At 69.0% G+C, this 56808-nt stretch carries 55 protein-coding genes and 1 riboswitch (2 of these 56 only partly in view); of the genes, 25 read left to right on the top strand and 30 right to left on the bottom strand.

The annotated features are described in order from the left end of the window. The 3 genes from J4E04_RS05845 to J4E04_RS05835 form a co-directional block, all read right to left on the bottom strand. Nucleotides 1-1367: the 5' portion of a CoA-acylating methylmalonate-semialdehyde dehydrogenase gene (locus J4E04_RS05845; protein ID WP_027507242.1), read on the bottom strand. 142 nt of this gene lie to the left of the window's left edge; the window shows 1367 of its 1509 coding nt (coding positions 1-1367); its start codon is at nt 1365-1367; the stop codon falls past the left edge of the window. 64 nt (nt 1368-1431) lie between these two features. After that, entirely contained in the window at nt 1432-2193 is a 762-nt protein-coding gene (locus J4E04_RS05840; RefSeq protein WP_037187418.1) for an SWIM zinc finger family protein, read from the bottom strand. Continuing rightward, nucleotides 2193-5048 (bottom strand): DEAD/DEAH box helicase, encoded by a 2856-nt coding sequence (locus J4E04_RS05835; RefSeq protein ID WP_490150146.1) that lies wholly within the window; start codon nt 5046-5048, stop codon nt 2193-2195. The genes J4E04_RS05840 and J4E04_RS05835 overlap by 1 nt, the downstream gene beginning before the upstream one ends. A gap of 133 nt (nt 5049-5181) precedes the next feature. On the opposite strand from J4E04_RS05835, the gene J4E04_RS05830 reads away from it, so the two are divergent. Both J4E04_RS05830 and J4E04_RS05825 read left to right on the top strand, forming a co-directional pair. Beyond that, nucleotides 5182-5847, top strand: a complete 666-nt coding sequence (locus tag J4E04_RS05830; protein ID WP_056448586.1) for an HNH endonuclease family protein — start codon at nt 5182-5184, stop codon at nt 5845-5847. Between the two features lie 46 nt (nt 5848-5893). Beyond that, on the top strand, nt 5894-6712 hold the full coding sequence (locus tag J4E04_RS05825; protein ID WP_490150145.1) for a shikimate 5-dehydrogenase: 819 nt from the start codon (nt 5894-5896) through the stop codon (nt 6710-6712). 18 nt (nt 6713-6730) lie between these two features. Here J4E04_RS05825 and J4E04_RS05820 read toward each other — a convergent pair whose 3' ends face one another. From J4E04_RS05820 to J4E04_RS05805, 4 genes are read right to left on the bottom strand one after another with little or no spacing between them, the layout of a single operon-like run. After that, the gene (locus tag J4E04_RS05820) at nt 6731-7534 is read right to left on the bottom strand and encodes an SDR family NAD(P)-dependent oxidoreductase (RefSeq protein WP_490150144.1); all 804 of its coding nucleotides are present in this window, start codon (nt 7532-7534) and stop codon (nt 6731-6733) included. A 31-nt stretch (nt 7535-7565) separates the two neighbouring features. Continuing rightward, entirely contained in the window at nt 7566-8345 is a 780-nt protein-coding gene (gene nagB, locus J4E04_RS05815) for a glucosamine-6-phosphate deaminase (RefSeq protein WP_490150143.1), read from the bottom strand. Further along, the gene (locus J4E04_RS05810; protein ID WP_490150142.1) at nt 8326-9507 is read right to left on the bottom strand and encodes an N-acetylglucosamine-6-phosphate deacetylase; all 1182 of its coding nucleotides are present in this window, start codon (nt 9505-9507) and stop codon (nt 8326-8328) included. The genes nagB and J4E04_RS05810 overlap by 20 nt, the downstream gene beginning before the upstream one ends. Next, a complete protein-coding gene (locus J4E04_RS05805; protein ID WP_490150506.1) occupies nt 9504-10745 on the bottom strand; it encodes a PTS transporter subunit EIIC in 1242 nt (413 codons plus the stop codon). Before J4E04_RS05805 ends, J4E04_RS05810 begins: the two co-directional genes overlap by 4 nt. A gap of 272 nt (nt 10746-11017) precedes the next feature. Here J4E04_RS05805 and J4E04_RS05800 point away from each other — a divergent pair, with 272 nt between their 5' ends. Next, nucleotides 11018-11248, top strand: a complete 231-nt coding sequence (locus J4E04_RS05800; RefSeq protein WP_027507251.1) for a PTS sugar transporter subunit IIB — start codon at nt 11018-11020, stop codon at nt 11246-11248. Further along, nucleotides 11245-11703 carry a PTS sugar transporter subunit IIA gene (locus J4E04_RS05795; RefSeq protein WP_027507252.1) on the top strand — a complete coding sequence of 153 codons (459 nt, stop codon included), beginning with the start codon at nt 11245-11247 and terminating at the stop codon, nt 11701-11703. The genes J4E04_RS05800 and J4E04_RS05795 overlap by 4 nt, the downstream gene beginning before the upstream one ends. A 10-nt stretch (nt 11704-11713) precedes the next feature. Here J4E04_RS05795 and J4E04_RS05790 read toward each other — a convergent pair whose 3' ends face one another. Both J4E04_RS05790 and J4E04_RS05785 read right to left on the bottom strand, forming a co-directional pair. Then, entirely contained in the window at nt 11714-12559 is an 846-nt protein-coding gene (locus J4E04_RS05790) for an SDR family NAD(P)-dependent oxidoreductase (protein WP_490150141.1), read from the bottom strand. Nucleotides 12560-12643: 84 nt separating this feature from the next. Next, nucleotides 12644-13387, bottom strand: coding sequence for a GntR family transcriptional regulator (locus J4E04_RS05785; protein WP_056448583.1), 744 nt, complete (start codon nt 13385-13387; stop codon nt 12644-12646). Between the two features lie 158 nt (nt 13388-13545). On the opposite strand from J4E04_RS05785, the gene J4E04_RS05780 reads away from it, so the two are divergent. Beyond that, nucleotides 13546-13986, top strand: coding sequence for an acyl-CoA thioesterase (locus J4E04_RS05780; RefSeq protein ID WP_490150140.1), 441 nt, complete (start codon nt 13546-13548; stop codon nt 13984-13986). Beyond that, nucleotides 13983-15158 (top strand): benzoate/H(+) symporter BenE family transporter, encoded by a 1176-nt coding sequence (locus tag J4E04_RS05775; RefSeq protein WP_490150139.1) that lies wholly within the window; start codon nt 13983-13985, stop codon nt 15156-15158. Before J4E04_RS05780 ends, J4E04_RS05775 begins: the two co-directional genes overlap by 4 nt. Nucleotides 15159-15228: 70 nt before the next feature. On the opposite strand, the gene J4E04_RS05770 is transcribed toward J4E04_RS05775, so the two are convergent. The 4 genes from J4E04_RS05770 to J4E04_RS05755 all read right to left on the bottom strand — a co-directional run bounded on the left by J4E04_RS05770 (nt 15229) and on the right by J4E04_RS05755 (nt 19880). Next, a complete protein-coding gene (locus J4E04_RS05770) occupies nt 15229-16230 on the bottom strand; it encodes a phosphotransferase family protein (RefSeq protein WP_490150505.1) in 1002 nt (333 codons plus the stop codon). Between the two features lie 47 nt (nt 16231-16277). Further along, the gene (locus J4E04_RS05765) at nt 16278-17495 is read right to left on the bottom strand and encodes an acyl-CoA dehydrogenase family protein (RefSeq protein ID WP_027507258.1); all 1218 of its coding nucleotides are present in this window, start codon (nt 17493-17495) and stop codon (nt 16278-16280) included. Nucleotide 17496: 1 nt separating this feature from the next. Further along, the gene (locus J4E04_RS05760; protein ID WP_027507259.1) at nt 17497-18324 is read right to left on the bottom strand and encodes an SDR family oxidoreductase; all 828 of its coding nucleotides are present in this window, start codon (nt 18322-18324) and stop codon (nt 17497-17499) included. A 71-nt stretch (nt 18325-18395) separates the two neighbouring features. Further along, nucleotides 18396-19880 (bottom strand): cryptochrome/photolyase family protein, encoded by a 1485-nt coding sequence (locus tag J4E04_RS05755; protein WP_490150138.1) that lies wholly within the window; start codon nt 19878-19880, stop codon nt 18396-18398. Nucleotides 19881-20140: 260 nt separating this feature from the next. Between J4E04_RS05755 and pdhA the strand changes: the two genes are divergently transcribed. From pdhA to J4E04_RS05740, 3 genes are all read left to right on the top strand, one after another. Further along, a complete protein-coding gene (pdhA, locus tag J4E04_RS05750) occupies nt 20141-21220 on the top strand; it encodes a pyruvate dehydrogenase (acetyl-transferring) E1 component subunit alpha (protein WP_490150137.1) in 1080 nt (359 codons plus the stop codon). Then, the gene (locus J4E04_RS05745) at nt 21217-22245 is read left to right on the top strand and encodes an alpha-ketoacid dehydrogenase subunit beta (RefSeq protein WP_082544673.1); all 1029 of its coding nucleotides are present in this window, start codon (nt 21217-21219) and stop codon (nt 22243-22245) included. Before pdhA ends, J4E04_RS05745 begins: the two co-directional genes overlap by 4 nt. Nucleotides 22246-22314: 69 nt before the next feature. Further along, nucleotides 22315-22968 carry a hypothetical protein gene (locus tag J4E04_RS05740; protein WP_490150136.1) on the top strand — a complete coding sequence of 218 codons (654 nt, stop codon included), beginning with the start codon at nt 22315-22317 and terminating at the stop codon, nt 22966-22968. A gap of 28 nt (nt 22969-22996) precedes the next feature. On the opposite strand, the gene J4E04_RS05735 is transcribed toward J4E04_RS05740, so the two are convergent. The 3 genes from J4E04_RS05735 to J4E04_RS05725 are packed head-to-tail and all read right to left on the bottom strand — an operon-like array spanning nt 22997 to nt 25904. Further along, on the bottom strand, nt 22997-24439 hold the full coding sequence (locus J4E04_RS05735; RefSeq protein WP_307091923.1) for an NAD(P)(+) transhydrogenase (Re/Si-specific) subunit beta: 1443 nt from the start codon (nt 24437-24439) through the stop codon (nt 22997-22999). Continuing rightward, complete coding sequence (locus tag J4E04_RS05730) at nt 24439-24780, bottom strand: NAD(P) transhydrogenase subunit alpha part 2 (RefSeq protein ID WP_056448442.1); 342 nt, start codon at nt 24778-24780, stop codon at nt 24439-24441. The genes J4E04_RS05735 and J4E04_RS05730 overlap by 1 nt, the downstream gene beginning before the upstream one ends. Beyond that, nucleotides 24780-25904 (bottom strand): NAD(P) transhydrogenase subunit alpha, encoded by a 1125-nt coding sequence (locus J4E04_RS05725; protein ID WP_261775823.1) that lies wholly within the window; start codon nt 25902-25904, stop codon nt 24780-24782. Before J4E04_RS05725 ends, J4E04_RS05730 begins: the two co-directional genes overlap by 1 nt. 246 nt (nt 25905-26150) lie before the next feature. Between J4E04_RS05725 and J4E04_RS05720 the strand changes: the two genes are divergently transcribed. Together J4E04_RS05720 and J4E04_RS05715 are read left to right on the top strand one after the other, a co-directional pair. Further along, on the top strand, nt 26151-26945 hold the full coding sequence (locus J4E04_RS05720) for an SIR2 family NAD-dependent protein deacylase (RefSeq protein WP_222639166.1): 795 nt from the start codon (nt 26151-26153) through the stop codon (nt 26943-26945). Next, a complete protein-coding gene (locus tag J4E04_RS05715) occupies nt 26942-27361 on the top strand; it encodes an HIT family protein (protein WP_490150135.1) in 420 nt (139 codons plus the stop codon). Before J4E04_RS05720 ends, J4E04_RS05715 begins: the two co-directional genes overlap by 4 nt. A 16-nt stretch (nt 27362-27377) precedes the next feature. Here J4E04_RS05715 and dhaL read toward each other — a convergent pair whose 3' ends face one another. Beyond that, the gene (gene dhaL / locus J4E04_RS05710) at nt 27378-29033 is read right to left on the bottom strand and encodes a dihydroxyacetone kinase subunit DhaL (protein WP_490150134.1); all 1656 of its coding nucleotides are present in this window, start codon (nt 29031-29033) and stop codon (nt 27378-27380) included. 60 nt (nt 29034-29093) lie between these two features. Here dhaL and J4E04_RS05705 point away from each other — a divergent pair, with 60 nt between their 5' ends. Next, on the top strand, nt 29094-29729 hold the full coding sequence (locus J4E04_RS05705; protein WP_373428265.1) for a Type 1 glutamine amidotransferase-like domain-containing protein: 636 nt from the start codon (nt 29094-29096) through the stop codon (nt 29727-29729). A 3-nt stretch (nt 29730-29732) separates the two neighbouring features. On the opposite strand, the gene J4E04_RS05700 is transcribed toward J4E04_RS05705, so the two are convergent. Further along, nucleotides 29733-30113, bottom strand: coding sequence for a hypothetical protein (locus J4E04_RS05700; protein WP_231476246.1), 381 nt, complete (start codon nt 30111-30113; stop codon nt 29733-29735). A 271-nt stretch (nt 30114-30384) separates the two neighbouring features. On the opposite strand from J4E04_RS05700, the gene J4E04_RS05695 reads away from it, so the two are divergent. Beyond that, nucleotides 30385-31758 carry an FAD-binding oxidoreductase gene (locus J4E04_RS05695; RefSeq protein WP_490150133.1) on the top strand — a complete coding sequence of 458 codons (1374 nt, stop codon included), beginning with the start codon at nt 30385-30387 and terminating at the stop codon, nt 31756-31758. On the opposite strand, the gene J4E04_RS05690 is transcribed toward J4E04_RS05695, so the two are convergent. From J4E04_RS05690 to J4E04_RS05670, 5 genes are all read right to left on the bottom strand, one after another. After that, nucleotides 31755-33065 (bottom strand): aspartate aminotransferase family protein, encoded by a 1311-nt coding sequence (locus tag J4E04_RS05690; protein ID WP_490150132.1) that lies wholly within the window; start codon nt 33063-33065, stop codon nt 31755-31757. The two genes, J4E04_RS05695 and J4E04_RS05690, sit on opposite strands and share 4 nt — an antisense overlap. A gap of 12 nt (nt 33066-33077) precedes the next feature. Next, on the bottom strand, nt 33078-34121 hold the full coding sequence (locus J4E04_RS05685) for a TIGR03842 family LLM class F420-dependent oxidoreductase (protein ID WP_490150131.1): 1044 nt from the start codon (nt 34119-34121) through the stop codon (nt 33078-33080). Nucleotides 34122-34124: 3 nt separating this feature from the next. After that, nucleotides 34125-35543, bottom strand: coding sequence for a dihydropyrimidinase (hydA, locus tag J4E04_RS05680; protein ID WP_490150130.1), 1419 nt, complete (start codon nt 35541-35543; stop codon nt 34125-34127). Then, on the bottom strand, nt 35540-36376 hold the full coding sequence (locus J4E04_RS05675; RefSeq protein WP_490150129.1) for a nitrilase-related carbon-nitrogen hydrolase: 837 nt from the start codon (nt 36374-36376) through the stop codon (nt 35540-35542). Before J4E04_RS05675 ends, hydA begins: the two co-directional genes overlap by 4 nt. Before the next feature lie 73 nt (nt 36377-36449). Further along, on the bottom strand, nt 36450-37412 hold the full coding sequence (locus tag J4E04_RS05670) for an LppP/LprE family lipoprotein (protein ID WP_490150128.1): 963 nt from the start codon (nt 37410-37412) through the stop codon (nt 36450-36452). Between the two features lie 167 nt (nt 37413-37579). On the opposite strand from J4E04_RS05670, the gene J4E04_RS05665 reads away from it, so the two are divergent. Continuing rightward, the gene (locus J4E04_RS05665; RefSeq protein ID WP_027504961.1) at nt 37580-37879 is read left to right on the top strand and encodes a DUF1540 domain-containing protein; all 300 of its coding nucleotides are present in this window, start codon (nt 37580-37582) and stop codon (nt 37877-37879) included. Between the two features lie 6 nt (nt 37880-37885). On the opposite strand, the gene J4E04_RS05660 is transcribed toward J4E04_RS05665, so the two are convergent. After that, nucleotides 37886-39430, bottom strand: coding sequence for a carboxylesterase/lipase family protein (locus J4E04_RS05660; protein WP_490150127.1), 1545 nt, complete (start codon nt 39428-39430; stop codon nt 37886-37888). Between the two features lie 46 nt (nt 39431-39476). Continuing rightward, complete coding sequence (locus J4E04_RS05655; RefSeq protein WP_222632754.1) at nt 39477-39866, bottom strand: SRPBCC family protein; 390 nt, start codon at nt 39864-39866, stop codon at nt 39477-39479. Nucleotides 39867-40014: 148 nt separating this feature from the next. Between J4E04_RS05655 and J4E04_RS05650 the strand changes: the two genes are divergently transcribed. From J4E04_RS05650 to J4E04_RS05605, 10 genes are all read left to right on the top strand, one after another. Further along, a complete protein-coding gene (locus tag J4E04_RS05650; protein ID WP_027504958.1) occupies nt 40015-41412 on the top strand; it encodes a sugar porter family MFS transporter in 1398 nt (465 codons plus the stop codon). Nucleotides 41413-41441: 29 nt separating this feature from the next. Then, a riboswitch (TPP riboswitch) is annotated at nt 41442-41537 on the top strand. Beyond that, nucleotides 41531-42283 carry a TenA family protein gene (locus J4E04_RS05645; RefSeq protein WP_490150126.1) on the top strand — a complete coding sequence of 251 codons (753 nt, stop codon included), beginning with the start codon at nt 41531-41533 and terminating at the stop codon, nt 42281-42283. (Overlaps the previous riboswitch by 7 nt.) Beyond that, on the top strand, nt 42280-43314 hold the full coding sequence (locus J4E04_RS05640) for an ABC transporter substrate-binding protein (RefSeq protein ID WP_490150125.1): 1035 nt from the start codon (nt 42280-42282) through the stop codon (nt 43312-43314). Before J4E04_RS05645 ends, J4E04_RS05640 begins: the two co-directional genes overlap by 4 nt. After that, nucleotides 43292-44086 carry an ABC transporter permease gene (locus tag J4E04_RS05635; RefSeq protein WP_490150124.1) on the top strand — a complete coding sequence of 265 codons (795 nt, stop codon included), beginning with the start codon at nt 43292-43294 and terminating at the stop codon, nt 44084-44086. Before J4E04_RS05640 ends, J4E04_RS05635 begins: the two co-directional genes overlap by 23 nt. Then, the gene (locus tag J4E04_RS05630) at nt 44083-44829 is read left to right on the top strand and encodes an ABC transporter ATP-binding protein (protein WP_222639156.1); all 747 of its coding nucleotides are present in this window, start codon (nt 44083-44085) and stop codon (nt 44827-44829) included. The genes J4E04_RS05635 and J4E04_RS05630 overlap by 4 nt, the downstream gene beginning before the upstream one ends. 9 nt (nt 44830-44838) lie before the next feature. Continuing rightward, nucleotides 44839-45132 carry a GNAT family N-acetyltransferase gene (locus tag J4E04_RS05625; protein ID WP_027504953.1) on the top strand — a complete coding sequence of 98 codons (294 nt, stop codon included), beginning with the start codon at nt 44839-44841 and terminating at the stop codon, nt 45130-45132. A gap of 47 nt (nt 45133-45179) precedes the next feature. Next, nucleotides 45180-46553 (top strand): TY-Chap domain-containing protein, encoded by a 1374-nt coding sequence (locus tag J4E04_RS05620; protein ID WP_490150123.1) that lies wholly within the window; start codon nt 45180-45182, stop codon nt 46551-46553. Nucleotides 46554-46584: 31 nt separating this feature from the next. Beyond that, a complete protein-coding gene (locus J4E04_RS05615; protein ID WP_490150122.1) occupies nt 46585-47730 on the top strand; it encodes an alkaline phosphatase family protein in 1146 nt (381 codons plus the stop codon). Between the two features lie 65 nt (nt 47731-47795). Beyond that, entirely contained in the window at nt 47796-48977 is a 1182-nt protein-coding gene (locus J4E04_RS05610; RefSeq protein ID WP_490150121.1) for an LLM class flavin-dependent oxidoreductase, read from the top strand. Beyond that, complete coding sequence (locus tag J4E04_RS05605) at nt 48974-50197, top strand: SfnB family sulfur acquisition oxidoreductase (protein WP_490150120.1); 1224 nt, start codon at nt 48974-48976, stop codon at nt 50195-50197. The genes J4E04_RS05610 and J4E04_RS05605 overlap by 4 nt, the downstream gene beginning before the upstream one ends. Here the strand turns inward: J4E04_RS05605 and J4E04_RS05600 are convergent. The 4 genes from J4E04_RS05600 to J4E04_RS05585 all read right to left on the bottom strand — a co-directional run bounded on the left by J4E04_RS05600 (nt 50194) and on the right by J4E04_RS05585 (nt 53668). After that, nucleotides 50194-50958, bottom strand: coding sequence for a YqjF family protein (locus tag J4E04_RS05600; RefSeq protein ID WP_490150119.1), 765 nt, complete (start codon nt 50956-50958; stop codon nt 50194-50196). The genes J4E04_RS05605 and J4E04_RS05600 overlap by 4 nt on opposite strands. Then, nucleotides 50951-51076 carry an MFS transporter small subunit gene (locus J4E04_RS05595; RefSeq protein WP_261770158.1) on the bottom strand — a complete coding sequence of 42 codons (126 nt, stop codon included), beginning with the start codon at nt 51074-51076 and terminating at the stop codon, nt 50951-50953. Before J4E04_RS05595 ends, J4E04_RS05600 begins: the two co-directional genes overlap by 8 nt. Next, a complete protein-coding gene (locus tag J4E04_RS05590; protein WP_051613185.1) occupies nt 51073-52461 on the bottom strand; it encodes an OFA family MFS transporter in 1389 nt (462 codons plus the stop codon). The genes J4E04_RS05595 and J4E04_RS05590 overlap by 4 nt, the downstream gene beginning before the upstream one ends. A gap of 106 nt (nt 52462-52567) precedes the next feature. Continuing rightward, complete coding sequence (locus J4E04_RS05585; protein ID WP_490150118.1) at nt 52568-53668, bottom strand: hypothetical protein; 1101 nt, start codon at nt 53666-53668, stop codon at nt 52568-52570. Nucleotides 53669-53777: 109 nt separating this feature from the next. Here J4E04_RS05585 and malQ point away from each other — a divergent pair, with 109 nt between their 5' ends. Further along, complete coding sequence (gene malQ, locus J4E04_RS05580) at nt 53778-55877, top strand: 4-alpha-glucanotransferase (RefSeq protein ID WP_490150117.1); 2100 nt, start codon at nt 53778-53780, stop codon at nt 55875-55877. 41 nt (nt 55878-55918) lie between these two features. Here the strand turns inward: malQ and J4E04_RS05575 are convergent, their stop codons facing one another. Then, on the bottom strand, nt 55919-56808 hold the 3' portion of the coding sequence (locus J4E04_RS05575) for an NAD(P)/FAD-dependent oxidoreductase (protein ID WP_490150116.1). 292 nt of this gene lie beyond the right edge of the window; only the last 890 of its 1182 coding nucleotides appear in the window; its start codon lies beyond the right edge, outside the window — the gene reads right to left on this strand; it ends in the stop codon at nt 55919-55921.

Raw genomic sequence — 56808 nt, 5'->3', positions numbered from 1 at the left:
CGCTTCCAGCCACCGAAGGTGTGGTACGCGATCGGCACCGGAATGGGAACGTTGACGCCGACCATGCCGACGTTGACCCGCGCGGTGAAGTCGCGCGCCGTGTCACCGTCGCGCGTGAAGATCGCGACACCGTTGCCGTACTCGTGAGCCGACGGCAGGCGCAGGGCCTCCTCGTAGTCGGCCGCACGCACGATCTGCAGCACCGGTCCGAAGATCTCCTCCTTGTAGATGCGCATGTCCGTCGTCACCTTGTCGAACAGCGTTGCGCCGGTGAAGAACCCGTTCTCGTGGCCGGCGAGGGAGAAGCCTCGGCCGTCGACCACCAGGTCCGCACCCTCGTCGACACCGATCTGCACGTAGTCCGTGACGCGCTGGACGGCCTCGGCCGTGATGAGCGGTCCGAAATCGCTGCCCGCGTCGTCGCTGCGTCCGACGCTGAGCTTCTCGACGCGCTCGACCAGCTTGGCGCGCAGGGCCTCCGCGGTCTCCTCGCCGACGGGCACGGCCACGGAGATGGCCATGCAGCGCTCACCCGCACTGCCGTAGCCGGCACCGATCAGCGCATCGGCCACCTCGTCGAGGTCGGCGTCGGGCATGACGATGGCGTGGTTCTTCGCTCCGCCGAAGCACTGGGCGCGCTTGCCGTGCGCCGCCGCCGTCTCGTAGATGTACTGGGCGATGGGCGTGGAGCCGACGAAGCCCACCGCGCTGACGCGGGGGTCGGTCAGGATCGCGTCGACTGCTTCCTTGTCACCGTTGACGACGTTGAAGATTCCGGGAGGGCCACCGGCCTCGAGGAAGAGTTCGGCCAACCGCAGCGGCACGGAGGGGTCCCGCTCGGACGGCTTGAGGATGAACGCGTTGCCGCAGGCGATGGCGGGCGCGGCCTTCCACAGCGGGATCATCGCGGGGAAGTTGAACGGGGTGATGCCGGAGACGACACCGAGAGGCTGACGCATCGAGTACACGTCGATACCCGTTCCGGCACTCGCCGTGAACTCACCCTTGAGCAGATGCGGGATGCCGGTGGCGAACTCGACGACCTCGAGTCCGCGCTGGATGTCGCCCTTGGCATCGGCCACGGTCTTGCCGTGCTCGGACGAGAGCAACTGTGCGAGCGGCTCCATGTTCTCGTTGATCAGGGCCAGGAAGCGCATCAGGACGCGGGCACGCTTCTGCGGATTCTGCAGCGCCCACTCGACCTGCGCCTCCTCGGCGTTCGCCACGGCCGCCTCGACCTCCGCCGTACTGGCGAGCGGAACGCGGGCCTGCACCTCGCCGGTGTTCGGGTCGAAGACGTCGGCGAAACGGCCCGACTCCCCCGCCACGTGCTGTCCACCGATGTAGTGCGTCAGTTCTCGGGTCACGGATCCACCTTCGTCGTCGTTGAGTGAGGTGATCCTATAGTCGGACGTCCACGTATGTCCAGGATCACGCCCCGCCCATCCGCCGATAGAGCGCATCGAGCTCCGCCATCGCGGACCGCACCCCGCGCTCGTCGACGTCCGCAGTCCGCAACGCGATGCGCAGCAACGACGCCTCGAGATCGTCCGACGCCGGCGAGAACAGCGGGTCCGGCAGCGCGGGCAGCGTCGTCGCGTCACCGAAGTGATCGTCCGGATCGACCGTCGCCTCCGCGTCCTCGACGAACCCGACCAGGGCATCGAGGTCGACGCCGCGCAGCGCCAGCAGGCGGGTCGGGTCCTCGTCGATCCGCTCCGCGGCGAGATACGTCAGCGCCGCGGCGTGCTTGCAGGGCCACCCGCTGTCGGGGCAGGTGCAGTCGAAATCGAGCTGCGACGCACTCGACAGCAGCAGCCGCGGCCCCAGCGCCCGTGGAACAGAGCCGGAGGCGAGCTCGGTCAGCATGCCGGGCGACTCCTGCACGTCGGACATCAGCGCGTCCATGTCGAACGGATCCAGGACAGCGATGCTCACGGACGCCGAGAACGGCTCCACCTGACTGCCCTGGACGTCGCCGTCGATCCGCCCCGGTCGGAGTTCGAGGGAGATCACCTGCCCGCCGCGGGCGTACGTCCGTCCGCGCGAGAGCCGCCCGGCGTCGGCGATCGACTCGATGGTCTCCACGAACTGCTTGCCCCACCACGTGCGACCGAAGGCGCCCCGAGAGGTCTTCGCCGCGATGCCGTCCGGGATCCGCCGCCGGGGGCCGAACTGGTCGAACTGCGCCATCAGTCGCCCACCGCGTCCTCGGAGAGCGTGAGCAGATCGCGCAACTCCCCCGTCGACAACTCGGTGATCCAACTCTCGCCGGAGCCCACCGCGAGATCGGCCAGATCCTTCTTCGTGGTGAGCATGGTGTCGATGCGCTCCTCCACGGTGCCGACGCACAACAACTTGCGCACCTGGACGTCCTTGCGCTGGCCGATGCGGAACGCGCGATCCGTCGCCTGGTTCTCCACCGCCGGATTCCACCACCGGTCCAGGTGCACCACATGATTGGCGGCCGTCAGGTTGAGGCCGGTGCCACCCGCCTTGAGCGAGAGCACCATGATCGGAGGACCGCCGGCGGACTGGAACTCCTCGACCATCGCGTCCCGTCGGCCCTTGCTCACACCACCGTGCAGGAACGGGACGGGAACGCCGAACCGGCGTTCGAGGTACGGCGCCACCATCGAGCCGAACGCCGTGAACTGGGTGAACAACAACGCCTTCTCGCCGTCGCCGAGGACCGAGTCGAGGATGTCGTCCACGAGTGCGAGTTTGCCGGAGCGGTGCTTGCCACGACGTAACACCGTCGACCCGTCGTCGAGGAAGTGCGCAGGGTGGTTGCACACCTGCTTGAGCCGGGTCAGTGCGCCGAGCACCGCACCCTTGCGCGCCATGCCCTCGCTCTCGGCGATCTGTCGCATCATCTCGTCGACGACGGCCTGGTACAGGCTCGCCTGCTCGGCGGTGAGGTTCGAGCGCACGGTCATCTCGAACTTGTCGGGCAGATCCGCGATGACCGTCTTGTCGGTCTTCACCCGTCGCAGAACGAACGGTGACGTGAGGGAGCGCAACCTGGCCACGGCGGTCTCCTCCTTCTCGCGTTCGATCGGGATCGCGAAGCGTGCCCGGAACGTGGCGGTGGTGCCCAGGATGCCGGGGTTGCAGAAGTCGAAGATCGACCGGAGCTCGTCCAACCGGTTCTCCACGGGCGTGCCCGTCAGCGCGATCCGGTGCGCCGCGGGAATCGCCCGCGCCGCGCGGGCCTGCGCCGTGCTGCTGTTCTTGACGTGCTGGGCCTCGTCGAGCACCACCCGTCGCCAGGTCTGCGCCGACAGTTCGCCCACGTCGCGGGCCAACAATGCGTACGTCGTGACCACCAGATCGTGCGAGCGCACCGCAGCCGTCAGGTCGTCCCCCGTCGCGCGATCCGGCCCGTGGTGCACCAGCACGCGCAGGGTCGGCACGAACTTCGCCGCCTCGCGCTGCCAGTTGCCCACCACCGACATGGGCGCGACGAGCAACGTCGGTGTCGCCGATCGCTCGTGCGCCAGGAGAACCAGCAACTGCAGCGTCTTTCCCAACCCCATGTCGTCGGCCAGTACCGCCCCGAGGCCGGCCGAACTCATGAAGGCGAGCCACTCCACACCGCGCTGCTGATACGGCCGCAGCGTCGCGTGCACCGAGTCGGGCACCTCCACCGGTTCCGACCGGCGGTCCGGGTCGAGCAACTTCTGCGCCCAGCCGGTGGCCTCGATCCGCTCGACGGGAACCGGCGGCGGCTTCTCGGCGGACAACTGCCCCAGCACGTCGGCGAGCGGCAGGGCGCGGTCCCGGTTCTGCTTCGTCACGTACTCGATCGCGCGGCTCAGGGCGGTTCCGTCGGCCTGCACCCAGGTGCCGCGCAGTCGCACCAGGTCGCCCTTCGTCGACGCGAGCCGGGCCATCTCCTCCGGCGTCAGTTCCATGTCGCCGATGGCCAGTTGCCAGTCGTACGAGACGATCTCGTCCAACCCCACCGCCCGGTTCTCCGCGGTGGGCGACGGCGGCGAGTCGACCTTCAGCCGCAACGACGCGTCGAGGCGACTCCACGCCCGCGGAAGCAGCACCCCGACCGACACGGCACGCAGCTTCTCGACCCCGTGCAGCACGAAGTCGGTCACCGCCGCCGTGGGCAGCAGCATGTCGAGCGAGCCGGTGTCCGTCGCCATCGAGCGCAGCGGCTCGTACGCGGCCATCGCCTCGCCGAGCTTCGCCACCGCGACCCGGAACAGTTCCGCGTCGCGCACACCCGGCGCTCCGCCACCGTGTGCACCGGGCGCGCCGCCGCGGTGCACCACCACCGGCGTCGGCGCCTCACCGTCCGGACGCAGCAACACCTCGAGCGGCCACAACGGCTCCCCGGTCTCCTCGTCGTCGTCTGGTTCGGTGAGCCGCAGGACCAGCTCGGGCTCGTCGCCGCGCAGGCTCGCCCACCACTGCTCCAGTGCCGCCTCGGAGCGAGCCGATCCCTCCTCGTACGGCTCCTCCTCGACGAGGGACCACAGGAGCGGATGCTCGACTCCGGGGCGTCCGATGACGCGGCGCACGATCGGATCCGTCACCTCGGCGAGCAGGTCGTCGAGGACGGCGCGCGCACCGCCCTCCGCACTCTGCACCGGCGGCATCGCGGCCGCCAGTTCCGCGCGCCACGCGCGCTGTGGCTCCCCTCCGACCAGTCGCCACCGCAGCCACCACTGCGACTCGAACCGCACCTGCACCGGGACCACCCGCGCGGCACGGACCCACCGCTCCACCCCGGCCACCACGAGGGCGAGATAGCGCAGATCACCGGAGATCGCGGGGTGGCGGGGCGGAACGCGCAACAGCAGTTCCGCTGCGTCCGCCGGCGCCAGCGCGATCGACGGCATCGACACCGCCACGTGTCCGCGCGGCGTCGGCAGGGTGACGTCGGCACGGTGCCGCATCCGTCGGGACATCACCTTGGCCAGGTGAGGAGGGAGCTCCGGCGTATCGGCCGAGTGACGGTCGCCGCTCGGGGCGTCGTCGTCCTCCCACAACATCAGGCCTCGACCGGGGGTCCAGAGGCCGTGGAGCATGGTGCCATCCAATCACTTCGAGGCCTGTGCAGAACGTCCCGCGTCCTGTCGGACCCACCCGGCATACTCGCTCCTCGTGACCTTCTCCTCGACCCGGCCGACGCGGCGTCTCGCGTCCGCGCTCGTCGCCGCGATGGTCCTGGCCGTCCTCACCGGCTGCTCGACGCTGCTGGGCGCGCCCACTCCCGCACCGGGCAGTCCCCCCGCGACGACGATCGAGTCACTGCTCGCGCAGGTCGCCGTCGTGGACTCCCGGCCCGACGTGCCGGGGTACGAGCGCAGTTGCAAGGCCGGGGACGGATGCGTGTTCGGTCCCGCCTGGACCGACGACTACGACGGCCCGGGCGGACACGACGGCTGCGGCACCCGCGACAACGTGCTGCAGCTCGCGCTCACCGACGTGCAGTTCCGGCCGGGAACCAACGACTGCGTCGTCGTGGCGGGATCGTTGAACGATCCGTTCACGGGATCGGTGCTGCCGTTCAGCAAGCAGAGCGCGGGCGACGTGCAGATCGATCACACCTACCCGCTGGCGGCGGCGTGGGACATGGGCGCCTGGCAGTGGCCGCTCGATCAGCGCATCCGTTTCGCCAACGACATCACGTACAACCTGATGGCCGTCTCGGGTGCGGAGAACCAGTCGAAGAGCGACAAGACCCCCTCGGACTGGATGCCTCCCAACGGCGCGTACCACTGCTACTACGCGGGGCGGTTCCTCACGGTGGCCGTCCGGTACGGGCTTCCTGTCACGGTGGCCGACCGGGACGTGCTGACCACGGTGTCGAACTCCTGCCCCTGACTCCGTCCGAACCCGAGCCGTCGCCGGAACCGTTACGCTGCCCGTCATGTCGCGTGTGTTCACCAAAGACACCCAGCTCTGCATGTCGTTGTCGGGGCGGCCCAGCAACATCGGGACCCGGTTCCACAACTACCTCTACGACGAGCTGGATCTGAACTTCGTCTACAAGGCGTTCACCACCACCGACCTCCCCGCGGCCGTCGCCGGAATCCGTGCGCTCGGAATCCGCGGCTGCGGAGTGTCCATGCCGTTCAAGGAGGCCTGCATCGAGCACGTCGACGTCATGCACGACTCGGCGTCCGCGATCGACTCGGTGAACACCATCGTCAACGAGGACGGCGTGCTGCACGCCTACAACACGGACTACCAGGCCGTCGCGGACCTCGTCCGGGAGGCCGGTCTCGACCCGTCGTGGTCGGTCGCGGTCACGGGCAGTGGCGGCATGGCCAAGGCCGTCGTCGCCGCGCTGCGGGACACGGGCTTCACCACGGGAACTGTCGTGGCGCGCAACGAGAGAACCGGACCGGCTCTCGCCGAGAAGTACGGCTACGGCTGGTCGGCCACCGCCGACGACGTCTCGGCCGACGTCCTCGTCAACGTGACACCCGTCGGGATGGCCGGCGGTCCGGACTCCGACGCGCTGCCGTTCGCCTCCGAGCAGATCGCCGCCGCTCGCGCCGTCGTCGACGTGGTCGCGGTGCCGTCAGAGACACCGCTGATCGTCGCGGCGCGCGCCGCCGGAAAGCCCGTGATCACCGGTGCGCAGGTGGTGGCACTGCAGGCCGCGGAGCAATTTGCGCTGTACACCGGCGTGCGCCTGCGCACCGAGCAGATCCAGCGGGCCTCCGAGTTCAGTCGGCGCTGAGGTCGTTCGACCAGCCGACTACTCACGGAACATTCTGGCGGTGACCTCGAGGGCGGCGCGACGTGGGAGCAACCGCACACCGGCCGACTGCAGCTTGTTGTTCACTCCGGACACCACCGAGGCCGGGGGCCGCTTGGCCGCGAGCGCCGCGAACGTCGTGTCCACGACCTGTTCCGACGTCTGCATCTTCCCGAACGCGGCGTCCTTGCTGCCGAGCACCTCGAAGAACTCGGTCTCGGTGGGACCCGGCGAGACCGCCATGACGGTGACACCGGTCCCGCGAGTCTCGACGGCCAGCGCCTCGGTGAAGCTGAGCACGAACGCCTTGCTCGCCGCGTAGACGGCCATTCCCGGGAGCGGTTGGTACGCAGCCGTGCTCGCGAGCGTGACCAGCACACCCGCGCCGTGCTCGATCATGCCCGGCAGGAACGCACGCGAGAGATCGACGACAGCAGCGATGTTCACGGCGATCTCGTTGCCGAGCGTCACCGGATCCTCCTCGACGAACGGCTGGTGCGTCCCGAATCCCGCATTGTTGATCAGCGAGTGCACCGTGATGCCGCGGTGACCGAGAGTCGCCTTCAGCGCCGATCCCGCACCGGGCACGGCGAGGTCCGCGGCGATCGGGGTGGCGGTGACACCGTGCCGGGAGGAGATCTCCGCCGCCAACTCCTCGAGGCGATCGAGTCGCCGCGCGACGAGAACGACGTCGCACCCGAGGGACGCGAAGCGTCGTGCGAAATCGGCACCCAGGCCCGAGCTCGCGCCGGTGACGAGGACGGTGGATCCGCGGAGACGCGTACGCAGTGTCGACAAGGTCATCCGCTCACTGTAGGGACCGGACGTCCGACGATCAGAAGTGCTGCCATGTGGGTTTCTCCGACAACGCGTACCGGTAGTAGTCACTCGACCCCAGCACCGACGCCGCGCCCTCGTCGACGACCACGGTCACGTGCGGATGCATCTGGATCACCGACGCCGGACAGGACGCGGCCAGCGGCCCCTCCACCGACGCGGCGAGAGCCTCCGCCTTCCCCTCGCCGAGTGCGACGAGGACCAGATGGCGGGCCTCGAGAATCGTGCCCAGACCCTGGGTCACCACGTGATGCGGTACCTCGTCGGCGGAGTGGAAGAAGCGTGCGTTGTCCTCCCGCGTGCGGCGCGTGAGGGTCTTGACCCGCGTGCGGGAGACGAGCGACGACCCAGGTTCGTTGAAGCCGATGTGGCCGTCGGACCCGATGCCCAACAGTTGCACGTCCACTCCGCCCGACGCGGCGATCGCGGCGTCGTAGCGAGCGCACTCGGCCGCGACGTCCGCCGCCTCGCCGTTCGGACCGTCGATGGCATCCGGGTCGATGTCGATCTCCGCAGCGAACTCGGTGGCGATCACCGAACGGTACGACTGCGGATGGGCGGCCGGCAGACCCACGTACTCGTCGAGGAGGAACGCCCGGCAGGACGCGAACGACAACGCCTCCTCGCGATGCCGCCGACCGAGCTCCCGGTACGTCCCCAACGGGGTGGACCCCGTCGCCACGCCCAGCACCGCGGCGCCTTTCCTGACCCTGCGTTCGACGATGTCCGCCACGGTGCGGTGCACCGCCGCTGCGTCGTCACGGATGACGATCTCCATCCGGCACACCCACTTCCACTCGTCCGCGCCTCACGACGCTCGTCACGGTCAGATCGGCATCGGTGATCACGATGTCCGCGCGCATCCCGGCCGCCAGGCGCCCCACCCTGTCCTGCAGGCCGAGGAACCGAGCCGGTGTGGTCGCCCCCATGCGCACCGCCGACACCAGGTCGACTCCCGACTCGGCCACCGCCCGTCGCACGATGTCGAGGACTGTCGACGTTCCGCCCGCGATGGCTCCCGGCTCGTCGCCGTACTGCGTCAGGCGCGCCACCCCGTCCGCGACCGTCACGTCGAGCGAGCCCAATCGGTAGGGGCCGTCGCTCATCCCGGCCGCGGCCATGGCGTCGGAGACGAACACGATGCCGTCGGGTCCGACGAGGTCGACCACCATGGCGACCGTCCAGGAATCGAGATGCACACCGTCACCGATGAGTTCGAGCACCATCTCGCCGCGTCCCGCCGCCGCGAGACACGCGGCCACCGGTCCGGGCGCCCGATGATGCAGCGGCGGCATCCCGTTGAACAGATGGGTGGCGCTCACCGGCCCGGTCAGCCGCGCCAGCGCTGCCGTGACCGTGACCGCATCGGCGTCGGTGTGGCCCACGCTCGGACGGATGTCGTTCTCGGCCATCACCCGAGCGAGGGCGTCCAGGTTCGCGGTCTCCGGTGCCAGCGTCATCGACCGCACGGCTCCCCCGCCGGCCGTCACCACGGCCTCGAGGAGACGCGGATCACCCGGAACGATCGCCGCCGGATCCTGTGCACCGCAACGGCTACGGGCGAGGAACGGCCCCTCGAGATGAACGCCCGCGATGTCGCCGCGGCGCCACAGATCCGCCAGCAGTGTCGTCCTGTCGACGAGCACCTCGCGCGGGGCGGACACGAGAGAGGCGAGCATGGTCGTCGTCCCGCTGCGCACGTGATGCGCGACAGCGGCATCGACGGCGTCGGCCGTGGCATCGGGAAAGCCTGCTCCCCCGCCGCCGTGGCAGTGCACGTCCACCATGCCCGGCAGAATCGTCGAGGACGACGGCGGGACGGCGATGTCCGTCCGCTCGCGGGCCGGGCCCACCCGGACGATCCGATCGTCCTCGAACTCCACCACCCCGTCCTCGAGCACGCCGTCCACCAGGACGACGCGCCCGCGGAGGAGGGTCACGCCGAGCCGCCGCCGGCCGGCCTGTCCGTCGGCGCGGTCGTGGCGTCCGTCGATGCGGTGGTGGCCGCCGGTGCGCCGGTGGTCACCGCCGCGTCGTCGAGGGTCACGTCGTCCTCACGTCCGGGCGTGCGCAGATTCCACTTCTTGATGACGAAACTGAACAACACGTAGTAGATGACGGCGTAGACCAGGCCGATCGGGATGAGAAGCCATGCCTTGGTGGCGATGCCGTAGTTCAGCAGGTAGTCGATACCGCCCGCGGAGAAGAAGAAGCCGTCGTGGATGCCCAGTGCGTTGGTCAACGCCATCGAGGTACCGGTCAGCACGGCGTGCACGATGTAGAGCGGCCAGGCGACGAACATGAACGAGTACTCGAGCGGCTCGGTGATACCGGTGACGAAGGCCGTGAGACCGGTCGAGAGCATGATGCCGCCGACGAGCTTCTTCTGCGACGGCTTCGCGTTGCGGTAGATCGCGAAGGCAGCGGCGGGCAGCGCGAACATCATGATCGGGAAGAAGCCGGTCATGAACACTCCGGCGCTCGGGTCCCCGGCGAAGAAGCGGTTGAGGTCGCCTCGGACGATCTGGCCGCTCGCGTCCGTGTAGTCACCGACGAGGAACCACACGACGGAGTTCAGGATGTGGTGCAGGCCGGTCGGGATGAGCATGCGATTGGCGAAACCGTAGATACCGCTGCCCACGACGGAGTGATCGGCGACGGTGGTGCCCACCCAGTTCAGGGCGCTGTAGAACAGCGGGTACACGAAGGACATCAGGACGCCGACCACGAGACCGGTGATCGCCGTCAGGATCGGGACGAGGCGTCGGCCGCTGAAGAAGCCCAGGTAGTCGGGCAGCTTCTGACGGTAGAAGCGTTGCCAGAGAACGGCGGAGAGCAGACCGATGATGATGCCGGCCAGCACGCCGTAGTCGATGACGGCAGGGTCGCCGTTCGCGTCGACCTCGCCGTCGAGCACCACCGGCGACATGGCCGTGAAGACGCCGTCGACCACCATGTAACCGACCACCGCGGCCAACGCGGTGGAGCCGTCCGACTTCTTCGCCCAGCCGATCGCGATGCCGACTGCGAAGATGAGGGGAAGCCACGTGAAGACCGACTGCCCCGCGGCCGAGATCACCGAAGCGGTGGTCTCGAGCGGGGTGAAGCGTCCGAGGAGATCGGGCTGGCCGATGCGGAGCAGGATGCCTGCGGCGGGGAGCACGGCGATGGGCAGCATGAGACTGCGCCCGAATCGCTGCAACCCGGCGAGTGCGCGGGAGTCCTTCTTCTCGGTGGGCGTCTGGGGTGCGGTGTTCCCGGTGGCAGTCGTGCCGGCCATGGCGACCTTCTTCTCGTGTGTGTTGTGGACCGGTTCCATCACGGGTACTGTCCGGTCATAACCAGTTGTAGTTTGACCAGGTGGCAGCCTGATGTCAAACAGAAAGTGTGAGCACGCCCACCTGCATCGCATCGCGCCGGGGGCGGGTCACCGAGCGGAAGGAGCACCGCATGTCCAAGGCGGACGCCATCGTCGCCGGGCTCGGAGGAGCCGGGAACATCGTCGAGATCGAAGCCTGCATCACGCGGCTCCGCACCGAGGTGCGAGACGGAGCACTCGTGAACGAGGCCGCTCTCAAGGCCGCCGGAGCACACGGGGTCTTCCACAAGGGGACGGCCGTGCAGGTCATCGTCGGGCCCGAGGCGGACACCCTCGCCGAGGACATCGACGACATCCTGTGACCGACACCGCCGTGGGCAGCCCGCTCGCGGGCACCGTCATCGCACTGGCCGACGTCCCCGACCCGGTGTTCTCCTCGCAGATGGTCGGCGCCGGCGTGGCTGTCAGACCCGCTTCGACGACCGGAATGGTGGACGTCCACTCGCCCGTGTCCGGGCGCATCCTCAAGCTGCACCCTCATGCCTTCGTGGTTCTGACGGAGGACAGGAAGGGAGTGCTGGTGCACATCGGTATCGACACCGTGACGATGAAGGGCGAGGGTTTCGAACTGGTCGCGGCCGAGAAGGACTCGGTGTCGGCCGGAGACGTCGTCGTGCGCTACGACCCGGCCGCCGTCGCCGCCGCCGGATTCGACGACGTGTGCCCCGTCGTCGTGATGGACTCCGCCGCGGACTCCTTCGCGACGCCGTCGGTCGGGTCGTCCGTCACTGCCGGCGAGCCGCTCTTCACCCTCTGACGGGCCGAGGTCAGGCCAGCCCGACCAGCTTCTCCGACTCTCTCCACAGCCCGTCGACCACGGCGGGATCGTCGACCTGCCCGTTCGTGCGACCGCGAGCTTTGTGGCGGCTGTAGTAGATCCCGGCCACCTCGGCGTCCGGCTTGTCGACGGCCACCGACACCAACGGCTCGGCGCCCGACTCGGCACTGATCGAGGCCACGTACTTCAGCGGAGTCCGGTAGATCACCCGGAACAGGACGTTGGCGTTGCCGAAGTTGCTGCGCACAGCTCCGGGATGGACGGCCACCGACGTGATGCCGCGGTCGGACCACCGCTCCGTGGCGCCGCGGGTGAAGCCGATGTTCATCAGCTTGCTGGTGCAGTAGGCGCGGAACTCGGCCGGCGAGGAACGGTCGTAGGCGATGTCCTGCAGATCGATTCGTCCACCGAGGTTGCCCACGGACGACGTGTTGACGATACGACTGCCCGCCGTACCGCCGAGTCGGTCGAGCAGCAGGTGGGTGAGCAGGAAAGGCGACAGGTGATTGATCTGGACGTTCGGCTCGTGCCCGTCGGCGGTGCGCTTCGACGGATCGAACGTTCCACCCGCGTTGTTCAACAGGACGTCGATGTGATCGACGGAATCCCGCAGCTCGTCCGCGACCCGTCGCACGTCGTCGAACGAGGCGAAATCGGCCACGAACGCGCGACCACCGATCTCCGAGGCCGCGGCGGCGGTCTTCTCCGGTGAGCGGCCCACGACGAGCACCTCCGCACCGCGTTCCGCCAGGGTGCGCGCGGCGATGCGCCCGATCCCGTCGCTCGCTCCCGTCACGACGATGGTGCGACCGGTGAGCGAACGGGGAGTGGGCACGGAGGAGCCTTTCGATCTGCGGATGGAACGCCTCGACCGAAGTGTACGAGCGGACGGCGTCAGCGACGCTGTCGGCTGTGGACGTCAGCGACGCTGTGGCCGCCGCCCGCCCTGGACCTCCATCGTGAGCTGGTACCGATCGCAGCGGTACCAGCTCTCCGTGTGTTCGATCGGCCGGTCACCGCTGAACGACACCCGGTCGAAGTACAGCACCGGCGCCCCACGCTTCGTCCCCAGCAGCGTCGCGGTGTCGTTGTCGGCCGCCGTCGCGCTGACCGTCTGCTCGGCGCGATCGATGGTCTGCCCGTAGTGGGAGGACACCGCGTCGTAGATGGACTTGCTCAGATCGAGATCGACCAGGCCCGGCAGCACGGCGGCGTCGTACCACCCGTCGTCGACGCTGACGGGCTCTCCGTCCGCCAGTCGCAGCCGCTTGATGTGGTACGCCTTGCCGCCCGCGGCGATGTCCAGCGCACGGATGGTGGCCACCGACGGATCCTCGAGCCGCGCGAAGAGAACGACCGTGGTGGGTTCGAGACCCTGCGCGCGCATCTCCTCCGAGAACGACGCCAGGTGGAGCCTCGACTGGACGGGCCGACTGGCGACGAACGTGCCCTTGCCGCGCACCCGCACCAGGTGGCCCTCGTTGACGAGCTGACCGATGGCCTCGCGCACGGTGATCCGACTGACCCCGTAGTCCTCCATGAGGCGCCGTTCGCTCGGCATCAGATCGCCGGGCTGGAGTTCCTTGGTGCACCGGTGCAGCAGGATCGCGCGGAGCTGCTCGTGCTTGGGTACGGCACTGTCGCGAAGGTGGACGGGCATCACCACGGCGTGTACTCCCGAGAATCGGCGCGACCGGAGCGATCTGTGGCGCGAGCGGTACGGACTGGTCCCGTCCAACTTACTACCGTGGCTTCGCCCCGTGCGCCTTTTGCGCACCCTGGGATACGCGAAAGGCGCACGGGGATGGAATCCTCACCCGCATGACCGAGAGCACCGTCCCGTCCGCAGCCGACTGCCCCGTCCTGTGGCCCGTCGCCACCCGCTGGGAGGACAACGACCACTACGGGCACGTCAACAACGTCACGTACTACTCGTACTTCGACACCGCGGTGAACGGGTGGCTCATGCAGAGCACCGGCCTCGACATCCGCACACTCCCGGCCATCGGCGTGGTGGCCGAGACGTCCTGCAGGTTCCTCAGCCAACTGAGCTTTCCCGACGATCTGCAGGTGGGTATCGCCGTCGAGAGACTCGGCAACACCTCGATCGTGTACGCATTGAGCATCTTCCGGGTGGACGGCGAAATCCTGACCCCGGCGGCGGCGGGACGGTTCGTGCACGTCTACGTCGACGCCGAGACCCGCCGCCCGACACCCGTCCCCGACGAGATCCGCGCGGTCGTCGAGGCACTCGGACAGTGACAGCCCCCGGCCGGGTGTCCCTCGCCGTGCCGATCGGCGCGGGGGTGGTCACCGCGCTCGTCGGGTTCACCAGCTCGTTCGCGGTGGTCCTCACCGGCCTCCGATCCGTGGGTGCCAGCGAGGCGCAGGCCGCCTCCGGGCTCTTCGCCATGTCTCTGGTGATGGCGCTGGGGATCACGGGTCTCGCACTGCGCTACCGCATTCCGATCACACTGGCCTGGTCCACACCCGGTGCCGCGTTGCTCGCGGGTACCGGAGCGGTGGTCGGCGGATGGCCGGCGGCCGTGGGGGCGTTCGTGACCGTGGGCATCGCAATCGTGCTCACCGGAGTGTGGTCCGGCCTCGGCCGCGTCATCGCGGCGATCCCGGTGTCGCTGGCACAGGCGATGCTCGCCGGCGTCATCCTGCCACTGTGTCTCGAACCCGTGCGGGCGCTCGCGGACAATCCCGCTGCGGTCGCCCCCGTCGTCGTCACATGGGTCGTGCTGCTGCGCTTCTCCCCGCGCTGGGCGGTACCGGCGGCCTTCGCCGTCGCCGCCGTGGTCATCGGCATCTCGCTCACGACGGGCGACACCGAGATCGGCGCCCGATCGCTGCTCCCGAGCCTCGACCTCGTCGCACCCACCTGGACGTGGCAGGCGCTGATCGGCATCGCGCTGCCGCTCTACATCGTGACGATGGCGTCGCAGAACATCCCGGGAACGGCCGTCATGGCCTCCTTCGGCTACGCGGTACCGTGGCGAGCCTCGATGACCGTCACCGGCGTCGGCACAGCGATCACCGCACCCGCCGGCGTTCACGCCGTCAACCTCGCTGCCATCAGCGCAGCGCTCGCGGCCGCCCCGGACGCGCACCCGGACAAGGATCGTCGGTGGATCGCGGCGGTGGCTGCCGGGGCGTCCTACCTGGCCCTCGCGCTCGCCTCGGCGGCGCTGGCGACCCTCGTCGCCCTTGCGCCGGCCGGCATCGTGGAAACCGTTGCGGGACTGGCGTTGCTGGCCACCCTCGCGGCATCGCTGGCCGCCGCGTTGAGCACCGAGGCGGACCGGGTGCCGGCGGCCATCACGTTCGTCGTCGCCGCCTCGGGTGTGGCGATCGCGGGGATCGGCTCGGCCTTCTGGGCGCTCGTGCTCGGTCTCGTCGTCCGACTGGGCCTCACCCGACGCGCCTGAGGACCGGCGCTCCTCGTGCGCCTTTCGCGTATCCAGGGGTACGCGAAAGGCGCACGGGGGCGGAGCCCACTCAGAGGATCCCGGCCTCCTCCGCCGTGGCGACGGCGCGGCCGATGATGCCGTCCACCAGATCCGTCGTCGGAGAACCGTCGCGTGCCCGGTTGCGCTCGTCGTCGATGGCCCGGCGCATGACGCCCTCGGCGATGACGGACAGCTTCCACAGCGCGAGGGCGTGCCAGTACCCCACCGCGGAGACGTCGCGGCCGGTGGCGGCGGCATAGAGCTCGACCAGCTCGTTCCTCGTCGGGAAGCCCGGCAACGTGGAGGACATGAACATGCCCGCGTTGTCGTCGTCGGCCTCCGACCAGTAGGCCAGCAGCGCACCGACGTCCGCGAGCGGCTCGCCCAGCGTGCACAGCTCCCAGTCGACCACCGCGACGATCGCGTCGTCGACACTTCCCTCACCGGCTCCGCTGGTGATGATGTTGCTCAGATGGAAGTCGCCGTGCACCAACGAGACCTCGGTCTGCTCCGGAGCCGACGCCGCCAGCGCGGTGGCCAGGCGCTCGATGTCCGGAACGTCCCGCGTCTTCGATTGCTCCCACTGAGCCGACCACCGCTTCAGTTGCCGTGCAGCATACGGCTTGTGACTCGCCAGGTCGGTGAGTCCGGTGCTGTCGAGATCGACCGCGTGGATCTTGCCGAGCGTGGCGGGCATGGCCTCACCGATCGTCCGACGACGTGCCTGCGACAGTGTCTCCGCGACAGTCGGGCTGTCGACCACCAACCCGTCGACGTGACTCATCAGCACGAGGGGCGCATCGGTGACGGCGGGGTCGTCGGTGAGGGCGATCGTCGTCGGCACGGGCACCGCGGTGTCCTGCAGCGCGGACAGGATGCGGTACTCGCGAGCGACGTCGTGTGCCGACGCCAGCAACGTGCCCAGCGGCGGACGCCGCAGGACCCAGTTGCTGCCCGCGGCGTCGGTCACCGCGAAGGTCAGATTCGACTGCCCGTTACCGATGCGCTCGAAGGTCAGTGGCCCCGAGACCCCGATGTCGAGGCTCTCCATCCACGTCGTGACCGCACCGTCGTCGAGGCCCGGTGTCGTTCCCGTCGTCACTTGTCGATCTTCCGGTAGGGCGCCAGCTCGGTGCGTGCGATGGTCCGCTTGTGCACCTCGTCCGGACCGTCGGCGAGACGCAGGGTCCGCAGGTGGGCGTACATGCTGGCGAGCGGGAAGTCGTCGGAGACACCGCCGCCGCCGTGGACCTGGATGGCGCGGTCGACGATCTTGAGGGCCATCGCGGGCGCGGCGACCTTGATGGCCGCGATCTCCACGCGCGCTTCCTTGTTGCTGAACTCGTCCATCATCCAGGCGGCCTTCAGCGTGAGCAGGCGCGCCATCTCGATGTCGATGCGGGCTTCGGCGATCCAGTCCTGGATGTTGGCCTGCGCCGCGATCGGCTTGCCGAACGCCACGCGGGACGACGCACGGTCACACATGAGTTCCAGTGCGCGCTCGGCCATTCCGATCGCACGCATGCAGTGGTGGATTCGGCCGGGGCCGAGACGTGCCTGGCCGATCATGAAACCGGCACCCGGTCCGGCGAGCACGTCCTTGCCGGGGACGCGGACGTTCTCGAACAGGACCTCGGCGTGACCCTCGCGGTCCTGGTACCCGAACACGGGCAGTCCGCGCAGGACGGTGACGCCCGGCGCGTCGATCGGCACGACCATCATCGACTGCTGTTCGTACGTCGACGCCTCGGGCGCGGTCTTGCCCATGACGATCAGCACCTTGCAGTTCTGGTGCAGGGCGTTCGAGGTCCACCACTTGCGGCCGTTCAGGATCCAGTCCTCGCCGTCGGCCACCATGGACATCGCGATGTTGGTCGCGTCGGAGCTGGCGACATCGGGCTCCGTCATGGCGAAGGCCGAGCGGATGGTGCCCTCGAGCAACGGGGCGAGCCACTTCTCCTTGTGCTCGTCCGTGCCGAAGCGGGTGAACACCTCCATGTTGCCGGTGTCCGGTGCGGCGCAGTTGCAGGCCTCGGGCGCGATCGCGGGGCTGCGGCCCATGATCTCCGCGAGCGGTGCGTACTCGGCGTTGGTCAGACCGGGGCCGTAGGCGGGATCCGGGTGGAAGAGGTTCCAGAGGCCGCGCGACTTCGCGTCGGCCTTGAGCTCCTCGAGGATCGGCGGCTGGAAGTGCGGATCACCCGATTCCAGGATCTGCTGGGCGTAGACCGCCTCCGCCGGGTAGACCTTCTCGTCCATGAACGCCAGCAGGCGCTGCTGGTAGTCCTTGCACCGATCCGAGTACGCGAAATCCATGTCAGCGATCCTGTCCTGGCCGTGCGGCCGTCTCGAGAGATGTTCGGTACCGACGCATCCCGGCGATCCACCGGTCGTAGTCGGCACTCTTGTGCGAGTAGAACGTGAGCACCTCGGGGTGCGGGAGAACGAGGAACTTCTCGGTCTCCATCGCCTCGAGGACGATGCGAGCGACGTCCTCCGGTTCGAGGACGGTGCCGGCGCCGGTCACGGCGGAGGCCGCCACCGAGGCACCCTCGGCGTCACTGTCGAAGCCCGAGTTCAGGAGCGCCGTGTTGACGCCCATCGGGCACAGGCAGCTCACCGCGATGCCCTTGTCGCCGTAGGTGACCGACAACCATTCGGCGAAGCCGACGGCGGCGTGCTTGGACACCGAGTAGGTGGCCGATCCGATCTGGGTGAGCAGGCCCGCCGCGGACGCGGTGGACAGGAAGTAGCCGTGCGTTCCGCGCTCGATCCATCGCGGGATCACCACGCGCGCAGCGCGCACATGGGCGAGGACGTTGACCGACAGCGCGGTGTCCCAGGCGGCGTCGGTGCTGTCGAGCCCCATCCCTGCCGTCGTCCCGGCATTGGCGATGTAGATGTCGAGTGGCCCGAACGCCTCCTCGACCCGCTCGATCATCTGGGCGATCACCGCGTCGTCGGCGACGTCGCCGCCGACGGCGATGCACCGCTCCCCCAGTCGCGCGGCGACCGCATCGGCGGCCGCCCCGTCGAGATCGGCGACCAGGACCGAGTTCCCGGCCTCGACCAGTGCAGTGGCGAGGGCGGCGCCGATACCGGCGCCACCTCCCGTGACGATGGCGACCTTGTCTGTGACCCGCATCATTCAGATAGTAGGCATGCGCAGTGCGTGACGGGCTTTCAGGGTCAACGAACTCGAGGTCGACCTCGAGTTCAGAAAGAGGTCCGGCGCCGCTCCTGCTCGACGATCTCGTCGATGTCGCCGAGCCGCTCCATCGAACTGACTGCTCGGCGCGTGCGCATGTTCTTCGCCAGCCGCTCGCGGTGCTTGTGCGTGAACGCCCAGTACCCCGCCGTGAACGGACACGCGTCCTCCCCGACCCGCTTCTTGGGGTCGAACGCGCAGCCCTTGCAGTGGTCGGTCATGCGGTCGATGTACGCGCCGCCGGACGTGTAGGGCTTGGTCGCGATCACTCCCCCGTCGGCGTGCTGACTCATGCCGAAGACGTTGACGGGCATGACCCACTCGTACCCGTCGACGAAGTGCTCGGTGAACCACCGGGTGAGCGCCCGCGGGTCGTACCCCCGTTGCAGCGCATGGTTTCCCAGGATCATCAGGCGCGGGATGTGGTGCACCCACCCGCGATCGTGCACGCCGGCGAGGGCGTCGGACAGGCACGCTGCGGTGACCTCCTCCGCGTCGAGGGTCTGGAACCATCCGGGCAGCGGGGTGTCGGCGTCGAGCGCGTTCGTGCGCATGTAGTCCTCGCCCAGATGCCAGTAGAGGTGCCACACGTACTCGCGCCACCCGAGGATCTGGCGTACGAACCCCTCGACGCTCGCCAGCGGTGCCGTCCCGTCCCGGTAGGCCTGCTCGGCGGCGCGCGCCGCGTCCAACGGGTGCAGCACACCGAGGTTGAACGGCACCGACAGCAGCGAGTGCGACATGGTCCAGTCCGCGGCCATCACGGCGTCCTCGTAGGGACCGAACGTGGCGAGACGGGTGGCCACGAAGGTCTCCAGCGCCGACGCCGCCTCGGCTGCGGTGACGGCGAAGAGACGCGGTCCGTCCTCGCCGGACCAGTCGACGTCCATGGCGTCGAGATCCTTACGCACGCCGGCGTCGATGTCGTCCTCCTCGGGCCACCACGGTTCGGGAACACCGAGTGTCGTCCGCTTCTTGGGCGGCTTCTCCCTGTTCTCCGCGTCGAGGTTCCAGGTGCCGCTCACCGGGTTCTCGCCGTCCATCAGGATGTCGAACCGGCGGCGCTGCTCTCGGTAGAAGTTCTCCATGAGGAACGACTTCTTGCCGCCCGCCCAGTCGGCGAAGTCCGCACGGGACAGGGCGAACGTGGGGGTCGGCACGATCTCCTCGACCAGGCCCTCGTCGGCCAGTCGACGAACGAAGGCCTCCGCTCGCCGCGACGTCGGTTCGTGGACGACGACCGGGCGCCCGACGCGGGCGAGGCCCTCGCGGTAGGTGTCGGCTCGGATGTACGTGGCACGGTCGCCGAGTTCGTCCGCGAGGTGCCGCATGCCGCTGAGCAACAGATGGGCCTTCTGCCGATGACCCCGTCGACGGCCCAACGCGCGCGCGGACTCGATAATGACGACGTCACGGTCCACCATCTCCTCGGACGAGTGGACGTGGGGGCCGAGCTGATCGGCGAACACCCAGAGCGGAGCCGGAGAGGACATGCTCTGCTGTTCCCCGTCCTCCGCGGGGCCAACCGGCCGGGAACCGCTACGCGTGACCGTCCGACACCGTCACCCGACGCCCATCCTGCTCGTTCTGTGCGTGTCGGTGGGGCAACCACCGAGCGAGTTGCTCACTCTCGTCCGCATCACTTGCGCAATGCGGTCAGGCGAGCATGCTGTGAGGTGAGCCACACACGGCTCGTCCACACTGTGCGCCCTCCTCTCACGACGAGGTCCGCGCACCGGCGGAGAGGAAGCCCATGACCCGATCGGACACATCACCGCGGGGCGATCGCATCGCGCATCCCGTGCAGCTCGTCCAGCCCGACGGCCGGCGTGTGCACGACCCCGAGCACTGGCGACTCGTCGCCGACGTCGACGCCGCCCACATGCTCGACATGTACCGCGACATGGTGGTCGCTCGCCGCATCGACACCGAGGCGACCGCGCTGCAGCGCCAGGGTGAGCTGGGACTGTGGGCACCGCTGCTGGGTCAGGAAGCAGCCCAGGTGGGCTCGGCCCACGCCGTCACCGCGGACGACTACATCTTCACGAGCTACCGCGAGCACGCGGTGGCGTACTGCCGAGGCGTGCCGGTGGAGAAGCTCACCGCACTGTGGCGCGGCACCGCGCACTCCGGCTGGGATCCGGACGAGTACAACATCACCAACCCGGCGATCATCGTCGGAGCGCAGGGTCTGCATGCCACCGGCTACGCCATGGCGGCGCGACTCGACGGTGCCGAGATCGCCACGGTCGCCTACTTCGGTGACGGCGCCACGAGCGAGGGCGACATCTCGGAGGCGTTGTCGTTCTCGGTCTCCTTCGGGGCCGGCGTCGTCTTCTTCTGCCAGAACAACCACTGGGCCATCAGCGAGCCCGTCGCGCTGCAGAGTCCGCTGCCGCTCGCCTCCCGCGCCGCCGGCTTCGGCATGCCCGCCCTGCGGGTCGACGGCAACGATGCCCTCGCCGTCCTCGCCGTCACCCGTGCCGCCGCGCACCGCGCCCGCACCGGCGGAGGCCCCACGTTCATCGAAGCCATGACCTACCGCATGGGCCCGCACACCACGTCCGACGATCCGACGCGGTACCGCGCCGACGCCGAGCGCGACGTGTGGGCGGCGCGCGATCCGTTGGACCGCCTCGACAGACTGCTCACCCGCGAGGGCGCCCTGACACCGTCCGTGCGCGAGGACATCGCCGCGACCGCCGACGACGTCGCCGCCCGGCTCCGCTCCGCCACGATCTCCGCCGCCGATCCGGAGTCGTCCACCCTGCTCGACCACGTCTACGCCGAACCCCACGCTGTGGTGGACCGCCAGAAGGAGACACTGCGATGACCACCGGAACCCTCTCCCGCGCCGGCGCGACCACCGCATCGTCCGATCTTCACGTCAAGGGCACCCTCGGTGGTGCGATCAACGCAGGTCTCCGCGCCTCCCTCGAAGCCGACGACAAGGTCGTGCTGATGGGCCTCGACATCGGCAAGCTCGGCGGTGTGTTCCGCGTGACCGACAGACTGCAGAAGGACTTCGGCGATCAGCGCGTGCTCGACATGCCCCTCGCCGAGTCCGGCATGGTGGGCACCGCGTTCGGCATGGCGCTGCGCGGCTACCGCCCCGTCGTCGAGATCCAGTTCGACGGGTTCGTCTATCCGGCCTTCGACCAGATCGTGTCCCAGGTGGCCAAGATCCGGTACCGCACCGCCGGTCGCATCGGCGCCCCGATGGTCATCCGCATCCCGTTCGGTGGTGGCATCGGAGCCGTCGAACACCATTCGGAATCTCCCGAGGCGTACTTCGCCCACACGGCGGGCCTGCGCGTGGTCAGCCCGAGCACGCCCCACGACGCGTACTGGATGATCCAGCAGGCCGTGCACTCGGAGGACCCCGTCGTCTTCCTCGAGCCCAAGCGTCGGTACTGGGACAAGGGCGAATGGGCCACCGATGCGCCCGATCTGCCGCTGGACGCCGCTCGCGTGTGCCGCACCGGTACCGACGCGACAGTGGTGGCCTACGGGTCGATGGTGCAGACCGCACTGAAGGCAGCCGAGGTGGCGGAGTCCGAGGGCCACAGCCTCGAGGTCATCGATCTCCGGTCCCTCTCACCGCTGGACACCGACACGGTCTGTCGGTCCGTGCGTCGGACCGGGCGCCTCGTCGTCGTGCACGAGGACACGGGCTACCTCGGCATCGCGGCGGAGGTGGCGGCCCAGGTGTCGCAGGAGTGCTTCTACTCGCTGGAGGCACCCGTCCAGCGGGTCACGGGCTTCCACGTTCCGTACCCGCCGGCACGCCTCGAGCGGCACCACCTCCCGGACGTCGATCGAATTCTCACGGGAGTCGACACGGTTCTCGCAGGCTGACGCGCCGCACGGGAATCACTGCGCCGGGTCACAGGAATCTGCCAGCCTCGTGCGCCATCATGGGGACCCGTGAGTACCACGACGACGCAACAGATCGCGCTTCGCGCCCGACGCACCACCCCTCGGTGGTGGGCACTGACAGGAGTGTCCGCGGCGGCACTGGTCGTGCTCTACGCCGTCCTGCCGCTGCTGGGCGTGCACTACCCACCGGCGTCGGTCGCGCTCGAGGCCCTGTACGCCCCGGCCGACACGGTGCTCGACGTCATCGACGTGACGACCGTGCTGGTGGTGGTCGCCGCGCTGACGGTGGTCGCGGTGGTGCGCAAGTTGCCGTACGGCATCGGCGCGATCCTCATGCTGTGCCTCGGGTCGACCCTGACCGCGGCAGCCGGGTCGGCATGGCTGTCCGATCACATCGCGACGTCGGCACTTCCCGACGGCCGCGTGGTCGCAGCATCCTCAGTGATCGCGTCGGGTGCGCTCGTCGTGCCCGGTCGGCTGCGTCCCGTCGTCCTGGGGCTGGGCTCGGCCCTGGTCGCCGGCGTGGCCCTCGCCGCCGTGGTCACCGCGGGTGCGACAGGCATCGGCATCGTCGGGGCGCTGCTGGTGACCGGGATGTGGTGGGGCGCCGCCGGTGTCGTCATGGCGCACTCCCCCGTCGCCGCTGCCCGCGAGGCGAAGAACCCTCTCGACACCGCGGCCCTGATGCTCCGCCGCCGGTGAGCGGGCGGGGCATCAGGGCCGGGTACACCTAGAGGGCTTTGAGTTCCTCGATGACGGCGTTGACGGATTTCTTCGCGTCGCCGAAGAGCATCGACGTGCGGTCCGCCGTGAACAGCGGATTGTCGATACCGGCGTACCCGGAGCTCATCGACCGCTTGAGCACGATCACCGACCGCGACTCGTCCACGTTCAGAATCGGCATCCCGTGGATCGGCGAACTCGGATCGTTGCGCGCCGCCGGGTTGGTGACATCGTTCGCCCCGATGACGAGGGTGACATCGGTGCGGGAGAACTCCCCGTTGATGTCGTCCATCTCCTTCATCGCCTCGTACTCCACGTCCGCCTCGGCGAGCAACACGTTCATGTGACCCGGCATGCGCCCGGCCACCGGATGGATCGCGTACTTCACCTCGACACCCTTGGACTCGAGGATCGACGCCATGTCCTTGACCGCGTGCTGGGCCTGCGCGACCGCGAGACCGTAGCCGGGCACCACGATGACCTGCGAGGCGTACGCCATCTGGATCGCCGCGTCCGCCGCCGAGGTGGATTTCACCGTGCCGCCGGCATCGTCGGGGCCACCGACCGCGGACGCGCCGCCGCCACCGAACGACCCGAACACGATCGCCGGGATCGACCGGTTCATCGCCGTCGCCATCAGGTTGGTGAGGATGGTGCCGGACGCGCCGACGATCATGCCCGCCACAATCATCGCGGTGTTGTTCAGCGCCAATCCCGCCGCCGCAGCCGACAGACCCGTCAACGCGTTCAGCAGCGAGATCACCACCGGCATGTCCGCGCCGCCGATGGGGAACACCACGAACAAGCCCATCAGTGCCGCCGCGACGAGCACCAGCACGATCCACCACTGCGAGGTGCCCTCACCCGGGGTGGCGCGCAGACCGATGTAGACCGACACCGCCACCGCGAGGAGCAGCAACACGATGTTGGTGAGCTGGAAGATGCGGGCGTTCTTCACGAACGCCTTCTCGACCTTCTTGTTCAGCAGCTCCTGCAGCTTCAGGAACGCCACCAGCGAACCCCAGAACGACACCGACCCGATGACCGCCGCGAACAGTGACCCGATGACGATGTGCACCGTCGGCTCTTCACCGTGCTGGAACGCGGAGAACCCGTCGGTCTCGATGAACTCCGACCAGGCGATCAATGCGACCGTGCCGCCGCCCACGCCGTTGAACAGCGCCACCAGCTGCGGCATCGCCGTCATCTTCGTGCGCTTGGCCGGCGGGACACCCAGCAGGACACCGATGGCCAGACCGGCGGCGATGAGGATCCAGTTGATCGCCGCGGTGTCGCGGACCTCGATCAGAGTCGCCACCACGGCGATACCCATACCGACAGCGGCGATCCAGTTGCCGCGTACCGCCGTCTTCGGGCCGGTCAGACCCATCAGGCCGTAGATGAACATCGCGAACGCGACGATGTAGAGAATGTTGACGAGATTGTTCATCAGGAATCAGCACCCTTCTCGCCGGTTGCCGTCGACACAGCAGCGGGCGCCTTCTTGCCCTTGAACATGCCGAGCATGCGGTCGGTGACCAGGAACCCACCGACGACGTTGAGCGTGCCGAAGATCAACGCGACGAACGCGATGATCCGCACACCCCACGGCGCGTCCTCCGGCAACCTGCCCAACACGATGAGGGCGCCGAGCACGACGATGCCGTGGATGGCGTTGGTACCCGACATCAGCGGCGTGTGCAGCGTGTTCGGCACCTTGGAGATGACAGCGAAACCGACGAACCCGGCCAGGACCAGGATCGCGATGTTCGCGAGCAACGGTGTGTACATCAGGCGTCCGCCTTCACGGTGGTGTCGGCCGTGCGCGTCACGCACGACTTCGCGAGGACCTCGTCGGTGAAATCGGGGGCGAGGGCACCGGCATCGTCGAGCATCAGCTCGATCAGTGCCGAGATGTTCTTCGAGTACAGCTCACTCGCGTGCTCGGGCATCGTCGCCGGCAGATTCAGCGGCGAGGCGATGATGACGTCGTTCTTCACCACCGTGCGACCCGGCTCGGTGAGCTCGCAGTTGCCACCGGTCTCCCCCGCGAGGTCCACCACGACACTGCCCGGTCGCATCCCCGCGGCAGCCGCCGCGGTGACCAACTTCGGCGCCGGACGACCCGGCACCAGAGCGGTGGTGATGACGACGTCGAACGTCGAGATCGCCTTCTCCAGCGCCGCCTGCTGCTGCGCACGCTCGTCCTCGGTGAGCTCACGGGCATACCCGCCCTCACCGGCCGCGTCGATCCCCAGATCCAGCCACTGCGCACCGACCGACCGCACCTGATCGGCGACCTCGGGACGCACGTCGTACCCGGTGGCGCGGCCACCGAGACGCTTCGCCGTCGCCAACGCCTGCAGCCCCGCCACACCCACACCGAGTACCAGCACCGTCGCCGGCTTCACGGTGCCCGCCGCGGTGGTGAGCATCGGGAAGAATCGCGTCGACTCCGACGCCGCGAGCAGCACCGCCTTGTAGCCGGCGACGTTGGCCTGCGAGGACAACGCATCCATGACCTGCGCGCGGGAGATACGCGGGATTGCTTCCACCGCGAAGGCCTGCACGCCCGCGGCGGTCAACTCCGGAATGATCGTGTCCGCGTTGCGCGGCGCGAGGAAGCCGATGAGCGTCGATCCGCGACGCAGCTTGCGCACCTCGGCCGACGACGGCGGCGCCACCTTGACCACCACGTCGGCGCTGTACGGATCGCCGATGCTCGCACCGGCGTCGACGTACAGCTGATCGGGGATCAGAGCGCCCAGACCGGCACCCGCCTCCACCACCACGCGCACACCCTTGCCCGTCAGCGCGGCGACCACCTTGGGGACCAGCGCCACCCGGCGCTCCCCCTCGTTCGTCTCACGCACGACGCCGACCAGCGTCCCTGCTTCTCGAGAATCTTCCACCAGCTGTACTTCCTGTGAATGGCGGCACGTCCGCGTCCCGCGGAGCTGCACTGCCGCCGACTGTCGTCGGTTCCGAGAACGACCTCGTCGACGGTGGCTCATGTTCGCCCGCGTGAGAGGTCCTGGAGTCGGCCGGGTGGGCCCACCGCAAGGTAACGCACGACACAGACATACCGAGCGTCGAGGTCGAATGTGAGGCGGAGGTCATAACGGACCGAGTGTGTCGGTGCGACTTGGCACACTCGCTTCATGACCACCGACAGTGCCGACCCCGCATCCGACGTTCCGCAGCCCGTGCTGGAGGCCGTCCGGTCCGCGTCCCGCGTCGCCGTGCTCACCGGGGCCGGGATGTCCGCGCAGTCGGGCGTGCCGACGTTCCGCGACGCGCAGACCGGGCTGTGGGAGCGGTACTCCCCGGAGGAGCTGGCCAGCCCCGACGCGTTCGTCCGCGATCCGGATCTGGTGTGGGCCTGGTACCGCCGACGAGCGCAGCTCGTGGCCGCCTCGAGCCCGAACGCCGGTCACGTGGCCCTCGCGCAGTGGCAGAGGTCCGCACCGCAGCAGACCGTCGAGATCGCCACACAGAACGTCGACGACCTGCACGAGCGCGCCGGGTCCACCGTGCTGGCCCACGTCCACGGCACGCTGGCCGCGGTGCGGTGCTCGATCTGCGAGGAGCCTTTCGAGGGACCGGTCGACGACGTCGAGGACGGCGCGGAACGCATCGCGCCGCCTGCGTGCGGTCTCTGCGGAAGTCCGGTCCGCCCCGGTGTCGTGTGGTTCGGCGAGCCGCTCCCGGAAGCGGAGTGGGCAGCGGTCGCGGCGTCCGTCGAGGCCGCCGACACCGTCCTGGTCGTGGGAACGTCCGGCGTTGTCTACCCCTTCGCGGGGCTTCCCGCTCAGGCTCGCAGCGCGGGCGCCGTCGTCATCGAGATCAACCCGGACGAGACCGCGGTCTCCGACATGGCCCACCACGTCTGGCGGGCGACCGCGGCCGACTCCCTGCCTGCACTCGTCGCCGCCGTCACGGAGCAGCAGCGATGACCGAGTGCGTGTTCTGCGACATCGTCGCCCGCCGCGCCCCCGCGACGATCGTCCACGAGACCGACTCGGTGCTCGCGTTCCTCGACATCCGGCCCGTCACCCGCGGGCACACCCTGGTGGTTCCCAAGGTGCACTCCTCGGGGCTCGAGACACTCGACCCGGTCGTGGGTGGGCAGGTCTTCGCCGCCGGCCAGGCCCTGGCCGGCGCGATGCGCCGCAGCACCCTGGCGGCGGACGGGGTCAACCTCGCCATGAACGACGGACGCGCCGCCTTCCAGACCGTGTTCCACTCGCACCTGCATGTCGTACCTCGCCACCACGGCGATCGCATCCGCTTCGTCGCCGGCATGATCACGCGGCGTCAGAACGAGCCCGAGGCGACCGCCCGGGCAATTCGGGCCGCACTCGCCTCCTGAGGTCCGATGCAGCCGCTCAGGCGGCGGCGAAGAACCAGGAGACCACGAGAGCCCCGGGGTCGATGACGCCGCGCGCCGCGTCGCCGATGTAGCTGGCGCGGCCACGCTGGGCGACGGTGTCCGTCGTGGACTCGGCACCGCGCGTCGCAGCCTCGGCCGCCGCGGCGAGGGCATCCGGGAGCTCGACCGATCCGGCGTCCCCCAGAGCCCGTGACGCCGGGTCCAGTGCGTCCACCATGGTCTTGTCTCCCGGCTGCGCACCGCCGAGATCGGTGATGGCGGCCAGTCCGTCGGCCACTCCCGCGGCGATGCTCGCGGTGCTCGCCCCGGGACCGTCGAGGGCGACCGAGACCCGGTGGAAGAACGCACCGAAGAGAGCGCCGGACGTTCCGCCCGCATTGCCGAGGAATCCACGAGCCAGGATCTCGAACACCGCTGCGGGCGAGGCACTCTCGTCCACCGCGAAGTCGGCCAGACCGATCTGCATGTTGACGCCGAAGTCGCCGTCACCGGCTCGGCGATCGAGGTCGGTGAGCTCGTCGATCGACGACCGGACACGCTCGATGAACGACGAGACCCAGGTGGTGACGAACGGGTCGGCCGCGCCGCCGGGAAGCTCCGACGCCGCTGCCGCGTCCGTGTCGTCCACGGCGTCGTCGTGCAGGTCCTGCGCCGGCGAGCGGGGCCACGCGGGCGCCTCGGTCGGGGCGTCCCACAAACCGAGGATCTCGTCGTCGCAGCGGACGGCGGTCAACGACACCCCCGCCATGTCGAACGCCGTCACGAGGCTCCCGACGAGCGTGCGTCGGACGGTGATGCCGCGCCCCTCGAGATACCGCAGCGCGGCACCGAAGACGATGTCGAGTTCGAGCGGATGGGTCGCGCCGAGTCCGTTGACGATGAGCACGACGTCCTCGCCGCCGGACAGTCCCAGCGAATCGGCCACGGGTCCGAGCAGCGCCTCGGCGATCTCGGTGGCGGTGAGCGTCGCGACGCGCGCGGTGCCGCGTTCGCCGTGGATACCGACACCGAGTTCGACCTCGTCGTCGCCGAGCTCGAAGGACGGGGACGACGCGCCCGGAACCGTGCACGGACGGAAGGCCACCGCCATGCTGCGAGCGCCCTCGGCGACCCGCCGCCCCAGCGCGGCGACGGAGGCGAGGTCGTCGCCGCGAGCAGCGGCGGCGCCGCAGATCTTCTCGACGGCCACCGTCGCGGCGGTTCCGCGTCGGCCGGGCCCGTCCTCGCTCTCGGACGCGACGTCGTCGGCCACGAGCACCGTCTCGACCGTGATGCCGTCGGCAGCACACAGATCGGCCGCGATGCGGAAGTTGATGACGTCGCCGGTGTAGTTCTTGACCACGTGGATCACGCCGGCGCCGGCCTCGACCGCCCGCGTCGCCGCCTCGATCTGCAGCGCGTTCGGGCTCGTGAACACAGACCCCGGCACCGCCGCGTCCAACATCCCGGCGCCGACGAAGCCGGAGTGGAGCGGTTCGTGGCCGGAACCACCGCCCGACATCACGGCCACGCGCCCGTCCGTCGTGCGCTCGCGGCGCGTGAAGTATCCGGGCCGTTCGACGAAGCGGAGGTCGGCGCTGCGCCGGGCGGCGGCGCGGCAGGCGTCGACGATGACGCGGGACGGATCATCGATCATCTTGTGCAGCGACATGCACCCGACACTAACCACGTCTGCACACCCGACGCGTGCGTACTGACCTACGCTCCCGCCATGCGCCTGTTCCTCGCGTCCTACCGATTCGGGCTCGCCCGTGACCGGTTCCTCGAACTGACCGGACCACCCGGCCGCATCGCCGTCATCGCCAACGCGGCGGACTCCTGGCCCGACGCCGCGCGCGCGTCCGCGGTCACCAGTGAGTTCACCCTCCTGCGCTCGGCGGGTTTCCTCCCTGTCGAGGTCGACCTGCGCGAGTTGATGCCGAGCACGGCGCACGACGTCCTGGCTGCCTTCCCCGCCGTGTGGGTCCGCGGTGGGAACACCTTCGTGCTCCGGCGCAGGATGGCCTCGTCCGGTGCAGACGAGGCGATCGCTCGACTGCTCGCGGAGGATGCCGTCGTGTACGGCGGGTACAGCGCCGGAGCCTGCGTGCTGGGTCCGACGCTGCGGGGCGTGGAGTACGCCGACCCGCCCGGCGAGGTGGAGCCGACCACGGGCGAGGACGTGCTGTGGACCGGCCTGGGGATCATCGACGACGTGCTCGTGCCGCACTGGGCGTCGGACACTCTGGATCCCGACGGCGCGTCGGCCGCGATGGCCGCGGCGTGCGACGCGGCGGGAACGCCGTACCGCACGCTCACCGACGACCAGGTCTACGTCGTCGACGGCGGCGTTGCCGCGGTGATCTGACTGTCAGCCGCTGTGCGCGATGGGCATCTGGAACGGCGCGAGCCGGTCCATCGCCGACCACGCGAGCCGGCAACGCCGCACGGTCATCTCGTCGGCGTCACGGAGCAACGCATCGAGCAGCAGGCCCGGACGTTCGGACCACTGGGCGGCGAGGGCGTCCATCTCGGCGTCGGTGAACAGTCCCGAGCGTCGTAGCGCCGACGTCCACTCGGTCACCTCGCCACGATGGAGCGACTCGAGGGTGTCGTAGTCGACGCCGCCGGAGACGAAGTCGTAGGAGAACAGCGCCGCCGCGCACTCGAACGGGGTGTTCTTCGTCGGTCTGCGCGACGCTGTCGTCGATGGTGCAGATGCCGACCGTGTGATGTCGTGTGACGGTGCCATGAGTGCCTCCTTCTCGCCCCCTCGGTCTCGGCCCACGTGCCGATCTCCGTCATCCGGACGCTAATCCTCCGACGTGCTCTTGTCGGCACCCATCGGGGCACGATCTGGTAACAGAGTTGCTCGTGTGACTGATGTGAACATCGGCCGGACGTCGACCCGGCCACCGTTCGACGCGGTCTCCCACTGTCCCGCACCGTGTCTCGTCATTCCGGCGAGGTCACGGGCAGGGCTGGGGGTAGCGTCGAGACGTAGGACCCGCCGGTCGAGGAAGGTGAGCATCATCGACGATCTCGTGACGTCCCTGACAGACGCGGTCGGAGCCGCCATCGTGGTGACCGATCCGGACATCACCGCCGGCTATCGCCAGGACTGGGCCCGCGATCCGAACGCCGGCACTCCCCTCGCCGTCGTGCGCGCCACCAGCACGGCCGACGTCCGCGCCGTCATGCTCTGGGCCACCGAGCATTCCGTCCCGGTGGTGCCGCGCGGCGCGGGATCCGGTCTGTCCGGTGGTGCGACCGCCGTCGACGGCGGCATCGTGCTGACGACCGAGGCGATGCGCGCCGTCACCGTCGACCCGGTGACGCGGACGGCCGTGGTCCAACCCGGTCTGCTCAACGTCGAGGTCAAGGCCGCTGCGGCCGAACACGGCCTGTGGTACCCACCGGATCCGTCGTCGTTCGAGATGTGTTCGATCGGCGGCAACGCCGCCACCAACGCCGGCGGCCTGTGCTGCGTCAAGTACGGGGTGACCACGGACTACATCCTCGGTCTCGAGGTGGTCCTCGCCGACGGCACCGTCGTGAACCTGGGCGGCCCGCGTCTGAAGGACTCGGCCGGCCTGTCGCTGACCAAACTCTTCGTCGGCAGCGAGGGCGTCCTCGGCATCATCACCGAAGTGACGCTGCGACTGATCCCGGCTCAGCCACCCGCGAGCACGGTCGTGGCCACCTTCACCCGCCTGTCCGACGCGACCGACGCCATTCTGGCGGTCACCCGCTCGCTGCGGCCCGCCATGCTCGAGTTCATGGACTCCACGTCGATCAACGCCGTGGAGGACGCCATGAAGATGGGCCTCGACCGCACGGCGGCAGCGATGCTCATCGCCCGCTCCGACTCACCCGGCGCGCACCGCACCGAGGAGACCGAGACCATGGCCGCGGCGTGCACGGCCGCCGGCGCCGACGAGGTGTTCGTGACCGACGATCCCGACGAGGGCGAAGCGTTCGCCGCAGCCCGGCGCTTCGCCATCCCCGCCGTCGAACGCACCGGATCCCTCCTGCTCGAGGACGTCGGAGTTCCACTGCCCGCACTCGCGGACCTGGTGCAGGGAATCGCGAAGATCGCCGATGCCCGCGGCGTCGTCGTCGCCGTCATCGCCCATGCGGGCGACGGGAACACGCACCCGCTGATCGTGTTCGACCCCGAGGACGCGGACATGGAGGAGCGTGCGCACCAGGCATTCGGCGAGATCATGACGCTCGCGATCTCGTTGGGCGGCACCATCACCGGGGAACACGGTGTCGGCCGGCTCAAGAAGGCGTGGTTGCCGGATCAGGTGGGCGAGGACGTCATGGAGCTGACCCGGCGCATCAAGCACGCCCTCGATCCCGCGGGCATCCTGAATCCCGGTGCCGTGCTCTAGTTCCGGGTGTACCCGTCGGCGACCTCGAGCACCTCGTCGAGGATCTCGAGTCCCCGACGGATGTCCTCCTCCGTCGTGACGAGCGGCGGCGCGATCTGCAGCCGATTGCCCGCCACGAACGGCCACAGCCCGCGCTCCTTGGCCGCCTTCGTGACGGCCGCCATGGGAGCCGCGGCGGCGCCGGTGGCGTTGAACGGTGTCAGCGGCTCGCGGGTGCCCTTGTCCGTCACCAGTTCGACGGCCCAGAAGAACCCCATGCCCCGCACGTCACCCACGCTCGGATGCGCCTCACCCAGCTTGGTGAGCCCCGGCCCGAGGACGTCCTCCCCCACGGCGCGGACGTGGCCCAGGATGTCGTCGCGCTCGAACACCCGGATCGACGCGATACCGGCGGCGCAGCCGAGCACGTGGCCCGAGTAGGTCAGACCTCCCGGATACGGCATGTGGTCGTACCGCTGCGCGATCTCCTCGGAGATCACCACTCCGCCGAGGGGGACGTAGCCGGAGTTCACACCCTTCGCGAACGTGATCAGATCTGGCTCGACGCCCCACGCCTGGCACGCGAACCAGTGCCCGGTCCGGCCGAAGCCCACCATCACCTCGTCGGCGATGTACACGATGCCGTAGCGAGTGCAGAGTTCGCGGACACCGGCCAGATACCCCGGCGGCGGGACCAGCACGCCGTTGGTGCCGACCACCGACTCGAGAATGAGCCCCGCGATGTTCTGCGGTCCCTCCAGCGTGATGACCATCTCGAGGTGGGCCAGCGCCGCGGCCGTCTCCTCCTCGGGGCCGGTCGAATTCCAGGGTGACCGATAGGGATACGGCCCGAAGAACCGGACGACGTCGACGTTGGTCGGCTCGGTTCCCCACCGGCGCGGCTCTCCCGTCAGACCGATGGCCACACCGGTGCCGCCGTGGTACGACCGGTACGCGGCCAGCATCTTGGTCCGCCCGGTGTGCTGGCGAGCGAACCGCACGGCGTGCTCGACGGCCTCGGCCCCGCCCGTGGTGAAGAAGACCCGGTTCAGGTCACCGGGAGCGCGCTCGGCGATCAGTCGAGCGAGTTCGCTGCGCTTGTCGTTCGCGACCGTCGGGGAGATGGTGGTGAGCACACCGGCCTGCTCGACGATCGCCGCCACGATGTCGGGGTGCTGGTGCCCGATGTTGACGTTGACCAGCTGCGAGGAGAAGTCGAGGTACTTCCTGCCCTGGTCGTCCCAGAAGTAGGACCCGGACGCCCCGGTGATGGTGACCGGGTTCAGCTCCGCCTGCGCGGACCAGGAATAGAAGACATGGTCGGTCATGTACCACCTCCGTTATCGGGCGATTCCGGATTCCGTCGCCACCTCTGACGTCATCATGGCAGGAAGAACCGACTCGCCGTAGGCATCCAGCGTCGCGGTCTTCGCATCGTGTTGGAGGTAGACCGCGAACTGGTCCACACCGAGAGACTCGAGCTGCCGGAGGCGCTCCACGTGCTGCTCGGGCGAGCCCAGGATGCAGAACCGGTCGACGATCTCGTCCGGCACGAAGTCGGCGTGCGTGTTGCCGGCTCTGCCGTGTTGGTTGTAGTCGTACCCCTGGCGGCCGGCGATGTAGTCCGTGAGAGCGGCCGGGACACCGGAGGTCGCTCCGTAGCGGGACACGATGTCCGCCACGTGGTTTCCCACCATGCCGCCGAACCACCGGCACTGATCACGCGCATGCGCGGCGGCGGCCGCGGAACCGTCGGTGACGTAGGCGGGGGCGGCGACGCAGATGGTCACGGCATCGGGGTCGCGCCCCGCCTTCTCGGCGGCGCCGCGGACGGTGGCCACGGTCCACTCGACGATGTCGGGATCAGCGAGTTGCAGGATGAACCCGTCGGCGACCTGCCCGGTGAGTTCCAGTGCCCGCGGGCCGTATCCGGCGATCCACACCTCGAGCTCGGACCGCGACGCCCACGGCAGCCGCACGGTGGTCTCGCCGATGCGGGCGGACCGCCCGTTGCCGAGTTCGCGGATGATCTCGACCGACTCGGCGAGCCGCGCGATCGTGGTGGGCTTCCCACCCAGAGTGCGCACCGCGGAGTCGCCGCGGCCGATCCCGCACACGGTGCGGTTGCCGTACATCTCGTTGAGCGTGGCGAACGTCGACGCCGTCACCGTGACGTCACGCGTCGACGGGTTGGTCACCATCGGTCCGACGACCACCGTGCGGGTGCTCGCGAGAATCTGACTGTGGATGACGTAGGGCTCCTGCCACAGCAGGTGCGAATCGAAGGTCCACACGTGGGAGAAGCCGTGCGTCTCGGCGATGCGAGCGAGTTCGACCACCCGCGAACTGGGTGGAGTGCACTGCAGCACTACTCCGAAGTCCATCCCTCACACCAGATTCTGAGACAGTTCGCGGCGCACGAAACGGCCGTGCCCGGCGCGGCCCAGGTACTCGCCGCGGTCGACGACGACGGTTCCGCGGGAGATCACCGTGTCGACGTGGCCGTCCACGGTCATGCCCTCGTAGGCCGAGTAGTCCATTCTCATGTGGTGTGTCTCGACTCCGATGGTGGTGCGGCCGTTCGGGTCGTAGACCACCAGATCCGCGTCGGCACCGGGCGACACGATGCCCTTGCGCGGGTACATCCCGAACATGCGTGCCGGCGTCGTGCAGCACACCTCGACCCACTTCTCGAGCGTGATCTTCCCCGACACCACACCCTGATACATCAGGTCCATCCGATGCTCGACCGACCCGATTCCGTTGGGGATCTTGGAGAAGTCGCCGATACCCATCTCCTTCTGGTCCTTCATGCAGAAGGGACAGTGATCCGTGCCGACCGTCGAGACGTCGCCCGTGCGGAGGTACCGCCACAGCTCGTCCTGGTGCCCCTCTGCACGGGACCGGAGCGGGGTCGAGCACACCCACTTCGCACCCTCGAAGCCCGGCGCACCGAGTTGCTCCTCGAGCGAGAGGTACAGATACTGCGGACACGTCTCTGCGAAGACGTTCTGCCCCTTGCCTCGTGCCGTCGCGATCTGCTCGAGCGCCTGTTTCGCCGACACGTGGACCACGAACAGCGGCGCTCCCGTCACGTCGGCCAGCATGATCGCGCGATGCGTCGCTTCCTCCTCGAGCTGCCACGGCCGGGACGTGCCGTGGAAGTACGGCGCCGTGTCACCGCGTGCGATCGACTGCTCGACCAGGACGTCGATGGCGATGCCGTTCTCCGCGTGCATCATCAGCAGCGCGCCGGTCTCGGCGGCAGTCTGCATCGCCCGCAGGATCTTCCCGTCGTCCGAGTAGAAGACGCCGGGATAGGCCATGAACAACTTGAAGCTGGTGACACCTTCGGAGACCAACTCGCTCATGGCCTTCAACGAGTCGCTGTCGACGTCTCCGATGATCTGATGGAAGCCGTAGTCGACGGCGCACGAACCGGCAGCCTTGTCGTGCCACGTGGCGAGGGTGTCCTGCACGCGCATCCCGGGGTTCTGGATGGCGAAGTCGACGATCGTGGTGGTTCCGCCCCACGCGGCAGCGCGCGTCCCCGTCTCGAACGAGTCGGAGGCGAAGGTGCCGCCGAACGGCATCTCCATGTGGGTGTGGCCGTCGACCCCTCCGGGGATCACGTACTTCCCGGTCGCGTCGACGACGACGTCGCTCGACGACGCGAGGTCGGCGCCCAGAAGCGTCGAACCCGGTTGCAGCACTGCGACGATCGTCTCACCGTCGATCAGGACGTCCAGGGGCTGCGACCCCGTCGGCGAGACGACGATGCCCCCGTGGACGAACGTGGTCGTCACGGTGTCACCAGGGGACCGTAGGCGTCGGGTCTGCGATCGCGGTAGAAAGCCCACCGATCGCGGACGGTCGCGATGAGCGACAGGTCCAGATCGCGGACGATCACTTCGGCCGCGCTGTCCGAGGCGACCTCGCCGACGAACTTCCCCTCGGGATCGACGAAGTAGCTCGTACCGTAGAAGTCGTTGTCGCCCAACTCCTCGACTCCCACTCGGTTGATCGCGCCGATGTAGTACTCGTTGGCCACGGCCGACGCCGGTTGCTCGAGCTTCCACAGGTAGTTCGACAGGCCTCGCGAGGTGGCGGACGGATTGAACACGATCTCCGCACCGGCCAGTCCGAGTGCGCGCCAGCCCTCCGGGAAATGGCGGTCGTAACAGATGTAGACCCCCACCTTGCCGACGGCGGTGTCGAACACGGGCCAGCCCAGGTTGCCGGGGCGGAAGTAGAACTTCTCCCAGAAGCCGTTCAGGTGCGGAATGTGGTGCTTGCGGTACTTGCCCAGGTACGTGCCGTCCGCGTCCACCACGGCAGCGGTGTTGTACAGAATGCCTGCCTGTTCCTTCTCGTAGACCGGCAGCACCATCACCATGCCGAGTTCCTTCGCGAGGGACTGGAAACGCTCGACGGTGGGTCCGGGAACCGATTCGGCGTAGTCGTAGAAGGACGCGTCCTGCACCTGGCAGAAATAGGGGCCGTAGAACAGTTCCTGAAAACAGATCACCTGCGCGCCCTGCTCGGCTGCCTGGCGGGCGTACTCCTCGTGGGCCTGGATCATCGATTCCTTGTCGCCGGTCCAGGTGGTCTGAACCAGTGCTGCTCGAACGACAGTCATGACATGACACCTCCGCGTCGGCCCCGTACCGGTGATCCTGCACCCGATCGGCCGGGTCGTCCACCGGTGGAATTCAGCCGTTCGCCACCTCGGGAGGCAGGGAGTCGAGCATGTCCACCGACGAGCCGTTCCAGCGATAACGGACCAGCGCCGGTCCGCCGGACACCTCCGCGGTCGCTTCTCCGTCCCTGAGCCATCGGTACGACACCGTCACTGTGTCGTCCAGCTGCGCATACGGATCGATGTCGGTGAACGCGTACGGACGGGCGGTCGCCGTTCCGAGGTATGCGCCGTCGTGGAAGAACAGGACCGTCGTGGGACTCGAACCGGTGGCACCGTCGGGGACGGCCACCGCCCAGGCCAGCGTGGCGCACGGATCGCCCTGGCTGTACAGGCTCCAGGCGCTGCCGGAGAAGGTGGGCAGAGAGTCGATCGCGGAGGCGACCACCGAGTCGTCCAGGCACGGATCGGCAGGAGTCTGCCTGTTGCCGTCCACCACCTCCTGCGGCAGGTCGTCCAGCATCACCACGGACGATCCGTTCCAGGTGTAGCGGACGAACCCGGGTCCGCCGGACTGCTGCGAGGTGGACTCACCCTCCCGGAGCCACCCGTACGACACCGTGACCGTGTCGTCGGTCTGCGAGGCGACGTCGGTGAACGAGTACGGCAACGCGGTGGCGGTGCCGAGGTAGGTGTCGTCGTGGAAGAACAGCACCGTCCACGGACTCGACCCCGTACCCCCGTCGAGCGCGGCGAGCGCCCACGAGAGCGTCGCGCAGGGATCGCCCTGGCGAACGAGCCGCCACCCGTTACCGAAGAACTGGGGCAGCGATTCGATGCCCGCCGCCACGACGGAGTCCTCCACACACGCGGTCGACGGTTCCGGCGCGGCCGACGACGCGGGTTCCGTACCCACCGCTGTCGAGGTCGTGGTGGTGCTCGGAGGAGGTGGCGCCGCGGAGCCCTGGCCGGAGTCGGAGCACCCGCTCGCGAACAGCACGGTGACGGCCAGGGTCGCGAGAAGTGTTCGTCTCATGATCTGTCCATCCGAGCGAACAGACCGATCGTTACGTCGTCGACGAATTCGTCATCGATCCGTGACCCGAAAGAATAGGAAACATCATTGTTGTAGAAAGGGTGACCATATCTAGGTCAGCCTGACCTTGCTGGTGGAGACGCTTTTCGCGTATTACCGTCATCGTCATGACTTCCCTCGAAATGCCCCGCGTCAGTGAGTGCAGTGTCAGCGCCTGTTCGTACAACCACGACGGATGCCACGCCTTCGCCATCAATGTCGGAGGCTCGAACGGAACGGCCGATTGCGGCACGTTCATTCCCTTGAGCACCAAGGGCGGTCTCGACACCGTCTCCACCCAGGTCGGTGCGTGCCAGCGCGTCGACTGCTCGTTCAACGACAACCTCGAGTGCAGCGCGGCAGCAGTCCGCATCGGCGCCGGCGAGTCGTCGGACACCGCGAACTGCCTCACCTACAGCAAGGCCTGACTAACCTCAGCTGAAGCCGAGCACCTTCTCGCCCCAGATCTCGCGCAGCTCACGGTCCGGATCCTCGACCAGAGCATCACGCCCGTCGATGACGAGAGTGCGACGGCGCTCGTCGTAGGGCGCCCAGTGCTTCGACCCGTCCAGCGCAGCAGGAACCCCGTGCCACGCGAACGCCACCCAGCGTCGCTGCATTCGCCGGGAGACCTGCTGCGCTGCCTTGCGCCCACCCAGCCAGAAGGTCGGGTCCCGGTCGAAGGTCCCGAAATTGCCGAAGACGTACGGCAACTCGGTGGCGTGACCGGCGCCGATACGCGCCGCGCGCAGCACGGGTGTCGCGTGATCGAAACGGTAGACGAACGTCGGCGCTCGTCGGCAATGGGCCTCCGCGATCCACAGGCTCGGCATCCGGAACCCTGCGTCGCGCGAGAGCGCCAGCGCGCCCGCACTCTTCGGCAGATCCGGGTACGCGGAGAGGATGTCGGCGATACGAGCCGGTGAGAGGTCGGGATGGTCGACGGCGATCGCCTCGAACATCGTGCTCACCGTGTCCGAGGTGACGGGCATCAACGGCGACTTCATCAGGCGGAACACCGATGCCTCGTCGTGATTCGACCCGATGATGAGCGGGACGTCGTGCGAGAAGCCCTTCTGGAACGCGGCCACCGGATACCGCGGCACCACGTCACCGTCGACGACGGGTGCGAATCCCAATGTGCCGGGCACTTTCTCGGGAATCTCGTAGACCAGCTTCTCGGCCGCCTCGACGAGCCTCTCCACCGGCATCGCCCGCAGCTCCTCCGCACGCTCCGCGGGCAGATCGACGAGTTCGAGGAACCGCTGCGCGACGGTGCGCGCGCGTTCCGGGCCGTACACCGACGTGGCCGGGGAACTCTGGGCGATCGCCTTGTGGAACAGACCCTCCGCGTGCGGTGACGTCATGAGAGTGGTCACCGACGCGCCACCGGACGACTCACCGAAGACGGTGACGTTGGTCGGGTCGCCGCCGAACGCGGCGATGCAGTCGCGCACCCACGTGAGCGCCGCGATCTGGTCGCGGAGCCCGAGATTGGTCTCGAAGACGCTGCCGTCGGTGTCGAACGACGACAGGTCCAACCACCCCAGCGCGCCCACCCGGTAGTTGACGGTCACGACCACCACCTCACCGAGGCGGGACAGGTTGCGCCCGTTGTAGATCCGTTGCGCAGATGATCCCAGGACGTAGGCGCCGCCGTGGATCCACACCATCACCGGACGGGAGATGCCGTCCGGTGTCGGGGCCCAGACGTTGAGCGTCAGGCAGTCCTCGTCCATCGGGATGGACGAGTCCATGGGAATCGGGCCGTCACGGCCCTGCGGTGCCATCGCACCGAAGGTCCTGCCGTCGCGGACCCCGTCCCACGGCTCCGGTGGGCGTGGTGCGCGGAATCGGTGCTCCGCCACGGGTGGCGCCGCGAACGGGATGCCCTTCCAACTGACCACGTCGCCGTGCCCGTAGCCGCGGATCTCACCGTCGCGCGACGAGACGACATGGCTGCTCTCGGTTGCCCCCACGAGGACCGACGTTACAGGGAGTGCGGGGATCGGACCCCGATGGTCGTCACGCTGTCACCAGTCGACCGAGCGCGAACAGGGCCGCTGGAGAGTAGCCGAGGACGAGCGGTGCCAGACCGTCCACGACCAACCACGTCGACGAGCCCGACCCCGCGCTGTCGACACCGTGTTCCAGGGTGAGCCCGGCACTCGGAGCGCCGATCCACGCGCGCCACGACCACACCCGTGCGGCCTCGTCCACGGAGTGGACCTCGAAGGACACCCGCACGCCGAGGGGTCCGCGCACCGTGCCGGTCGTGCCGGCGGCGAGACGGTCGGTGGACGCGTCGACCCCCATGATCTGCGGTGCCCACGTCGACCAGAGCGACAGGTCCATGTACCGCTCCCACGCGACGTCGGCGGAGGCGTCGCCGGTGCGTCGCAGAGTCTTCTTCATGACCGGCGGGATTCACCGTTCCGGCGCTGCTCAAACTGCCGTCAGGTCGCCGCTCCACAGCGGTCGCGCCGGGCGTAGGGTCCGAACCAAGCGAAACTCCTCCGCCATCGACCGGCGCGGCCGGTGGCCGACATGTAGGTGGACAAGGATGACCACACAGGCATCGGCCAATCACACGGCCAAAGTCATCGGCGTGACCATTGCGGCCGCCGTCGGCGGCTTCCTCTTCGGTTTCGACAGTTCCGTCATCAACGGCGCCGTCGACTCCATCCAGGGCAGATTCGCCCTCGGCGAGTTCCTCACCGGCTTCACCGTCGCGATCGCCCTGCTCGGGTGCGCGGCGGGCGCCTGGTTCGCCGGCGGACTGGCCGACCGGTGGGGACGCAAGAAGGTGATGCTGCTCGGGTCCGCGCTCTTCATCATCTCGTCGGTCGGCTCGGGTCTGGCCTTCAGCGTTCCCGACCTGATGCTGTGGCGTGTGCTCGGCGGTCTCGGCATCGGCATCGCGTCGGTGATCGCCCCCGCGTACATCGCGGAGATTTCGCCGGCCCGGATGCGCGGCAGCCTCGCGTCGCTGCAGCAGCTGGCCATCACCATCGGCATCTTCGCCGCACTGCTCTCGGACGCCGTGCTGGCGGATCGTGCGGACGGTGCGTCCAACGACCTGTGGCTCGGCCTCGAGGCCTGGCGATGGATGTTCATCGTCGGCGTGATCCCGGCCGTCGTCTACGGCGTCCTCGCGTTGCTCATCCCCGAGTCGCCGCGTTACCTCGTGGGCAAGCACCTCGACGAGGAGGCCGCGCAGATTCTCGCGAACATCACCGGCGAGAAGCACCCCAACGAGCGCATCCACGAGATCCGCCTGACTCTGCGCAAGGAGCAGCGCTCGTCGTTCGCCGACATCCGCGGTCCGCGCTTCGGTCTGCAGCCGCTGGTGTGGGTCGGCATCATCATGGCCGTCCTGCAGCAGTTCGTCGGTATCAACGCGATCTTCTACTACTCCACCACACTGTGGAAGTCGGTGGGCTTCACCGAGAGTCAGTCCTTCACCACGTCGGTCATCACCTCCGTGATCAACGTGGCCATGACGTTCGTGGCCATTCTCTTCGTCGACCGGGTGGGTCGGCGCAACCTGCTCATGGCCGGCTCCATCGGTATGTTCGTCGGTCTCCTCATGGCGGCGATCGCGTTCTCCCAGCAGATCGGCACCGGCGACGAGGTCTCCCTGCCCGATCCCTGGGGCGTCGTGGCGCTGATCGGCGCAAACCTGTTCGTGATCTTCTTCGCGTCGACGTGGGGACCGATCATGTGGGTCCTGCTCGGCGAGATGTTCCCGAACCGTATGCGCGCCATGGCTCTCGGCATCGGTACGGCCGCGAACTGGGTGGCCAACTTCGTCATCTCGCTGCTGTTCCCGTCGCTCACCGAGATGGTCGGACTCTCCATCGTCTACGGCGGCTTCGCACTCTTCGCCGCCCTGTCGTTCTTCTTCGTGAAGTCCAAGATCCCCGAGACGAAGGGCATGGAACTGGAGGACATGAAGTAGCCGCACGACCGCCGGTGCTATGGTCGGCGAGTTCTGACACGGGGTGCTTCGCGTCGCGAGGCTGAGACCACACCCGAGAACCTGATGCAGGTAATTCTGACGAAGGGATGTCACGGCCATGACGCCGTACGACCATGCGGTCGACGCTGCCTCCACCACGGATGCAGCCGACCTCACACGCTTCACCGACCTCCTCTGGGACCGCACGGCAGGCCTGCGGGCCCGGATCGGCGATCTCGAGTTCCTCACCCGACTCGGCGACGGCACCCTGCCGATCACGTCGTTCCGGACGTACATCGAGCAGGACGGCCTCTACCTCGAGGGATACGCGAAGGCCTTGGCCCTCCTGTCCTCGCGCGCCGTCGATCCGGAGGCCGGAGCGTTCTGGGCCACGTCGGCGGCCACGGCCGCGACGGTCGAGAAGTCGTTGCACACCAGCCTTCTCGCCGACGTCGCACTCGGCGGTCCGTCGGAGACGCCGGTCGAGCACAGCCAGGCGTGCCTCGGGTACGTCTCGTTCCTCACGGCGACGGCGGCGACCGACTCCTACGCCGTCGGAGCCGCGGCCGCGCTCCCCTGTTTCTGGATCTACGCCGAGGTCGGCCGCGGACTCGCGGCCTCGGCCCGCGCCGTGCTCGACGCCGATCCGCACCACCCGTACGCCCGGTGGGTGACGACGTACGACGCCGAGGACTTCCAGACCTCCGCCGCGCGCGCCCGCGAGCTCGTCGACGCGGCTGCCGAGGTGGCCGGCCCGGCCGAACGACAGCGGATGAGTGACGCGTTCGTCGTGGCGATGCGCTACGAACTGCTGTTCTGGGACACCGCCCTGAACACCGTGCCCTGGCCTGCTTCGGGGTCGGACGCATGAGGGCGCGGCACACGAGGGTCGAGCGCGTCGCGGCTCTGCTCACCGTGTCGCTCGTCGCCGCCGCGGGTCTCGCGGGCTGCGCCACGTCCGATGCCTCCGACGCGAACACGATCCGCTTCGCGCTCGACTGGACACCCAACACGAACCACACGGGCCTGTTCGTCGCCCAACAGGAGGGCTACTTCGCGGACGCCGGACTTAACGTCGAGATCCTGCCGTACAACTCGACGTCCCCCGACACGCTGATCGACTCCGGTAACGCCGAGTTCGGGATCAGCTTCCACAGCTCCGCCACCTACGCCCGCGCCGCCGGTGCGAAGGTGACCTCGGTGATGGCGCCGCTGCAGCACTGGGCCACCGGCATCGGCGTCCGCGCCGACCGGCAGGACCTCCGGAGCCCCCGCGACCTGGACGGGCGGACCTACGCCGGGTTCGGCGATGCGGGCGAGGAGGCCACCCTCCGCAAGGTGATCGAGAATGACGGTGGCACCGGCGATTTCGAGACCGTGGTGCTCGGGACGTCCGCGTACGAGGCGGTCTACTCCGGTACCGCGGACTTCACCGTCTCCTACTTCGCGTGGGAGGGTCTCGAGGCCGAGCGGGCCGGAACCCCGATGACGTACTTCGACTACACCGACTTCGGCTTCCCCGACTCGTACGCGATCGTCGTCGACGGCGGTGACGAGTGGATGGCCGAGCACCCCGAACAGGCGCGACAGTTCGTGCAGGCCTTGCAGAAGGGTTACCAGAAGGCCGCCGACGATCCCGACGCGGGCGCGCGCGATCTGATCGACGCCAACCCGGGAGCATTTCCCGACGAGGACCTGGTCGTCGAGAGTCAGCGCATGCTGGCGGAGGACTACATGCTCGACGAGAACGGCCGCGTCGGGACGCAGACCCTGGAGCGATGGTCCGGGTACTCGAAGTTCCTGTTCGACGCCGGTGTCCTGGCCGGGCCCGACGGCGCACCGCTGACCACCGAGCCCGACTGGTCGACCTACTTCACCGATGAGTACCTCGATCAGGGCTGAGCGCGGCGGACAGGTGGGGCGGTACGCGCCGGCGCTGCTGCTCGCGGCGGGCCTCGTGGCGGCCTGGCAGGTGTGCGTGGTCGTCAGCGGCATCTCGCCGCGCGTACTCCCCTCCCCCGCCCGCGTGGTCGATCAGGGCTGGACGAACCGTGCCGTCATCGCGGGTCACGCATCGTCCACCATTCAGGTCACTCTGCTCGGTTTCGCCGTCTCCCTGACGATCTCGTGGATCATCGCCACGGCCGTGGACTTCTCGCCGTGGCTGCGCCGCGCCATCGTTCCCTTGCTCGTGGTGTCGCAGACACTGCCGGTCATCGCCGTCGCTCCCCTGATGATCATCTGGTTCGGATTCGGCATCCTCCCCAAGCTCCTGGTGATCGCGCTGGTGACGTTCTTCCCGATGACCCTCGGCCTGATCGAGGGATTCGCCTCCGCGGACAAGGAGTCCGACGCACTGCTGCGCAGCATGGGAGCGTCACGGCGACAACAGTTCCGGTACGTCCGGCTCCCGTCCGCGCTGCCGCGCTTCTTCACCGCGCTCCGCATCGGGATCACCTACGCCGTCGTCGGTGCCGTCTTCTCCGAGTACGTCGGCGCCACGTCGGGTCTGGGCATCTACATGGCGCAGCAGAAGAACGCGTTCCGCACGGATCTCGTGCTGGCCGCGGTCGTGGTCACGGCGGTGTGCAGCATCGCACTCTTCCTCCTCACGTTCGTGGCCGAGCGGCTTCTCGCGCCGTGGGCGCTCGCGGCGAAGGAGGAAACGCGATGACGGATCCTGTTCTGGAGCTGACCTCGGTGCGCAAGTCCTACCCGGGGACACCGGTACTGGACGGGATCGACCTCGCCGTCGAGGGAGGACAGTTCGTGTCGATCGTCGGCCCGAGCGGCTGCGGCAAGAGCACGCTGTTCACCCTCCTCGCCGGTCTCGACGACGCGGACAGCGGCACCGTGGTGACACCGCGCTGCGCGTACATGCCGCAAAAGGATCTGTTGTTCCCGTGGCGTTCGGTTCTCGCGAACACCGCACTCGGGCTGGAGGTGCAGGGGGTTCCGAGGGCGCAGGCGCGGAGCCGGGCCCGCGACCTGTTCCCGGTCTTCGGCCTCGACGGCTTCGAGAACGCACGCCCCTCGTCGCTGTCCGGCGGGATGCGGCAGCGGGCTGCACTGCTCCGGACCGTCGTGCAGGGACGCGACGTCCTGCTGCTGGACGAGCCGTTCGGCGCTCTTGACTCGCTGACCAGGACGGCCATGCAGGACTGGTTGCAGGAGGTGTGGCAGCGGTACCGCTGGACGGTCCTGATGATCACCCACGACATCCGGGAGGCGGTGCAGGTGTCGGACCGGGTCGTCGTGCTGTCGCCGCGGCCCGCGCGGGTGGTCGCCGACGTGAGCATCGATCTGCCGCGGCCGCGACGCGCCGAGACCGCCACCACGCGGGAGTTCGCGACCTACGAACGCGCACTGCTGGACGCCCTCGGAAGCACGGGCCCTCGTCCCGGCGCGGGCGAGTAGGTTCGGTCCATGGCAGACACAGACGACACCCGCGTGGAGCACCATCCCGATCGTCAGCGTTTCGAGATCCTCGTCGGTGAGGAGGTCGCCGGCTACGCCGAGTATCGGCAGACCGATCCGACGGTCCGGGACTTCGACCACACCGTGACGCTTCCCGAGTTCCGCGGCCGCGGACTCGCGGCCGTCCTGGTGCGTCACGCACTCGACGACACACGCGCCGCGGGGCTGAAGATCGTCCCGTCGTGCTCCTACGTGCACCACTTCGTCGAGACGCACGAGGAGTACGCCGATCTGACCGTGTGAGCCGGGACTCGCGACACCGTGTCGGTGGGCCGCGTTACGGTCGCCCCATGAACGACCTGAACAGTGTCGACCTCTCGCCCGAGGCCGCCTGGAGCCGGTTCCGCACCCTGCTCGCCGATCACCTCGACGGGATGCCGGCGGGACACTCTCTGGTGCTCGCGTGCCCGCACGCCGACTCCGATCCGGTTCCGCCGTGCCTGCAGTTCTACGGATGGGACGACGAGACGGTCCGGTGCGAGGTGCTGGCGGACGAGTACCTCGCCGAGCATCGCCGGTGGACGTCCGAGGGGCGCGCACTGCTGGAGCAGTTCGGGTTCGCGCCGCCGCCGTCGCTCCCGCACACCGCTCGCCGCGACGACGAGCCGGTGAACTGGTTCGTCGATCGCCCGCGGCGCTACGCCGACCAACTCGCCGACGCCGCTGTCCGCGTCCTGCACTCGGTGTGGGGTGTCCCGCATCCGTCGTTCCTCGAGCTGGACGGTGACCTGTGCGGCCCCTTGATCGAGGACCGGTTCGGCGCGTCGTCCACGGACCCCGAGGACGCGCCGCCGTCCGACCCTGTCCCGTTCGACCCGCTGCGGCCGGTCCGCACGTCCGGTCCCGAGGCCCGTCTCGAGATCATCGAGCAGACGCTCCTGCACATCCTCGGGTTCGTGCCGCACCCCGACGAGGACGGCGACTACCCGTTCCGTCTCGGGCCGGCCTGGCTCTACCTGTGCCCCACCCCGGAGGCACCGTTCGTACAGATCCTCGCGCCGCTCGCGGCCGGCGTCACCGACGAGGCGCGAGCACTGTCGGTCGTCAACGACGTCAATCGCCGGTGGCCGCACGTCAAAGTGCTGCTGGACGAGGATCGCATCGTCGCCACCATCGACGTCACGGTGGTGCCGTTCGTCCCGCAGCACGTGGCCGACATGCTGGCCGTCATGGAGAAGTTCGCCGGCGAGGCCGCCGAGCATCTCCGGGCCGGGCTCGGGGCGCGGCCCTACCTCGACGCGTTCGGTGAACCGACGCCCGAGTACGACGCGGGTGACGGGACGGACGAGCACGGCGGTCCGGCGATTCCCGAGGCACTGCGCGCGATCGCCGAGGCAGTGTGGGAGCGCGGCGCCGACATCGACGTCGAGGAGGTGCTGAACGCGTGCGGACACGATCGCACGCGCGTCGTCCGCTTCCTGGACGTGGCGCGCGAGTGCGAGCTCTCCGCCCTCGATCGCACGCTCGACGACACCGATCCGCGAGTCGCCGCGTCGGCCGGTCTCGATGCGCGGGTCTGGCGCACCACCTCCGCGATCCTCACCTCCGCGCACCGGCGTCTGGCCGCCGACCGCGTCGACGGACCGACGCGGTCGTCCGGCTCCCAGCTCGACCTGTTCGGGACCGACCTCGCCGGCGGAACCGGTGACAGCCTCTTCGACTGACGAGAAGGGTGCTGCCGATAGCCTTCGATGTGTGGTGACCACTCCGCGCTACGGCGGCGACAGCCTGTCCGATCTTCTGCCGTCGGTGCTCGGCGCACTCGGCGTCCCCGGTGAGTCCGACACCGTCGGGCTGGGGTTGTCCGGGGTCCGGCGGGTCTGCGTACTGCTGGTCGACGGCCTCGGAGCTCGACAGTTGGCGGCGCACGCCTCGGCAGCGCCGACACTCTCCTCGCTCACCGAGCGGGTCGTCACCGCCACGTTCCCGTCCACCACCGCGACGTCGTTGGCGTCACTGGGCACCGGACGCACGCCCGGTGAGCACGGCATCGTCGGCTACCTCACCGCCGTGCCCGGCTTCGACCGTCCGATGAATCCGCTGCACTGGCGTCTGCACGGTCAGGGACCCCGCGTCGATCTGCTCGCCGAGCTCGTTCCTGAACAGTTCCAACCTCGCGACACCGTGTTCGAGCGCGCCGCGGCGGACGGGGTGTCCGTCACTCGCATCGCGCCGTCCTACCAGCGCGAGTCCGGGCTCACCCGCGCCGTGCTGCGCGGCGGGGACTTCTCCGCGTCGGTGTCCGCGGGCGACCTCGTCGCCGAGACCTCGCGCGCGCTGCGGCGCGGCCGGCGGTCCCTCGTCTACTCGTACTGGTCCGAACTCGACCTCACCGGCCACGTGCGCGGGCCGGACTCCGACGCGTGGCGCCACGAGCTGACTCAGGTCGACACCATCGTCGCCGGCATCCTCGGCGAGTTGCCCTCCAACGCAGCGCTGATCGTCACCGCCGATCACGGGATGGTGCAGATCGGCACCCGCGTGGACATCGACGCGACGCCCGCGCTCACCGCCGACGTCCGGATGATCTGCGGCGAACCCCGCGCGCGCCACGTCTTCGCCGACGCCGGCGCCGCTGCCACGGTGCTCGATGCCTGGCGGGAGACCCTGGGTCCGGACCACCTGGTGGTGGGCCGCGACGATGCGGTCTCCCGGGGCTGGTTCGGGCCGTCGGTGCGCCCCGACGTCGCGGCGTGCATCGGTGACGTCCTGGCTCTGGCTCTCGGCGACGGCGCCCTGATCCGCCGCGGGGCCGAACCGAACCAGTCGGCGCTGCCCGGCCATCACGGCTCCCTGACCGACGTCGAGATGACCGTTCCTCTCCTCGTGGCACGGGGCTGACACGCCAAGAATCGCCCTGATTCCAACGCTTCGCGGGGCGCCGCGACGGTCCTACGGTGGGACGAGTGACCCTCGACAACTTTTCTCTCGCCCTGCACTGGTTCCTTCCCACCTACGGCGACAGCAGGGCGATCGTCGGCGGCGGACACGGCACGCGAGTCGGCGCCGCAGGCGGAGATCGTCGCGCGAGCATCGGGTACCTGTCGTCCATCGGCCGCGCGGCCGAGGATTTCGGCTTCACCGGTGCACTCACCCCGGCCGGCGCGTGGTGCGAGGACGCGTGGCTCACCACGGCGATGCTCGCCCGCGAGACCGAGAAGCTCGCATTCCTCATCGCCTTCCGACCGGGTCTGATCAGCCCGACCCTCGCGGCGCAGATGTCGGCGACGTTCAGCAACCATGCGCCCGGCCGACTCCTGCTCAACGTCGTCACCGGGGGCGAGGCTCACGAGCAGCGTCAGTACGGCGATCACCTGTCCAAGGACGAGCGGTACGCCCGCACGGACGAGTTCCTCACCATCGTCCGCGGCCTCTGGCGCGGCGAGTCGGTGACGCACCAGGGCACGCACATCCAGGTCGAGGACGCGTCGCTGCCGTTCCTCCCCGACCCCACGCCTCCGCTGTACTTCGGCGGCTCCTCTCCCGCTGCGGGCCCGGTGGCGGCGGACCACTCCGACGTCTATCTCACGTGGGGTGAGCCGACCACGGCCGTCGCGAAGAAGATCGAGTGGATCCGCGGACTCGCGGCCGAGCGCGGACGCACCGTGCGCTTCGGCATCCGCCTGCATGTGATCACCCGCGACACGTCCGAGGAGGCCTGGAAGCAGGCTGGCGCGCTCGTCGAGGCGCTCGGCGAGGACGCCGTCGCGACGGCGCAGTCCAACCTGGCGCGGAGCGAGTCGGTGGGCCAGCGCGCGATGCTCGCCCTGCACGAGGAGAGCCGCAGGACCGGGTCCTGGAAGGACCCGCGCGCACTCGAGATCTCCCCCAACCTGTGGGCTGGTGTCGGCCTGGTGCGCGGCGGAGCCGGAACGGCCCTCGTCGGGAGCCACACCGAGGTGGCCGATCGCATCGCGGAGTACGCGGCCGTCGGCATCGACGAGTTCGTTCTCTCCGGTTATCCACATCTCGAGGAGCTGTACTGGTTCGGCGAGGGTGTCATTCCCCAGCTGCGCAGCCGCGGACTGTTCTCCGGCGGCGCCGCGGCACGCGCCACCGGCCACACCCCGTTCCTCCCCGCCCGATGACCACCGAACCCGCCCCGAGGACGCTGCCGCCGGTGCTCGACGACGATGCTGCGCTGGCCGTCGCCGCCGCGCTCGGGGCGAAGATCGCCCCGTCCGCGATCGAACGTGACCGCGATCGACGGCTGCCCGGCCCGGAACTGGACCTGCTGTCCGCGTCGGGACTGCTGGGCATCACCGTGCCCGCGGAGTTCGGCGGCAGGCCGGTCTCGGCGCGCACCCTCGCCTCGGTGTTCCTCTCGCTCGCTCGCGGGGACGCCAGCATCGCGCAGATACCGCAGAGCCACATGACCTTCCTCGACGCGCTGCGGCGACAGGGATCGACGGAGCAACAGCGACGCTTCTTCGCCGAGGCCCTCGCCGGTCGCCGCTTCGCCAACGCCCAGAGCGAGCGCGGCACACCGTCCATCGCGGTCGACCGGACCACGGTGACGTCCCGTCCGGACGGCACCTCGTCGCTGAACGGCACCAAGTACTACTCGACGGGCGCGCTCTTCGCACACTGGTTGGTGGTCCGCGGCGTGCAGGCGGGCCCCGGCGAGCAGGGTGATCAGAGCCGGAAGGTGCTGGCCTACATCCCGGCGGACGCACCCGGGGTGCTCGTCGAGGACGACTGGGACGGGCTCGGGCAGCGCACGACGGCCAGCGGCACCGTGACCCTGACGGACGTCGTGGTGCCCGCCGACTCCCTCGTGCCGTACTCCGCCCTCTTCGACGGCGCGACCACCTACGGGGCGCGCGCTCAGTTGTTGCACGCCGCCATCGACGCCGGCATCGCCCGCGCCGCCGTCGACATCGCTCGCGAGGTCGTGGTCGTCGCTCGCCCTCCGGTGGACGCCGACGTGGCGACGGCCGACCGGGATCCGTTGCTGCTGCAGCAGTTCGGCGAAGTGGAGATCGGGGTGCGCGGGGCCGAGGCGCTCGTGCGCGAGGCCGGCGAGGCGATCGACGTGGCCGAGCGCGAGCTCACACCGGACAGCGCCGCCGCGGCCTCCATCGCGACGGCAGCGGCCAAGGTCGCCTCGGCGCGTGCGTCCCTCGACGCCACCACGGCACTGTTCGACGCGGGCGGAACTCGCAGTGCCGCAGCCTCTCTACGGCTGGACAGGCTGTGGCGCGACGCGAGGACCCACACGCTCCACGACCCTGTGCGATGGAAGACTCAGCACGTCGGCCGGTACGCGCTCACCGGGGCGCACCCGCCGCGCCACGGACTGATCTAGTCGCGCACCGGTGTCGCGGCGTAGGGACGGCCGAACTGCGTCCGGACTCCGTCGGAGTACAGCACGGAGTCCGGCGGACGGGCGGCCAGGTCCCCCACGCCCGCCGCGGCCATGAGCTGGTCGTCGCAGCGCACCAGGGTCGCCGCGCGCAGCGGCCACCGGCGGTGGGTGTTGGGGACGAAGACGGGTCGGCTCGCGACGGACGTGTGCATCCCCCACCGAGCGGTGAGGAACACCGACAGCGGATCGTCGGACATGTCGGTGTCGCCGGGGGACACGGTGAAGTCGGTCGTCGCACCACGGTGTGGCGGTGCCAGTCGCCGAGAGCGGTAGCCGACGACCCGGTTCCGAGGATCACCGTCGTCGACGATGTCGATGTGCGACCAGCGATACCGCACCCCCGCCGCGTTCGTGGCCAGCACCACTGCGGCACGGGTGGCGTCGAGAGAACGGAACACGACCCCTCGGCGACCGTCACCGTCGCGGCTGTAGAGCCGCACGTTGATCTCGCCGAAGGTTCCGAGTCGCGGTACCGGTCGGCCGTACCCCAACCCGGCCCCCACCATCTCGAAGCCGATCAGTCCGACATAGGTGTACCCGTCCATCGTGTCGGGCGCGATGCCGCGAGGCAGGAACGGCGCGACGACGTCCGGGGCGACACGCCAGTGCAGGAACACGAGGCGTTCCCACCGCTGGTCCATGATCACGGGGCGCGGCAGAACAGGCGGGCGAGGCCAGAGATCGACGCTCCGATCACGCACCGAAGAGGTTCTTGGCCTTGAGGATCAGCTCGTAGACACCCCAGGCGAAGGGAACCCCGACCCACAGCCAGGACACCACCACGACGGGCACACGCGCGCCCTGCTTCGTCTCGCTCATACCGTCGCCTCGTTCTTGTCGTTCGTACCCTCGTCGGTCGCAGTGCCCGGCGTCGTCGCCTCCGGGTCCGGCTCCGAGTACTTCGGATCCACGGGCTTGATCAGTTCGTTCGCGACGAAGCCGATGGACAGCAGGACGATCATCGTCACGAACGCGGGGACGTACCGTCCGGTGGTTCCCTCCTCGCCGAGGTCGGCGATCGCGTTGACGATCAGTGGTCCGAGCACGCCCGCGACCGACCAGGCCGTCAACAGTCGTCCGTGGATGGCCCCGACCTGATAGGTGCCGAACAGGTCACGCAGGTAGGCGGGCGCCGTGGCGAAGCCTGCACCGTAGAACGACAGGATGACCATCGCGCTGACGAGGAACAGGACCTTGTTCGTGTTCGTGAAGAGCGAGATGTACAGGTAGAGAAGCGCGCCCACACCGAGGTAGAGACGATAGATGTTCTTGCGACCCACCAGGTCGGACACCGACGACCACACGAACCGGCCGAGCATGTTCGTCAGCGAGAGGAACGCGACGAAGCCCGCGGCCGCTGCCACCACGGATTCCGGGGCGGTGGGGTCGGGAAAGAAGTCGGTGTAGATGCCCGCGGCGCGCTCGAGGATACCGATGCCGGCGGTGACGTTGAAGCACAACACGATCCACAGCAACCAGAACTGCGGGGTCTTGACGGCGTTCGCCGCGGACACGCGGGCGGTGTGCTGACCCGCCGGGGTCTGCGGTGGCGTCCACCCGGCCGGCTTCCAGTCGTCGGCGGGAACCCGGATCAGCACGACGCCGAGCGCCATGAAGACGGCGTAGCCGAGGCCGAGCGTGAGGAACGTCGTGGCGATCGAGGCATCGGTGTTGCCGCCGTATGCGGACAGGAGCTTGGTGGTCAGGGGCGAGGCCACCAGGGCGCCGCCGCCGAATCCCATGATCGCGATACCCGTCGCCATGCCCGGGCGATCGGGGAACCACTTGATCAGCGTGGAGACCGGGGAGATGTACCCGATGCCGAGGCCGATGCCGCCGACGAGTCCGTATCCGACGATCACCAACCAGAACTGGTCGAGGCTCATGCCGAGGGCGGAGATGAGCAGCCCGGAGCAGAAGAAGAGGAGCGACATCGTCATGGCCCACCGCGGACCATGCGTCTCCACCTTCGTCCCGAGCACGGCTGCGGAGAGGCCGAGCATGACGATGGCCAGCTGGAACGGGATCGCGGTCATCGTCCCGCTCAGTCCCATGGCGGTGTCGGACGAGATGGCGGCCTTGAACACGCTCCACGCGTAGGCCTGGCCGATCGCGAGATGAATCGCGAGGGCGGCCGGCGGAATGAGCCAGCGGCTCCATCCCGGTGGCGCGACGATACGGGCGCGTTCGAGTACTGCTGGCATGGAGGTCGTCCTTCCGGCGCGGGTCACGCGCTCAGAGGTCGACCGCGTACTACCGTGCTTTCACCGATCCGACTCGTTCCAAACAGGACGAAGGCACGGGCGCACGTCAGAGCGTGTCCCGCGAGATCTGATCGGACACCGAATGGGTGTTGTCGGCCGAGATCTCCCGCGTACCGGACCGGGAGATGAGATCGTCGATGCGCTGGTCGAGGCCCACGGTGCGATGCACGGCGTCCAGGCTCCGGTGCTCGATCTCCGCCACCGCGATCTCGTCGACCACGCGTGACAACGCGGCGACCCGGTCGATCACCTGATCCCACACCGGGATGAGATCGGCTCGGCGCACGAGCACCTCGCGTCGACCCTCCTCGTCCACCGTGTCCCCCTGCGCCTCGAAGGCCGCGGTGAGTTCCGCGTCCAACTGGGCGAGTGCGACCACGTCCACCGCGATCTGCACCAGTTCGGTTCCCGGGTCGAGCTGCGCCCGGGCCACCGCGAACAGGTCCGAGCGCCAGATCCGCGAGGAGAGGATCCGGTCGTGGTACATCCCGGCGAGGAACAGCAGGGTGTCGTAGCGATCGGCGAACCGATCCGCGTCCGTGCCCGCGAGGGTGCGGACGACGTCGGCGCCCCGCGCGTGCAGCGTGTCGAGGCGCTCCGCCGCGGCGCCGCCGAGGATCCCTCGGGCTCGCGAGAGTGGACCCGGTCCGACACCGAGCGGAGTCGGCGTGTGCCGCAACGCCTCGAAGAGGGCGGTGCGCTGGTCGACGTCGAGGTGGATGCCCTCGCGCCGCTCCCGGCGGATCGCGCGGACCCCCGACGCGTAGTGACCGGAACTCATCACGAACCGCGTGCGGTACGACCCCAGTCGACGTTCGAGCAGCACGTGCCGTTGCAGCAGAGCCAGGCGCGTGGGCCCGGTGCGCAGTACGGCCGTGCGACCGTCGATCCAGTGCAGCTCCTCCGTGATCAGCCGCAGGGTGCCGAATCCGCCCAGTGCGGGGAACTTCCGGCCGGCGCGCAGGCGCGCGAGCGCGATGCCGCGCGTCTCCTCATCGAGACGACCCAGTGCGACGAGCAGCGCGGCGCGGTCGGACAGCGGCTCGTGAGCGCGTCCGGACCGGTCCGACTCGATGCGCGTCGACTCGGCGATGTTCCGCACGGTGTCCGCTCGACGGGCACGCATGTCCGCGGGGTCACTCGTCACCGTTCTCCACCTCCCCCACCGATTCTGCAGGTGCCACCAGTGTTCCAGATCGAGTCGGGACACGGTTCTCACGTCCGCGGCCACCCCCGCGCGGCACTACCATCGAAGCGTGACGAACATCGAACGACTACGCCACCTCGCCGGGCTCCACGGCGTCGCCACGTCGTACGAGGGGTGGGACAAGGCCCGCCGCGACGTCGGTGAATCCACCCTCCGCTCGGTCCTGACGGCGCTCGACGTGCCCGTCGACAGCGACGACGACATCGAGACCGCGATCGTCGATCACGACGAGGCACCCTGGCGGCGCACCGTGCCGGCGGTCGTCGTGGTCACGTCCGGCAAGGATCACCACGTTCCCGTCCACGTGCCGCACGGGACGTCCGTGACGGTCACCGTCGAGCTCGAGGACGGCGGCACGCGCGAGGCGGCTCAGCAGGACGTCTGGGTCGACCCCCGCGAGATCGACGGCGCCCTCGTCGGCCGAGCCACGTTCGCCGTCCCGGTCGATCTCCCGCTCGGATGGCACACGCTGCGCGCGGAGGGGGACGACGGTCTCGAGGCGTCGTGCACGCTGGTCGTCACGCCGGCCCGTCTGTCCACCGCCGAGGGACTGTCCGATCGTCAACGATGGGGCGTGCTGGCGCAGCTCTACTCCATCCGGTCCGCACAGTCGTGGGGCATCGGCGATCTGGCCGATCTGGCCGACATGGCGGCGATCCTGGGCGGCGAGCACGGAGCGGATTACGTCCTGGTCAATCCGTTGCACGCCGCGGCGCCGCGGCCACCGATCGAGGCCTCGCCCTATCTGCCGACCACCCGTCGATTCTTCAATCCGCTCTACATCCGCGTCGAGAACATCCGCGAGACAGCGATGCTGCCGCGCGACAGGTATGCCCGCATCCGCGACACCGCGCGCCGACTGCACCGCGCCGACGGTCGCACGGACGATCTGGACAGGGACAAGTCTCTGCGCGCGAAACTCCGTGCGCTCGAAGCGATCTTCCTTGTTCCGCGGAGCGCGTCCCGCCAGGCCGCGTTCGACGAGTTCCGCGCCGCGGAGGGCGTGGGCCTGCACAACTTCGCCACGTGGTGCGCACTGACGGAGAAGCTGTCGCCGGACGACACGCGATGGCAGACGAAGGCCGCCGCCCCCGGCACGCCGTGGGTCCAGCGGCAGCAGGCGAAACTCGCGCATCGCATCGAGTTCCACAGCTGGCTCCAGTGGATCTGCGACGAGCAGCTGGCCGAGGCCCAGGCCACCGCGCACCGGGCCGGAATGGCCATCGGTGTCGTGCACGATCTGGCTGTGGGAGTGCAGCTCTCGGGTGCCGACGCCTGGTCCCTGGGTTCCGCACTGGCCGAGGGCGTGACCGTCGGCGCTCCCCCGGACGACTTCAATCAGCAAGGGCAGCAGTGGAACCAGCCACCCTGGCGGCCCGACCGGCTGGCCGAACTCGGGTACGCACCGTATCGTGACATGCTGCGCACCGTGCTCAAGCACGCGGGCGGGCTGCGGGTCGACCACATCCTCGGACTGTTCCGGCTCTGGTGGATCCCCACCGATGCCGAGACTCCCGCGGGCGGTACCTATGTCACGTACGACCACGAGGCGCTCATCGGCATCCTCGCGCTCGAGGCGGAACTGGCCGGCGCCGTGGTCATCGGTGAGGACCTCGGCGTCTTCGAACCCGTCGTCCAGGACTACCTGGCCGAGCGGGGCGTGCTGGGCACGTCCATCCTGTGGTTCGAGCGGGACGACGACGGCCCCATCGCCCCGGAGAAGTACCGCGAGCTGTGCCTGACCTCGGTGACCACCCACGACCTGCCGCCCACCGCCGGGTACCTGGCGGGTGAGCACATCGATCTGCGATCGCGGCTCGGCCTCCTCGAGAGAGCCGTCGACGAGGAGCGTGCGCAGGACGAGGAACAGCGTGAGTCCGTGCTGGACCTCGCGCGCGAGCGTGGCCTGCTCGCGGACGGTGCGTCCACCGGGGAGACGGTCGCGGCGCTGTACCGGCTGATCCAGCGCAGCCCGTCCCTGCTCATCGGAGTGGCACTGGTGGACATGGTCGGCGAGCACCGCATCCAGAACCAGCCGGGAACCGACGAGACCCAGTATCGGAACTGGCGCGTTCCCCTCGCCGACGCCGCGGGCCGCGCGGTCTCGGTGGAGGACCTGCGGCGCGCGGACCCGTTGGTGCAGTACTGAGACGCCCTCACCCCGCCGACGCGGCGGGGTGAGGGTGGTCGTCAGATCGCGCCGAGCAGGGACTCGTCGTCGCGCTTCTCGCCGCTCTTCAGCATCTCGCGCGCGGTGTCGAGTCCTTCCCACACGTTCCACATCAGCACACCGCGGAGCACGGAGTCGTCGTCGAGGTAGTACACGACACCCTCCTTGCCTGGCGTCTTCCAGTCCTCGACCGTCCTGAGGTCGGTGCTCATCGTGCCCACCGCCTGGTAACCGTTGTCGAACACGTCGGAGTAGAAGTACGGCGTGTACGTGTACGGCTCGGTGGAGCCGGCCATGATCTTGCCGACCGTCTTTCCCATGCTGTTGGCGTTGTCCACGTGCTCGATGCGACGACGGCCCAGGATCGCGTCGGGGTAGTTGGCGACGTCGCCCGCGGCGTAGACGTGCTCGTCCGCCGTGCGCAGGAACTCGTCGACCACGATGCCGTTGTCGACGTCGAGCCCCGACTGCTCCGCGAGGTCGGTGTTCGGCGTCACGCCGAGCCCGAAGACCACCGCGTCGGCATCGATCGTGGAACCGTCGCTGAGGGTCAGCGACACCGCATTGCCCTGCTGCGCACCGGAGTCGACCTTGACACCCGTGCGGACCGTGACCCCGTGGTCCTCGAAGTCCTGCTGGAACACCGACGCGAGGTCCGCGGGGAACATATGGCCGCCCACCACGTCGTCACTGCTCACCAGGGTGACGGTGACCTTGTTCTGCGCGAGCGCCGCGGCGATCTCGGTGCCGATGTAACCACCGCCCACCACGACGATGTGGGTGCCCTCCGTCGCCAACGCCCGCAGGCGCCGGTAGTCCGCGAAGGTGCGGAAGTAGACGACCCGCTCGGACGGACGCAGGTCCAGCATCGTCGGGGTCGCCCCGGTCGCCAGCAACAGCGATCCGTAGT

The sequence above is a fragment of the Rhodococcus sp. NFXS4 genome, from assembly GCF_058139645.1.
Note: the sequence above shows the minus strand (reverse complement) of the source record. Positions and strands in the feature narration are given on the sequence as shown.

What these genes read in the sequence shown, in the direction of transcription:
- J4E04_RS05840 (WP_037187418.1), bottom strand. Translation starts at nt 2,193, where the DNA reads ATGGCGCAGTTCGACCAGTTCGGCCCCCGGCGGCGGATCCCGGACGGC.
- J4E04_RS05835 (WP_490150146.1), bottom strand. Translation starts at nt 5,048, where the DNA reads ATGCTCCACGGCCTCTGGACCCCCGGTCGAGGCCTGATGTTGTGGGAG.
- J4E04_RS05830 (WP_056448586.1), top strand. Translation starts at nt 5,182, where the DNA reads ATGGTCCTGGCCGTCCTCACCGGCTGCTCGACGCTGCTGGGCGCGCCC.
- J4E04_RS05825 (WP_490150145.1), top strand. Translation starts at nt 5,894, where the DNA reads ATGTCGCGTGTGTTCACCAAAGACACCCAGCTCTGCATGTCGTTGTCG.
- J4E04_RS05820 (WP_490150144.1), bottom strand. Translation starts at nt 7,534, where the DNA reads ATGACCTTGTCGACACTGCGTACGCGTCTCCGCGGATCCACCGTCCTC.
- nagB (WP_490150143.1), bottom strand. Translation starts at nt 8,345, where the DNA reads ATGGAGATCGTCATCCGTGACGACGCAGCGGCGGTGCACCGCACCGTG.
- J4E04_RS05805 (WP_490150506.1), bottom strand. Translation starts at nt 10,745, where the DNA reads ATGCTGCCCATCGCCGTGCTCCCCGCCGCAGGCATCCTGCTCCGCATC.
- J4E04_RS05800 (WP_027507251.1), top strand. Translation starts at nt 11,018, where the DNA reads ATGTCCAAGGCGGACGCCATCGTCGCCGGGCTCGGAGGAGCCGGGAAC.
- J4E04_RS05780 (WP_490150140.1), top strand. Translation starts at nt 13,546, where the DNA reads ATGACCGAGAGCACCGTCCCGTCCGCAGCCGACTGCCCCGTCCTGTGG.
- J4E04_RS05770 (WP_490150505.1), bottom strand. Translation starts at nt 16,230, where the DNA reads ATGGAGAGCCTCGACATCGGGGTCTCGGGGCCACTGACCTTCGAGCGC.
- J4E04_RS05765 (WP_027507258.1), bottom strand. Translation starts at nt 17,495, where the DNA reads ATGGATTTCGCGTACTCGGATCGGTGCAAGGACTACCAGCAGCGCCTG.
- J4E04_RS05760 (WP_027507259.1), bottom strand. Translation starts at nt 18,324, where the DNA reads ATGCGGGTCACAGACAAGGTCGCCATCGTCACGGGAGGTGGCGCCGGT.
- J4E04_RS05755 (WP_490150138.1), bottom strand. Translation starts at nt 19,880, where the DNA reads ATGTCCTCTCCGGCTCCGCTCTGGGTGTTCGCCGATCAGCTCGGCCCC.
- pdhA (WP_490150137.1), top strand. Translation starts at nt 20,141, where the DNA reads ATGACCCGATCGGACACATCACCGCGGGGCGATCGCATCGCGCATCCC.
- J4E04_RS05745 (WP_082544673.1), top strand. Translation starts at nt 21,217, where the DNA reads ATGACCACCGGAACCCTCTCCCGCGCCGGCGCGACCACCGCATCGTCC.
- J4E04_RS05735 (WP_307091923.1), bottom strand. Translation starts at nt 24,439, where the DNA reads ATGAACAATCTCGTCAACATTCTCTACATCGTCGCGTTCGCGATGTTC.
- J4E04_RS05730 (WP_056448442.1), bottom strand. Translation starts at nt 24,780, where the DNA reads ATGTACACACCGTTGCTCGCGAACATCGCGATCCTGGTCCTGGCCGGG.
- J4E04_RS05720 (WP_222639166.1), top strand. Translation starts at nt 26,151, where the DNA reads ATGACCACCGACAGTGCCGACCCCGCATCCGACGTTCCGCAGCCCGTG.
- J4E04_RS05715 (WP_490150135.1), top strand. Translation starts at nt 26,942, where the DNA reads ATGACCGAGTGCGTGTTCTGCGACATCGTCGCCCGCCGCGCCCCCGCG.
- dhaL (WP_490150134.1), bottom strand. Translation starts at nt 29,033, where the DNA reads ATGTCGCTGCACAAGATGATCGATGATCCGTCCCGCGTCATCGTCGAC.
- J4E04_RS05705 (WP_373428265.1), top strand. Translation starts at nt 29,094, where the DNA reads ATGCGCCTGTTCCTCGCGTCCTACCGATTCGGGCTCGCCCGTGACCGG.
- J4E04_RS05700 (WP_231476246.1), bottom strand. Translation starts at nt 30,113, where the DNA reads ATGGCACCGTCACACGACATCACACGGTCGGCATCTGCACCATCGACG.
- J4E04_RS05690 (WP_490150132.1), bottom strand. Translation starts at nt 33,065, where the DNA reads ATGACCGACCATGTCTTCTATTCCTGGTCCGCGCAGGCGGAGCTGAAC.
- J4E04_RS05685 (WP_490150131.1), bottom strand. Translation starts at nt 34,121, where the DNA reads ATGGACTTCGGAGTAGTGCTGCAGTGCACTCCACCCAGTTCGCGGGTG.
- J4E04_RS05675 (WP_490150129.1), bottom strand. Translation starts at nt 36,376, where the DNA reads ATGACTGTCGTTCGAGCAGCACTGGTTCAGACCACCTGGACCGGCGAC.
- J4E04_RS05670 (WP_490150128.1), bottom strand. Translation starts at nt 37,412, where the DNA reads ATGAGACGAACACTTCTCGCGACCCTGGCCGTCACCGTGCTGTTCGCG.
- J4E04_RS05665 (WP_027504961.1), top strand. Translation starts at nt 37,580, where the DNA reads ATGACTTCCCTCGAAATGCCCCGCGTCAGTGAGTGCAGTGTCAGCGCC.
- J4E04_RS05655 (WP_222632754.1), bottom strand. Translation starts at nt 39,866, where the DNA reads ATGAAGAAGACTCTGCGACGCACCGGCGACGCCTCCGCCGACGTCGCG.
- J4E04_RS05650 (WP_027504958.1), top strand. Translation starts at nt 40,015, where the DNA reads ATGACCACACAGGCATCGGCCAATCACACGGCCAAAGTCATCGGCGTG.
- J4E04_RS05645 (WP_490150126.1), top strand. Translation starts at nt 41,531, where the DNA reads ATGACGCCGTACGACCATGCGGTCGACGCTGCCTCCACCACGGATGCA.
- J4E04_RS05640 (WP_490150125.1), top strand. Translation starts at nt 42,280, where the DNA reads ATGAGGGCGCGGCACACGAGGGTCGAGCGCGTCGCGGCTCTGCTCACC.
- J4E04_RS05635 (WP_490150124.1), top strand. Translation starts at nt 43,292, where the DNA reads ATGAGTACCTCGATCAGGGCTGAGCGCGGCGGACAGGTGGGGCGGTAC.
- J4E04_RS05630 (WP_222639156.1), top strand. Translation starts at nt 44,083, where the DNA reads ATGACGGATCCTGTTCTGGAGCTGACCTCGGTGCGCAAGTCCTACCCG.
- J4E04_RS05625 (WP_027504953.1), top strand. Translation starts at nt 44,839, where the DNA reads ATGGCAGACACAGACGACACCCGCGTGGAGCACCATCCCGATCGTCAG.
- J4E04_RS05620 (WP_490150123.1), top strand. Translation starts at nt 45,180, where the DNA reads ATGAACGACCTGAACAGTGTCGACCTCTCGCCCGAGGCCGCCTGGAGC.
- J4E04_RS05605 (WP_490150120.1), top strand. Translation starts at nt 48,974, where the DNA reads ATGACCACCGAACCCGCCCCGAGGACGCTGCCGCCGGTGCTCGACGAC.
- J4E04_RS05595 (WP_261770158.1), bottom strand. Translation starts at nt 51,076, where the DNA reads ATGAGCGAGACGAAGCAGGGCGCGCGTGTGCCCGTCGTGGTGGTGTCC.
- J4E04_RS05590 (WP_051613185.1), bottom strand. Translation starts at nt 52,461, where the DNA reads ATGCCAGCAGTACTCGAACGCGCCCGTATCGTCGCGCCACCGGGATGG.